Genomic DNA, 57,085 nt, shown 5'->3' with positions numbered 1-57,085 from the left:
GCCTTCACCCAGCGCTCCAGCGCGGCGCGAGCGGATCCCGAGTCGATGGACTCGGCCGCCCGGGTCACGCCCGCCGCGAGCTGCTCCTCCAGGGAGCCCGTCCCCGGGTCGAGCGCGACCAGGGCCGCGGCCGAGTTCAGCAGTACGGCGTCCCGGACGGCCCCGGTCTCGCCCGCCAGCAGCCGGCGGGCGACGTCGGCGTTGTACGACGGGTCGGCGCCCCGCAGCTGCGAGACGTCGACGAGCTCGATGCCGATGTCGCGGGGGTCGAAGGACGACTCGGTCACCGAGCCGTCGCGGACCCACCACACCCGGGAGGTGGCCGTGGTGGTCAGCTCGTCGAAGCCGTCGTCACCGCGGAACACCAGGGCGGAGGAGCCCCGCTCGGCCAGCACCCCGGCCATGATGGGGGCCACCCTGGGATCGGCGACGCCCGTGGCCTGGGCCCGTACCCTGGCCGGGTTGGTCAGGGGACCGAGGAAGTTGAAGGTCGTCCGGATGCCCAGTTCCTTGCGGGCCGGCGCCACGTGGCGCAGCGCGGGGTGGAACTTGACGGCGAAACAGAAGGTGATCCCGGCCTCCTCCGCGACCTCGACCACGCGCGCGGGGGTGAGGTCGAGGTTGACACCGAGCTTCTCCAGCACGTCGGAGGAACCGCTCGCGGAGGACGCCGCCCGGTTCCCGTGCTTGACGACCTTCGCGCCCGTGCCGGCCACGACGATCGCCGACATCGTGGAGATGTTGACGGTCTTGGCGCCGTCGCCGCCGGTGCCCACGATGTCGACGGTCCGGCCCGGGACCTCGATCAGGTTGGCGTGTTCGTACATGGCCCGCACGAGCCCGTTGATCTCCGCGACGGTCTCCCCCTTGGCCCGCAGCGCGACGGCGAAGCCGGCGATCTGGGCGTCGGTGGCCTCCCCGCGCATGATGCGGTCCATCGCCCAGGCGGTGTCGTCCGCACCGAGGTTCCGACCGGTCAGCAGGGCGTCGAGGATGCCCGGCCAGCCACGGGCCGCCACGCTGTCGCCGCCTGCCGGGGTCACAACGTTCATGGTCCGCTCCTGCTGCCTGGTGAGGTTGCCACGTCGAATGGGAAGGGGACCAGCCTATCCAGCCCCGGGGACGGCGAAGAGCCCCGTCCGGACAGTGGACGGGGCTCTCGCCGTGGCGACACCAGGATTGACCGAAATCAATCCCTCAAGCGGTCGTGCGGGGGATCAGTGGTGGCCGTGGCCGCTCTGGATCTCCTTGTACTCCTCCACCGTGGGCTTCGGGATCTGGTTGCCCTCGGCGTAGTAGCCCTTGCTGAGCTTCGCGCGCAGCTTCTCGGTGGCCTTCACCTTGCGCTCGACACCGTTCTCGTCGACCGTCGGGCCGATCTCGACCGGCTCGTACGTGGTGTACGAGGTGAGCGTGTGGAGCTGACCCTGCGGGAGCGGCTCGTGGATCTCGACGAACTCACCGTGCGGCAGGCGCTTGATGATGCCGGTCTCGCGACCGTGCAGCACCTTGTCCCGGTCCCGGCGCTGGAGGCCGAGGCAGATCCGCTTGGTGATGACGAAGGCGATGACCGGGCCGACGAAGAAGCCGATCCGGGCGAACCAGGTGATCGAGTTGATCGAGAGGTGGAAGTACTGCGCGAACATGTCGTTTCCACCGGCGATCAGCAGGATGACGTACCAGGTCAGCCAGGCCACACCGAAGGCGGTACGGGTCGGGACGTTGCGCGGGCGGTCCAGGATGTGGTGCTCGCGCTTGTCGCCGGTGACCCAGGACTCGACGAACGGGTAGACCGCGATCGTCGCCAGCACCAGCGGGAAGATCACCAGCGGGACGAACACGCCCAGGACCAGCGTGTGGCCCCAGAGGTTGATCTCCCAGCCCGGCATCGCACGGATGAGGCCCTCGGAGAAGCCCATGTACCAGTCGGGCTGCGCGCCCGTGGACACGTGGTCCGGGACGTACGGACCGAGCGCCCAGATCGGGTTGATCGAGGCGATGCCCGCGATGGCCGCGATGACGCCGAAGACCAGGAAGAAGAAGCCTCCGGCCTTCGCCATGTAGACCGGCAGCAGCGGCATGCCGACGACGTTGTTGTTCGTCTTGCCGGGGCCCGCGAACTGGGTGTGCTTGTGGTAGAAGACCAGGATCAGGTGGGCGACCAGCAGGCCCATCATGATGCCCGGCAGCAGCAGGATGTGGATCGAGTAGAACCGGGCCACGAAGTCGTGGCCGGGGAACTCCCCGCCGAACAGGAACATCGACAGGTACGTGCCGACGACCGGCACGGACAGGATCGCGCCCTGCATGAAGCGGACACCGGTGCCCGAGAGCAGGTCGTCCGGCAGCGAGTAACCGGTGAAACCGGTGAACATGCCGAGGACCAGCAGCAGGAAGCCGAAGATCCAGTTGATCTCGCGCGGCTTGCGGAACGCGCCGGTGAAGAAGACGCGCATCATGTGCACCATCATCGCCGCGACGAAGATCAGTGCCGCCCAGTGGTGGATCTGCCGGATGAGCAGACCGCCGCGGACGTCGAAGCTGATGTCCAGGGTCGAGGCGAAGGCCTCGGACATCCGGACGCCCTGCATCGGCACGTACGAGCCGTGGTACACGACCTCGTTCATGCTCGGGTGGAAGAACAGCGTCAGGTACACACCCGTGAGGATGATGATGATGAAGCTGTAGAGGCAGATCTCACCCAGCATGAAGGACCAGTGGTCCGGGAAGATCTTGCGCATGTTGGCCTTGGCGAGGCCGTAGATGCCCAGGCGACCGTCCGCCCAGTCGGCCACGCGCTCGCCGGCGGGCGCTTTGCGCCCCGTCTTGTTGTCTGTGGCAGTGCTCATCCGCGCTCCCAGAATGCAGGACCGACGGGCTCTTCGAAGTCGCCGTGCGCTTCGAGGAAGCCCTCGTCATTCACGCCGATCCGCAGCTGCGGAAGCGCGTGACCGGCCGGGCCGAAGATGACACGGGCGCCGTCGGAGAGGTCGAAAGTGGACTGGTGGCACGGGCAGAGCACGTGGTGCGTCTGCTGCTCGTACAGGCTGATCGGGCAGCCGACGTGGGTACAGATCTTGGAGAAGGCCACGATGCCGTCGTGGGACCACTCCAGTTCCTTCTTGTCCTTGATGTCCTCCGGCTGAATGCGGACGATCATCAGGGCGGCCTTGGCGATCTGGGACATGTAGTCGTGCGCGTCCTCCTCCAGGCCCTCGGGCTTGGCGAAGGTCAGCGAGCCGACCAGGATGTCCTCGGGACGCAGCGGCTCCATCGTGTTCTGGTTGATGAGCAGCTTGCCCTTGGCCCAGATGGTCTTGCGGAGCTTGTCCTCGGGCAGCGGGCCCAGGTCGCGCAGCAGCATCACGCCGGAGAGCGGCACCAGGGCCAGCGCGCCGAGCAGGGTGTTGCGGATCAGGGGCCGGCGGCCGATGCCGGACTCGTTCGCGCCGTCGGCGAAGTCCTGCAGGACCTGCGCCTTGACCTCCGGCGGAGCGGCGATCTCGTGGCGCTCGGCGGCGACCTCGACATCGGACATCAGGGTGCGGGCCCAGTGGACCGCGCCCGCGCCGATGCAGAAGAGCGCCGTGCCCAGGGTGACGCCGAGCGCGAAGTTCAGCGCGCTCACCTTCCCGATGGGGAAGATGTAGACGATCTTGTCGACCGGGAAGATCACGTACGAGGCGATGAAGGCGACCGTGGCCAGCATCGACAACGTGAACAGCATCGCGACGGTGCGCTCGGAGCGCTTCGCCGCCCGCTCGTCGATGTCCTGGATACGGGGCTTGTGGACCGGCAGGCCCGGGTCGGCGAACGGGTCGTCCGCGACCGCCACGCCACCGTGGTGGGCGTCGCCCTGCTCGCTCGGCAGGTGCTTCTCTTCGGGAATGTCTTGGCTACTCATGACTTCTTGGCCTTAGCGGTGTGGGCCGCGACCCAGACGGCGACAGCGATCAGCGCACCCAGACCGAAGATCCAGCCGAACAGACCCTCGGAGACGGGGCCGAGGCCACCGAGCTTGAGACCACCGGGGTTGGTCGACTTCTCGCCGTTGACGTTCTGGAGGTACGCGATGATGTCCTTCTTTCCCTGCTCCGGCATCGTGCTGTCCGGGAAGGAGGGCATGTTCTGCGGGCCGGTGAGCATGGCCTCGTAGATGTGCTTCGGCGAGACGTCCTCAAGGTTCGGGGCGTACTTGCCGTTCGTCAGGGCGCCGCCCTCGCCGGTGAAGTTGTGGCACTGCGCGCAGTTGTTGCGGAAGAGCTCACCACCCTTGGCGATGTTCGCCCCGGCCGGGTCGTACTGCTTCTCGGTGGGCGTGATCGGGCCGGCGCCGAGCGAAGCGATGAACGCCGCGAGCTGGTCGATCTGGGCCTGCGAGTAGATGTTCGGCTTCTTCGGCACCTGGGCGCCGGGCTGCTGGGCGGGCATGCGGCCCGTGCTCACCTGGAAGTCGACGGCGGCGGAGCCGACGCCCACCAGGCTCGGGCCGTCAGAGGAACCCTGACCGCCGGTACCGTGGCAGCTTGCGCAGCCCACGGCATAGAGCTTCTTGCCCTCCTCGATGGCGAGGGACTGGGCGGTTTCGTCGGCCTGCGCCTTGCCCGCGGGCGCGAAGGCGGCGTACAGCCCCCCAGTGACCGCCAGCGCGAAGAGTAGAACGACGACCGCCGCCAGCGGATGGCGTCGTCGTGCGGAGAGCTTTTTCACGGATTACCCCGGTGTCAGGATCTTCTGCGTCGGTGTTTCTGGATGGAGTGCCGAGCCGGGCCCGGCGACGTGTTCGCTACTTGATCAGGTAGATCGTCGCGAAGAGGCCGATCCAGACGACATCGACGAAGTGCCAGTAGTAGGACACGACGATGGCCGACGTGGCCTGTTCGTGGGTGAACCTCTTGGCCGCGTACGTCCGGCCGAGGACCAGCAGGAAGGCGATGAGACCGCCCGTCACGTGCAGACCGTGGAAGCCGGTGGTCAGGTAGAAGACCGAGCCGTACGGTCCGGACGAGAGGGACATCCCCTCGTGCTTGACCAGCTCGGTGTACTCGAACACCTGGCCGCCGATGAAGATCGCACCCATGACGAACGTGATGATGAACCACGATCGGAGCTTCTTCACGTCACCGCGCTCGGCGGCGAATACGCCGAGCTGGCAGGTGAGCGAGGAGAGCACCAGGATCGTCGTGTTCGTCGCCGAGAAGGGCAGATTCAAGGCCGAAGCCTGCTCTGTCCAGTACTCGGCACCCGTCACGGATCGCAGGGTGAAGTACATCGCGAAGAGGGCCGCGAAGAACATCAGCTCGGAACTCAACCAGATGATGGTTCCGACGCTGACGAGGTTCGGCCGGTTGACCGTCGGGTGCGCGTGCCCGGTATCTACTGTCGTTGCTGTCGCCACGACCGACATTATGTCGGTCGCTTATCCCGCCCTCACCCCGGGGGGTGCCGTTCGGAGTGTCAGGGGGGTGTGCAAGGCCCGAACGGCCCATCAGATCGTCCTTCCGGCGGCACGGGCGGGGCTGTGCGAACCGATGTTGACAGCGGGTCGGACGGAGTAGCATCCCGCGCATCATCAGCGTGATTCACGGACACGTGGAGGAACGAAATGCGGGCGACTGCGCGGGTTCTGGTCTACAGCGACGACGCGGGCACCCGGGAGCAGGTGCGGCTCGCGGCCGGTCGCAGGCCGGCGGCGGACCTGCCGCCGGTGGAGTTCCTGGAGTGCGCGACGCTTCCGGCGGTCCTGACGGCCCTGGACGAGGGCGGCATCGACGTCTGCGTGTTGGACGGCGAGGCGGTCCCGGCCGGGGGCATGGGCGTGTGTCGGCAGATCAAGGACGAGATCTTCCGGTGCCCCCCGGTGCTGCTGCTGATGGGGCGTCCGCAGGACGCCTGGCTGGCCACGTGGAGCCGCGCCGACGCCGCCGTCACCCTTCCGGTTGATCCGGTGGACTTCCCGGAGGTCCTGGCGGGCCTCCTGCGGCCCCGGCTGTCCCTGGACGCGTAGAACGACCCGGAAGCCCCACGGGCCCCTCAGGGGCGCTCGTGGGGCTTCCGGGTCGCTTCCTAGACGGTCGGGCGCAGGCGGGCCTGGTCGATGGGACTGCGGCCTTCCTGGGTGCCCTTGAGGAGGGCACTGCCCTCCCTCCAGTCCTTCCAGTCCATGTTCCAGTCGCCGAAGCCGTTGCCGAAGATGTCCATGTCGTCGCCGATGCTGTTGATCACCTTGACGATGTCGCCCTCGGTGATGTTCTCGTAGAACCAGGCGGCGTTGCCGGTGCTCATGCCGGTGCAGCCGTGGCTGACGTTGGCGACGCCGTGCGAGGAGATGGACCACGGGGCGGCGTGCACGTATTCACCACTCCAGGTGACACGGGTCGCCCAGTAGACGGGCAGGTTGTAGTACTCGCTGCCGCCGATGCCGACGGTGTCGCCGCGCATCTGGACGTAGTACTGCTTGCCGAGCACCACCTTGATGCCGTTGCGGGTGGAGAAGCCGGGCTTGCCGGTGGTCACCGGAAGGGTGGTGACCAGTTCCCCGTTCCGGCGGAACGACATGTAGTGCGAGGCGGCGTCGGTGGTGACCTCCACCCGGTCGCCGAAGTCGATCTTGAGCGGCTTCGAGGCGGCGCCGTGGAGTTCGTCGGACACCCGGACGCCCTCCAGGTTGCTCCGTACGGTGACGCTGGTGTTGGCCGGCCAGTAGTCCTTGGGCCGGTAGTGGAGGTGCTTGTCGTCGATCCAGTGCCAGGCGCCCTCGACGCCGTCCGCCGCGTCGACGACCAGGGCCCGTTCCACGACGGCTCTGGCCGCCTTGTCCTTGACGGGTTCGTTGAGTTCGGCGGTGATGGGCTGGCCGACGCCGTACTTGCCCTCGTCCGGGCCGAATTCCACCTTGAGGACCCCGTCGGCCGGCGTTGTGTCGAAGGCCAGCGTGCGCTGCCCCGGCTCGCCGCGCTCGTTCTCCGTGGTCACGGTGACCGCGTAGTGCACGCCCGCGGCCATGGAGGCGGTGCTGTGCCAGCGGTCGCCCTTGGCGGAGAGTTCGCCCGCGAGGCGCCGTCCGTGGGTGTCCACGACCGTCACGTCGGTGATCCGGGACTCGTTGCCCTTGAGGGTGACTTCGAGGGGCTTGTCGGGGTCGGCGGGGCGACCGCCCGGGGCCAGGTTGAAGGCGACGTGCTCGCCCGCGTCGTACGGGCGGACTGACAGCGGGTTCTTCTCGCCGGACCCGCATGCGGTGGCTCCGGCCCCGAGGGACGCGACCAGCAGGGAGCAGCTGAGTACCGTCCAAAGACGCGGTGAGTGCTTCATGGAGCCAACGCTATGAAGATATGACAATTACGGCGCGCGGGATGACTGCAAACGAGGGGCCCGGACTCCTCCGAAGAGGTGTCCGGGCCCCAAGTGGTGCGGCTTCGCCGCGGGTACCGCAGGTCCTACTGGTTCTGGTTCTCACCGCGGTAGTACTCGTACACCCAGCCCCACAGGCCGATCAGGATGATCGGGGCCGAGAAGTACATGAGCCACCAGCCGAAGATGACGCCCATGAAGGCGAAGGCGCCACCGATGGCCAGCGAGAGCGGCTGCCAGCTGTGCGGGGCGAAGAACCCCAGCTCGCCCGCCTCGTCGGCGACGTCGGCCTCCAGGTTGTCCTGGGCCATCTCGTCCACGCGCTTGGCCGTGAAGGCCAGGTAGTAGCCGATCATGACGCTCAGGCCGAAGGCCAGGAAGAGCGCGGTGGTGCCGACGGGCTCCTTCGACCACACGCCGTACACGACGGCCATGATCAGGATGAAGAAGGAGAGCCAGAGGAACATCTTGCCCTGGATCTTCACTTGCCGGCCTCCTTGCCACCGGTGACGGCCTTGGTGCCGGCGCCGTGGTCCTCAAGGTGGTCGAGGGCCGCGATCTCCGGGTGGTGCAGGTCGAACGCCGGGGATTCGGAACGGATCCGCGGGAGGGTGAGGAAGTTGTGCCGCGGCGGCGGGCAGGAGGTCGCCCACTCCAGCGAACGGCCGTAGCCCCACGGGTCGTCGACCTCGATCTTCTTCCCGTACTTCGCCGTCTTCCAGACGTTGTACATGAAGGGCAGCATCGACAGGCCGAGCAGGAACGAGCTGATCGTGGAGATCGTGTTCAGCGCGGTGAATCCGTCGGCGTCCAGGTAGTCCGCGTAACGGCGCGCCATGCCCTCGGCGCCCAACCAGTGCTGCACCAGGAAGGTGCCGTGGAAGCCGATGAACAGCGTCCAGAAGGTGATCTTGCCGAGGCGCTCGTCCAGCATCTTGCCCGTGAACTTCGGCCACCAGAAGTGGAATCCGGAGAACATCGCGAAGACCACGGTGCCGAAGATGACGTAGTGGAAGTGCGCGACGACGAAGTACGAGTCGGAGACGTGGAAGTCCATCGGGGGCGAGGCCAGGATGACGCCGGTCAGACCACCGAAGGTGAAGGTGATCAGGAAGCCGACGGCCCAGAGCATCGGCGTCTCGAAGGACAACGAGCCCTTCCACATCGTGCCGATCCAGTTGAAGAACTTCACACCGGTCGGTACCGCGATGAGGAACGTCATGAAGGAGAAGAACGGCAGCAGCACACCGCCGGTGACGTACATGTGGTGCGCCCACACGGTCACCGAAAGGCCGGCGATCGCGATCGTCGCGGCGATCAGACCGATGTAACCGAACATCGGCTTGCGCGAGAAGACCGGAATGACCTCGGAAATGATTCCGAAGAATGGCAGCGCGATGATGTACACCTCTGGGTGTCCGAAGAACCAGAAGAGGTGTTGCCACAGCAATGCGCCGCCATTGGCCGCGTCGAATACGTGTGCACCGAATTTACGGTCGGCCTCCAGCGCGAAGAGCGCGGCGGCCAGCACCGGGAAGGCCAGCAGGACCAGGACACCGGTCAGCAGCACGTTCCAGGTGAAGATCGGCATGCGGAACATCGTCATGCCGGGCGCGCGCATGCAGATGATCGTGGTGATGAAGTTGACCGAACCGAGGATCGTGCCGAAGCCGGAGAAGGCCAGACCCATGATCCACATGTCGGCGCCGATGCCCGGCGAGCGGACCGCGTCCGACAGCGGGGAGTAGGCGAACCAACCGAAGTCGGCGGCACCCGAGGGGGTGACGAAGCCGGCCACCGCGATGGTCGATCCGAAGAGGTACAGCCAGTACGCGAACATGTTCAGCCGCGGGAACGCCACGTCGGGCGCGCCGATCTGCAGCGGCATGATCCAGTTGGCGAAGCCCGCGAAGAGCGGGGTGGCGAACATCAGCAGCATGATCGTGCCATGCATGGTGAACGCCTGGTTGAACTGCTCGTTCGACATGATCTGCGTGCCCGGTCGGGCCAGCTCGGCGCGCATGAAGAGCGCCATGATCCCGCCGATGATGAAGAACACGAACGACGTGACCAGGTACATCGTGCCGATGGTCTTGTGGTCGGTGGTGGTGAGCCACTTCACGACGACATTGCCCGGCTGCTTGCGCCGTACCGGCAGCTCGTTCTCGTACGAGTCGGCTGCGGCGGCACCCTGAGATTCGTTGAGGATGCTCACAGTTTGTTGATCTCCGCATTCCGGGCCGGGTCGGTCTGCTTGATGCCGGCCGGCAGGAAGCCGGTCTGACCCTTCTCGGCAAGCTCCTTCAGGTGCTCCCGGTACTTCTCGGGGGAGACGACCTTGACGTTGAAGAGCATCCGGGAGTGGTCGACACCGCACAGCTCGGCACACTTGCCCATGAAGGTGCCCTCCTGCGACGGAGTCACCTCGAAGACGTTGGTGTGACCGGGGATGACGTCCTGCTTGAACAGGAAGGGCACCACCCAGAACGAGTGGATGACGTCGTTCGACGACAGGATGAAGCGGACCTTCTCGCCCTTGGGCAGGTAGAGGGTCGGCCCCGGGTTACCCGTCTGCGGGTTCCGGTCGCTGGGGACGCCCTTCTGGTAGACGCCTTCGGCGCCCGCCGGGAAGTCCTTGGTGAAACGGTCCGGGATGGAGTCGAGCTCCTTGGGGACCGTGGTCATCCGCGGTGCGGAGTCCTCGGCCTCACCGGACTTCGGCAGCTCCCTCGAACGGGGGGTGGCCGCGTCGCCGTCGACGTTCTCGATGTAGTTGAAGCCCCAGCTCCACTGGAAGCCGACCACGTTGATCGTGTGCGCCGGCTTGGCGGAGAGGGAGAGCAGCTTCGACTCGTCACGCGCGGTGAAGTAGAAGAGCACCGAGACGATGATGAGCGGGACCACGGTGTACAGCGCCTCGATGGGCATGTTGTACCGGGTCTGCGCGGGGACCTCGATCTTCGTCCGGCTACGCCGGTGGAAGATGACGCTCCACATGATCAGGCCCCACACCAGGATGCCCGTGATGAGAGCGGCCGCCCAGGATCCCTGCCACAGGGAGAGGATGCGAGGCGCCTCCTCCGTGACCGGGGTGGGCATTCCGAGGCGGGGGAAGTCTTTCCAGGTGTACGAGCAACCAGTGGCGGTCGCCAGGACCACGCCCGCAGTCAGCGCCTGCAGCAGCTTCCGCCGCATCGGGCGCCGCGGCGAGCGGTCGGAGCCGTAGGGACTCACGTAGCGCCTTCCCGAGAGTCTCGGCCCGCGCGGCCGGCCGCGGCCGTGTTCGGGTCGGTCGCCGGCCCTGACGCAGGCAGGGGTTTGGATGTTTATGCGGACCAAACCCTACTGGACGCTATTTGGGGTCGCGCGGGGAGGGTGCCCAACGCGCCGTTACTGACCCCGAAGGGGTGGATCCGCCGTACGGGGGACGGGCCATCCGGCCCTGAATGGCGCCCTCCGGAAGACATCTGACGGCCCCTGACCCGGGCGGTCGCGCGGTGGGGGTTAGCGTGGCCCGATGCCGTACTTCGACACCGCGTCCGCCGCCCCGTTGCACCCCGTGGCCCGACAGGCCCTGCAGGCCGCCCTGGACGAGGGCTGGGCGGACCCGGCCCGGCTGTACCGGGAGGGTCGCCGCGCGCGGCTGTTGTCGGACGCCGCGCGCGAGGCGGCGGCCGAGGCCGTGGGCTGCCGTCCCGACGAGCTCGTGTTCACTCCTTCGGGAACGCACGCGGTTCACACGGGCATCGCGGGGGCCCTCGCGGGGCGCCGGCGGGTCGGGGGCCATCTGGTCGTCTCGGCGGTCGAACACAGTTCTGTACTGCACGCGGCGGACGCCCACGCGGCGGCCGGGGGCACCGTGACGGAGGTTCCGGTGGACCGGTTCGGCGCGGTGGGGCCCACCGCGTACGCGGCCGCGCTCGCCCCGGACACCGCGCTGGCCTGCCTCCAGTCGGCCAACCACGAGGTCGGCACGGTCCAGCCGGTGGCGGAGACGGCCGAGGCCTGCGCGGCGGCCGGGGTTCCGCTCCTGGTCGACGCGGCGCAGTCGCTGGGCTGGGGCCCGGTCGAGGGGGCGTGGTCCCTCCTCACCGCGAGCGCGCACAAGTGGGGCGGGCCCCCCGGGGTGGGGTTGCTGGCCGTCCGCAAGGGGGTCCGGTTCTCCCCCCAAGGGCCCGCGGACGAAAGGGAGTCGGGCCGCTCCCCCGGCTTCGTCAACCTGCCCGCGGTCGTCGCGGCGGCGGCCTCGCTGCGTGCGGTGCGGGCGGAGGCCGAGGCGGAGGCGGCCCGGCTGCGGATCCTGGTCGACCGGATCCGGCGGCGGGTGGCCCGGTTGGTCCCGGACGTGGAGGTGGTGGGTGATGCCGAGCGTCGGCTCCCGCACCTGGTCACCTTCTCCTGTCTGTACGTCGACGGCGAGACCCTGCTGCACGAGCTGGACCGGGCCGGCTTCTCGGTGTCGTCCGGCTCCTCCTGCACGAGCTCCACGCTGACCCCGAGTCACGTCCTGCGGGCGATGGGGGTGCTGTCGGAGGGGAACGTACGGGTCTCCCTGCCGCCGGGCACCACCGCCGATCAGGTCAACGGCTTCCTGGACGTGCTGCCGGGCACGGTCGCCGGCGTACGGGAGAAGCTCGGTGTGTCGGAGGTGCCGGCGGTGGCGCCCGTCGCGGACTCCCTGGAGCTGGACGCCCTCGGGCTGCGCTGCCCGCAGCCGGTGATCGAGCTGGCCCGGGCCATCGGGACCGTGCCGGTCGGGGGGACGGTCACCGTCCTGTCCGACGACGAGGTCGCGCGCCTGGACATCCCCGCCTGGTGCGTGATGCGGGGCCACGCGTACCTGGGCGAGGCGGACCGGCCGGCCGGCGTGGCGTACACCGTCCGGCGTCTGGTCTGAGCCGAACGGGACGGACCCGACCCGCCGGGGAGGCGGGCCGGGTCCGTCACCGGGTGGCGCGGTGCGTCAGGACGCGAGGTGGGCGCGGACCTCGGAGGCCGCGTCGTCGCCGTACGCCTTGGTGAAGCGCTCCATGAAGTGCGCCCGGGCCAGGGTGTACTCCTGGGTGCCGAGGGTCTCGATGACGAGGGTGGCCAGCATGCAGCCGACCTGCGCGGCCCGCTCCAGGCCGACGCCCCAGCCCAGTCCGGTGAGGAAGCCCGCGCGGAACGCGTCGCCGACGCCGGTCGGGTCGACCTTGGCCGTCTCCTCGGGGCAGCCGACGACGATCGGCTCCTCGCCGACGCGGTCGATGCGCACGCCCTGCGCGCCGAGGGTGGTCACGCGGGTGCCGACCTTGGAGAGGATCTCCTCGTCGGTCCAGCCGGACTTCGACTCGATGAGGCCCTTCTCGTACTCGTTCGAGAAGAGGTACGTCGCGCCCTCCATCAGGGTGCGGATGTTCTCGCCGTCCATGCGGGCGATCTGCTGCGAGAAGTCCGCGGCGAAGGGGATCCCGCGGGTACGGCACTCCTCCGTGTGGCGGAGCATCGCCTCGGGGTCGTCGGCGCCGATGAGGACGAGGTCGAGGCCGCCCACCCGGTCGGCGACGGCCTTCAGCTCGATCTGGCGGGCCTCGCTCATGGCGCCCGTGTAGAAGGAGCCGATCTGGTTGTGGTCGGCGTCCGTGGTGCAGACGAAGCGCGCGGTGTGCAGCACCTCGGAGATGCGCACGGAATCGGTGTCGACGCCGTGCCGCTCCAGCCAGGCGCGGTACTCGTCGAAGTCCGAGCCGGCCGCGCCGACGAGGATCGGGCGGGTGCCGAGCTGACCCATGCCGAAGCAGATGTTCGGGCCGACTCCGCCTCTCCGGACGTCGAGGTTGTCGACGAGGAAGGAGAGGGAGACCGTGTGGAGCTGGTCGGCGACCAGCTGGTCCGCGAAACGGCCCGGGAAGGTCATGAGGTGGTCGGTGGCGATGGAGCCGGTGACTGCGATGCGCACGGCGTGGACGCTCCTGCGGAGGACGGCAAGGGGACAGTCAAAACTACCCGGTCGCGGCCCTCCGGCCGACCGGATGAAACTACCCCGTAGTAGGACTTCCTTCGCTCGTCGTGGCGTGCATAACGTGCCCCCATGACCTACACCGATGGCTTCGGGCACGTCCAGTACGCCGCCGACGCGCGGCCCGGCTTCGCACGGCTGCTGGGCGACTGCGCCCGGATGGCCCCCCATTGGGCGGTCCCGGAGGGGCCCCGGCCGGTCCGGGTGGCGCCCTCCGAGATCCACGGCATCAGCGTTCCGGCGGACTCGGCCCGCCTGATCGCCTCGACGGCGGCCTACGGCGACTGAGTTCCGCCACCGCGAGGATCCCGGGGGAACCGGTTCCGCCGCCGCCACGTCACACCCGCAACACGTACCGCGGGACAGGCGAAGGAGCGAATCGGTGACCAGCGAACGACCCGACACAGCAAGCGCCACACGACGGCGGCCGTCCTGGGCCATCGGCTCGATCGCGGCCGCCGTCCTGCTCGCCGGCGGCGGCACGGCCTACTGGGCCTCGACGGCCCACGGCGGCGGCACGGGTGGCGGCCGTACGGGTGACAGCGCGGCCTCCGCACCCCGCGAGGCGGCGGCGCCCACGGGGCCGGGCATCGCCCCCGGGGAGCCGGACCCCTCCGGAGCCGGTGTGACGTACACGGCCGACGTGCCGCTGCCGGAGGCGCCGGGTTCGGCGCCCTCGTTCGCGGCGTCCGGCGAGGTCACCGCGGAGGAGGTGACCCGGCTCGCGAAGGCCCTCGGGATCGAGGGCGCGCCGCGGCTCGACGGCGAGGTCTGGCACGCGGGCGAGACGGCCGACGGCACGGGCCCCCGGCTGACGGTGACCCGCAAGGCGCCGGGCACCTGGAGCTTCTCCCGCTTCCAGGGCGTACCGGGCAAGGGCGACGGCACCGGCAACGGCGCGGGCGACGACTGCGTGCGCGGCAAGGACACCTGTGGGCCGGCGACCCTGCCGCAGGGCGGCGCGGACTCCCCCGTGGCGCCGGGCGACGTCGCGGGCAAGCCGGTTTCCGAGGAGGCGGCCAAGGGTGCGGCGGCTCCGGTGCTCGCCGCCGTGGGTCAGCCCGACGCCAAGGTGGACGCCCGGCTCGTGCAGGGTTCGGTCCGGGTCGTGAGCGCCGACCCGGTGGTGGGCGGGCTGGCCACCCAGGGCTGGTCCAGCAAGGTGAGCGTGGGGGCGGACTCCCGGGTGGTGGCCGGCAGCGGCGAGCTGAAGGCCCCGGTGCGGTCCGGGGAGCGGCCCGTGGTCGGCGCGGTCGAGGCGCTGGCCCGACTCAACGCCCGCAACACCGGCGACGGCAGCGGCCCGAACCCGAGCGGCTGCGCGACCTCGGTCCCGCTGACCCCGGACACGCCCGCGGGGGCCACGGACACCGTGCCGTGCAACCCGGAGCCGCGTCCGATGAAGCCGCCGCGGACCGAGTCCGTACGGGGCGCCGTGCTCGGTCTGGCACCGGGGACGGTCGACGGCGGCCGGGGCCTGGTGCCGGCCTGGCTGTTCGAGGTGGCGGGCAGGTCGGGCGGGGCGGGCCACACCGTCGTGGAGCCGGCGGCGGCCGAGGACGGCGGGACCCCGGTGCCCCCGCAGGGTCGCACGGTGCCCGGGTTCTCGTACGCCGAGGCGGACCGGAAGCTGACGGTGAACTTCTGGGGCGGGGCGTGCAGCACCTACGCCGTGGAGGCGCGGGAGGAGGGCACTTCGGTGCTGGTGAAGATCACCGACACCCCGAACAAGCCGGGCGGGGCCTGCATCATGATCGCGCAGGAGATGTCCGAGACGGTGACGCTCAAGCAGCCGCTCGGTGACCGCAAGGTGGTCGACGCGACGACGGGCAAGCCCCTCCCCCGCCAGTAGCGGCCCGGAGGCGGGCGACGCACGAGGGCCCGGGCCCCGGTCGGATGCGACCGGGGCCCGGGCCCTCGTCGGTTGCGCCGGCGGACGTGCCGCCTGCGCCGCCGGACTAGCTGAACGAGTCGCCGCAGGCGCAGGAGCCGGTGGCGTTCGGGTTGTCGATGGTGAAGCCCTGCTTCTCGATGGTGTCGACGAAGTCGATCGAGGCGCCGTGCAGGTACGGGGAGCTCATCCGGTCGGTGACGACCTTGACCCCGTCGAAGTCCTTGACGACGTCACCGTCGAGGGAGCGCTCGTCGAAGAAGAGCTGGTAGCGCAGGCCGGAGCAACCGCCGGGCTGGACGGCGACGCGCAGCGCCAGGTCCTCGCGGCCTTCCTGCTCCAGCAGGGTCCTGACCTTTTCGGCGGCGGCGTCGGACAGGAGGATGCCGTCGCTCACAGTGGTCTTGTCGTCCTGTACGGACATCTGCATTCACTCCCGAAGTGGGCGGCTCCCCGCCGGAGGCTGGGGAAACGTCGGACTCTTGCCGTCGGTGGCAACCAGCGGGACCGCGGATTCATTCCGGGTCCTGCTCCTTGTTTCAGACATTCATGCTCGCACACCCTCGCGGGCGGGTGGGCGGACCGGACGAACCGCATCGGTGAGGGGGCCGCCGGCGGGCCGCGAATGCGTCACATCGACACTATCGGCATCGTCAAAGTGACGTGAAGCGGTTATGATAGATAGCGTCAAGTAGACGAGAAGTCGCAAAGTTCCTAGTCGCAGAACAGAAAGGGTGCGTGTCGTGACCACCGCCCAGCCCTTGGACGTCCAGCCGACGCCCCTTGCCCTGCTGCTGCTCGGCCGCGAAGCCGACCCCAAGAGCGAGCGCGGGGTGGAGTGCCCCGGCGACCTGCCCTCCCCGTCGGACCCGAACCTCGTGGCGCGCGCCCGCGCGGCCAAGGAGAAGCTCGGGGACAAGGTTTTCATCCTCGGCCACCACTACCAGCGTGACGAGGTCATCGAGTTCGCCGACGTCACCGGTGACTCCTTCAAGCTGGCCAAGGACGCGGCAGCCAAGCCGGAGGCCGAGTACATCGTCTTCTGCGGCGTCCACTTCATGGCGGAGTCGGCCGACATCCTGACCTCCGACGACCAGAAGGTCGTCCTGCCGGACCTCGCGGCGGGCTGCTCGATGGCCGACATGGCCACCGCCGAACAGGTCGCGGAGTGCTGGGACGTCCTGACGGACGCGGGCATCGCCGATGTCACCGTCCCCGTCTCGTACATGAACTCCTCCGCCGACATCAAGGCGTTCACCGGCAAGCACGGTGGCACGATCTGTACGTCGTCCAACGCGAAGAAGGCCCTGGACTGGGCGTTCGAGCAGGGTGAGAAGATCCTCTTCCTGCCGGACCAGCACCTGGGCCGCAACACCGCCGTCCGCGACATGGGCATGTCCCTGGACGACTGCGTGCTCTACAACCCGCACAAGCCGAACGGCGGCCTGACCGTCGAGCAGCTGCGCGACGCCAAGATGATCCTGTGGCGCGGTCACTGCTCGGTCCACGGCCGGTTCTCGGTGGACTCCGTCAACGACGTGCGCGCCCGCATCCCCGGCGTGAACGTCCTGGTGCACCCCGAGTGCAAGCACGAGGTCGTGGCGGCCGCGGACTTCGTCGGGTCGACCGAGTACATCATCAAGGCGCTGGAGGCGGCCCCGGCCGGTTCCAAGTGGGCCATCGGTACCGAGCTGAACCTGGTCCGGCGTCTGGCGAACCGTTTCGCCGCGGAGGACAAGGAGGTCGTCTTCCTCGACAAGACGGTCTGCTTCTGCTCGACGATGAACCGCATCGACCTCCCCCACCTGGTGTGGACCCTGGAGTCCCTGGCCGAGGGCAACCTCGTCAACCAGATCTCCGTGGACAAGGAGACGGAGAGCTTCGCCAAGCTCGCCCTGGAACGGATGCTGGCCCTGCCGTAACGGCCGGCCCACCGACCCGACGCACGAGAAGGGGCGCCCCCGAGGGGGCGCCCCTTTCGGCGTGGGAGGCGGTCGGGTCAGACCTTGACCGGCTCCTGCGTGTCCGTCCGCGTCGGGACCGACGTACGGCGGGCCTCCTTCTTCGCGCGGCGGCGCTCCTTGCGGAGCTCGACCATCGTGTAGAGGGTCGGCACCAGCAGCAGCGTCAGCAGGGTGGAGCTGACCAGACCGCCGATGACCACCACCGCGAGGGGCTGCGAGATGAAGCCGCCCTCGCCGGTGACGCCGAGCGCCATCGGGAGCAGGGCGAAGATCGTCGCCAGGGCGGTCATCAGGATCGGACGGAGCCGGTGCCGGCCGCCCTCGACGACCGCCTCGACGACGCCGAGGCCCTGGGCGCGGTACTGGTTGACCAGGTCGATCAGGACGATCGCGTTGGTCACCACGATGCCGATGAGCATCAGCATGCCGATCATCGCCGGGACGCCCATCGGGGTACCGGTGACGATCAGCAGGCCGAGCGCGCCGGTGGCCGCGAACGGGATGGAGACCAGCAGGATCAGCGGCTGGACCAGCGAGCGGAAGGTCGCGACCAGCAGCATGAAGACGATCGCGATGGCCGCGAGCATGGCCAGGCCGAGCGAGCCGAAGGCCTCGTCCTGGTCCTCGGAGACGCCACCGATGGAGGCCGAGGCCCCGGCGGGCAGGTCCAGCGCCTTGATCCTCGTCTGGAGGGTGGAGCTGACGGCCCCGGTGTTCTCGCCGACGGGACGGGCGGTGATGGTCGCGGCGCGGGCGCCGTCGATCCGGGTCATCGCGACCGGGCCGGGGACGACCTTGACCTCGGCGATGTCACCGAGCTTGACCGGACCGACCGGCAGCGCCTGGAGCTCGGCCAGGGTGGTGGCCGGGCGGGCGGAACGGATGACGATGTCCCGCTCGGTGTCGTCCAGTACGGCCTTGCCCGCCGGGTTGCCCCGGACGGCCTGCGCGACGACCGCGCCGAGCATCGCCTGGTCCAGGCCCGCGTCGGCCGCCTTGGGCGTGGCGGTGACGGAGATGCGGGGCACCGACTGGGCCAGGTCGCTCTGGACGTCGGCGACGTCCTTGAGGGCCGCGACCTCGGTGCGGACCTGTTCGGCGGCCTTGGCCAGGGTGGCGGCGTCGCCGGCCTTGACGACGACGCTGAGGTTCTGGCTGCCGAAGCCGTCACCCGCGGCGATGCGGGTGCTGCCGATGCCGTCGAGCTTCGCGAGTCCGCTCTCGATGCGCTTCTTGACGGCCTCCGCGTCCCCGGAGTCCTTCAGCATCACCTGGTACGAGGCCTGGTTGGAGCCCGTACCGCCGCCGAAGGCCGCCATGAAGCCGGAGGAACCGACGGTGACCTGGTAGCTCTTGATCCCCTCGACGGAACCGAGCAGCTTCTCCACCTTGCGGCTGGATTCGTCCGCGGCGGACAGGGAGGTACCGGGGGCCAGTTCCTGCTTGACCGTCAGGACGTCCTGCTCGCCCTGGTCGAAGAAGTTGGTCTTCAACAGCGGGGTCATTGCGAACGTGCCGATCAGGACGACCACCGCGAGGGCCACACTGGTCAGGCGGCGACGGGTGGCGAAGCCCAGGACCCGCACGTAGAAGCGCTGGAGGCGGCTGTTCGCCTCCTTCTCCTCGGCTGCGCGGCGGGCCTCGGCGGCGCTCTCCGCGTCTCCGGCGACCACGCCCTTCGGCGCGCTCAGGAACCAGTACGACAGCACCGGTACGACCGTCAGCGACACGAGCAGCGAGGCCAGCAGGGCCGCGGTGACGGTCAGGGAGAACGAACCGAAGAGTTCGCCGATCATGCCGCCGGTCAGCCCGATGGGCAGGAAGACGGCGACGGTGGTGAGCGTGGAGGAGGTGACCGCGCCGGCCACCTCCTTGACCGCGGTGATGATCGCCGCCTCGCGCTCCTCGCCGTAGCCGAGGTGGCGCTTGATGTTCTCCAGGACCACGATCGAGTCGTCGACGACCCGGCCGATGGCGATGGTGAGCGCGCCCAGCGTGAGCATGTTCAGCGACAGGTCGCGGGTCCACAGCACGATCAGCGCGAGGACCACGGACAGCGGGATGGAGACCGCGGTGACCAGGGTGGAGCGCAGCGACGCCAGGAAGACCAGGATCACGATCACCGCGAAGACCAGGCCGAGCAGGCCCTCGGTGGTGAGGCTGGAGATGGACTTGGCGACGGCCGGGCCCTGGTCGCTGACCACGGTCAGGTCGGCGCCGGAGCCGAGGGTGGAGCGCAGCTCGGGCAGCTTGTCCTTGACGGCGTCCGAGATGGCGACGGCGCTGCCGTCCTTGTCCATCGTCATGACGACGGCGAGGCTGGGCTTGCCGTTGGTGCGGGTGATGGAGTCGGCCGCGGCCGGCTCCTGCTTCACGGAGGCGACGTCACCGAGGCGGACGGCCGGCTTGCCGGTGGCCGGGCTCAGCCGCAGGTCCTCGACCTGGGCGAGCGAGGTGTAGCCGGCGCCGACGCGGACGGTGCGGTTCTTGCCCTCCTCGTCGAAGGAGCCGGCGGGGACGGCGGCGCCGCCCGCCTGGAGGCCCTTGGCGAGGGAGGCACCGTCGAGGCCGGCAGCGGCGAGCTTGGCGTTGTCGGGGGTGACGGTGACCTGGAGGTCACGGACGCCGTCGATGCTGACCTGGCCGACGCCGTCGATGTCCTCCAGCGCGGGGAGGACGGAGCGCTCCAGCTGGTCGGCGAGGGCCTGCTGGTCCTTGTCGGAGGTGACGGCGAGGATCACGGTCGGGATGTCGTCCGTGGAACCGGCCACCACCTGCGGGTCCACGTCGGCGGGCAGTCGGACGCGGGCCCGGTTGACGGCCTGCTGGACGTCGGCGACGAGCTGCTTGGTGCCGCTGTCGCCGTAGTCGAAGGTGGCGCGGATGAGGGCGTTGCCCTCGCTCGCGGTGGAGGTGATCCCGGTGATGCCGTCGACGCCCTTGAGGGTGGCTTCGATCGGCTCGACGACCTGCTTCTCGACGACGTCCGGCGAGGCACCCTGGTACGGCGCGAGCACGGAGACCATGGGCAGTTCGATGGAGGGCAGCAGCTGCTGCTTGAGCTGAGGGATGGCTATGGCGCCGAAGAGGAGCGCCACGATCGACACGAGGCCGACCAGCGCTCTCTGGGCAAGGCTGAATCGGGACAGCCAGGACATGGATGGGATCTCTCTGCAGTGACGTATACGAGGGCATGCCGTCGGGCACGCGCGAGGCGACCCCCAGCCTTCCGCACCCCCGGGCCCGTCGGCGTCGCCCCCAGGTGCCGTCCTTATGCGCCGCATACCGCACTTGCAGTAGTCCGTCCTACTGCGCGACCCCGCGGATCAGTCGGAACGCGGCCGAACCAGGCCCGATTCGTAGGCCACGACGACCAGTTGCGCCCGGTCCCGGGCTCCGAGCTTGGCCATGGCCCGGTTGACGTGGGTCTTGACGGTCAGCGGGCTGACCTCCAGGCGGGCCGCGATGCCGTCGTTGGACAGGCCGGCGGCGACGTGGACGAGGACCTCGCGCTCGCGGCCGGTCAGGGTGGCGAGCCGTTCCGCGTGGGCGGAGCCGGCGGTGGGCGCGTCGACCCGGCCGCCCTGGGCGAGGAAGCTCGCGATCAGTCCCTTGGTCGCGGCCGGGGACAGCAGGGCCTCGCCGGCGGCGGCGACGCGGATGGCGTTGAGGAGCTCGTCCGGCTCGGCGCCCTTGCCGAGGAAGCCGGAGGCGCCGGCGCGCAGGGCGGCGGCGACGTACTCGTCGACCTCGAAGGTGGTCAGCATGACGACCCGGACCGCGGCGAGTTCGGGGTCCGCGCTGATCATGCGGGTGGCGGCGAGGCCGTCGGTCCCGGGCATCCGGATGTCCATGAGGACGACGTCGGCCCGCCGCTCGCCGGCGAGGGCGTACGCCTGGGCGCCGTCGGAGGCCTCCCCGACGACGACCATGTCGGGCTCGGAGTCGACCAGCACCTTGAACGCGCTGCGCAGGAGCGCCTGGTCGTCGGCGAGCAGCACCCGGATGGGGCCGCCGTCCTGGGTCTGCTCCACGGTCTCGTCCACGCCCCGAGAGTACGCGGCGCCGCTGCGTGACCGGCGGGACGGGTGCGCCGGGTGCGCCGGCCGGGGTCAGCCGAGGGCCAGGAGGACCAGGGCGGTGGTGACGGCGACCTCGCAGAGGGCTCCGAAGACGTCACCGGTGACGCCGCCGAAGCGGCGGACACAGCGGCGCAGCAGCATCTCGGCGGCGGCCAGGGCCGCCAGGACGGACGCGGCGTACTGGAGGGCCGTGGGCAGGCCGAGCGGGAGGGCGGCCAGCGCGGCGGCGGCCGTGACCAGGCCTGTCACCGCCACGGCGGCGCGGCTCGGGACGACTCCCGCGACGGCCGCGCCGAGGCCCTCGGGCCGGGCGGCGGGCACCCCTTCGCGGGAGGCGAGGGTCATCGCGAGCCGGCCCACGACCGCGGCGGCCGGCGTGGCGAGCGCGCCCCGCACCCAGCTGTCGGCGTACACGTCGGCGAGGGCGGCCGTCTGGACGAGGAGGACGATCAGCAGGGCGATGACCCCGAAGGGGCCGATGTCGGACTGCTTCATGATCCGCAGGGCGGCGTCGGCGGGCTTGGCACTGCCCAGTCCGTCGGCCGTGTCGGCGAGGCCGTCGAGGTGCAGCCCCCGCGTCAGCGCGGCCGGCACGGCGACGGTGACCGCGGCGGCGAGCAGCGGGCCGCCGCCGAGGACCAGCAGGAGGACGCCGGGGACGGCGGCGAGCAGCCCGACGGCGAGGCCGGCGACGGGGGCGCAGGCCATGCCCGTGCGGGCGGCCGGTCGGTCCCAGCGGGTGATGCGCGCGGGCAGCACGGTCAGCGTGCCGAACGCGAAGCGGAGCCCGTCGGGCAGCGAGGCACGCTCGGAGGGCGGCACGGGGGGCGGATCGTCGAACGAATCTTTCATCGGCGGGAACGCTACCCGCTCGGGGCGGGCGGTAAATTGCGTATTACGTGCCAAATCGGGAGCCGCTACACAGAGAGTTGGTGCGATGGGTCACTGGTGGTACCGCAACATCGTCGAGCCGGGGAAGCTCCCGCTGCTGCTCGCCCTGCTGTCCTTCGTGACCTCGTTCCTCATCACCCGGGTGATCACGCGGCTGATCCGCGCGGGCAAGGGCCCCTTCAAGAACATCACCCCGGGCGGCGTCCACGTGCACCACGTGGTCCCGGGCGTGATCCTCGTGATCATCGGCGGCTTCGGGGCGGTCGGCAGCGGCCGGTACGGCCTCGGGGCGGCCCTGTCGGCGGTGATCTTCGGGCTCGGCGCGGGCCTGGTGCTGGACGAGTTCGCGCTGATCCTGCACCTCGACGACGTGTACTGGAGCGAGCAGGGCCGCAAGAGCGTGGAGGTCGTGGTGGTCACGGCGGCGCTGGTGGCCCTGGTGCTGGGCGGCTTCCTGCCGTTCGGGGTCAACGAGCTGACCGCCGACGAGCGGCAGAACCGCGGGCTCGTGGTCATGAACACCGCCACGAACTTCTTCCTCACCCTGATCGCCCTGTGGAAGGGCAAGGCCCGCACCGCGATCTTCGGCCTGGTGGTGCCCTTCGTCGCGCTGATCGGCGCGGTGCGGCTGGCCCGGCCGGGGTCCCCGTACGCCAAGAGGTTCTACGTGAACCGGCCGCGCGCCCGGGCCAGGGCCGGGCTGCGCGCCTTCCACCACGACCGGCGATGGGCGCACCCGCGCCGCCGGTTCGAGAACTTCATCGGCGGAACCCCGGACCCGGACCGGAAGGTCCCGGAGAGAACGGAGCGCCCGGAGTGACCGGGGCGCGCCGGGGGAACGGGCGCGTACGTGAAGGGCCCGCACCCGGGATCCGCCGCACGGGCGGTTTCCAGGGGGCGGGCCCTTCACACGTCGGTGTGCTGCCGCGCGGACGGTCCGAGCGGCCGCGGCGCGCGGTCAGCCCGGGATCAGGCCGTCGTCGCTCAGCATGGCCCTGACCTCGTCGAGCGTGGCGCCCGGTCCGGGCAGGATCAGCTCGGACGGCTCCAGCGCGTCGTCCGGGAGCGGCTCGCCGAGCCGCCGCACGGCTTCCAGCAGGGCGCCCAGCGTGCGCCGGAACCCCTCCTCGTCACCGCGCTCCATCTCGGCGAGCAGTTCGTCGTCCAGCTTGTTGAGCTCGGTGAAGTGGCTGTCGGCCATCTCCACCTGCCCTTCCCCCATGATGCGGACAATCATGACGGGCCCCGTCCTACTGCTTGTCGAACCGGTGCTTGGTCTGCGACGGCCGGCCCTCGCCGGGGGCGCCCCCCTCGATGGCCTGCTGCTGGGCCGACGGGCCGCCCGCCAGCTCGGCCTTCATCCGCTGGAGCTCCAGCTCGACGTCGGTGCCGCCGGAGAGGCGGTCCAGTTCGGCCTGGATGTCGTCCTTGGAGCCGAGGCCGCTCTGATCGTCCAGCGCGCCGGAGGCCAGCAGCTCGTCGATCGCGCCGGCCCGGGCCTGGAGCTGGGCGGTCTTGTCCTCGGCCCGCTGGATCGCCAGGCCGACGTCGCTCATCTCCTCCGAGATGCCGGAGAAGGACTCGGCGATCCGCGTCTGTGCCTGGGCCGCCGTGTAGGTGGCCTTGATGGTCTCCTTCTTGGTGCGGAAGGCGTCCACCTTGGCCTGGAGGCGCTGGGCGGCGAGGGTCAGCTTCTCCTCCTCACCCTGGAGGGTCTGGTGCTGCACCTCCAGGTCGCTGACCTGCTGCTGGAGCGAGGCCCGACGGGACAGGGCCTCGCGGGCCAGGTCCTCGCGGCCGAGGGCGAGCGCCTTGCGGCCCTGGTCCTCCAGCTTGGCGGACTGCCCCTGGAGCTGGTTCAGCTGCAGTTCCAGGCGCTTGCGGGAGGTCGCCACGTCGGCGACGCCGCGGCGTACCTTCTGCAGCAGTTCCAGCTGCTTCTGGTACGAGTAGTCAAGGGTCTCGCGCGGGTCCTCGGCCCGGTCAAGGGCCTTGTTCGCCTTCGCGCGGAAGATCATCCCCATACGCTTCATGACACCGCTCATGGGCTTCGCGCGCCCCCTTCTGACGGACTTCGCTCAAGGTCACCGACAGGACCACACTACGGGCCCTGCTTCCATTACCGCACTGATCGAGTACGGATGCGCTCCTCCTCCAGGACGACTACGCCCGCACCGTGTCAGGCGTAAGGAGTAGGTGATCCCCGAGAACCCCGGATGCTCCGGGGATACCCGGGAGTGCCCACGGGGAACCGCTACTGGGAAGACGCCCGCCGTTGCCGGATCGTTCCCCGCCGGGGTGGGGTGCGTGCCTTCGACCACGTAGGCTTGGGTTTTGTGTTTGGTAGCCGCTCCTCCAAGGAAGAGAAGGCCGCCGCCACCGACAAGGTGAGCGCCGACCTCTCGCAGCCCCGTGACCCGCAGGCCCCGAAGGGCCGCCCGACGCCGAAGCGTGCTGTGGCCCAGTCGCAGCGCAAGGCCGTGGTGGCCTCGACCGGCAATCGCAAGGAGGACGCCAAGCGAGCCCGTGAGCGCCGTCGTGTGGAAATGGCCAAGCAGCGCGAGGCGCTGGCCAGTGGCGACGAGCGCTACCTGCCCGCCCGTGACAAGGGCCCCGTGCGCCGGTTCGTCCGCGACTTCGTGGACTCCCGTTTCTCCGTCGCCGAGATGTTCCTGCCCCTCGCGGTGATCATCCTGGTGCTGAGCATGGTCCGGGTGCCGTCGATCCAGAACATCGCCCTGATGCTGTGGCTCGGTGTGATCGCCCTGATCATCGTCGACTCCGTCGGCCTCGTGTTCCGGCTCCGCAAGGCGCTCAACGAGCGCTTCTCGGACGAGCCGCGCCGCGGCGCGGTGGCGTACGGCCTGATGCGCACCCTCCAGATGCGCCGGCTGCGCCTGCCGAAGCCCCAGGTCAAGCGCGGGGAACGGCCCTGACCGGAGGGACGCCCGGACCGGCCGGGGCGTCGGGGGGCGGCTTCGCCGGCGGCGCCCGGCTCTGGCTGGAGGGCCTCGGCGGACTGCGCAACGCCGTCCGCCAGGAACTCGTCGGCCGACAGGTCGAGGAACAGATCACGCAACGCTTCCCGGTCGGGCAGCGGTTGCGGGTCCTCGACGTCGGCATGGGCCAGGGCACCCAGGCGCTGCGCCTGGCCCGCGCCGGGCACAAGGTCACCGGTCTGGAACAGGACCCGGAGATGTTGCGGGTCGCGCAGGAGGCGCTGGCCGCGGAACCCGCCGGGATCCGCGACCGGGTCCGACTGCTGGAGGGTGACGGCCGGGAGACCGGTGCCCACTTCGGGCCGGGCAGCTTCGACGTGGTGCTCTGCCACGGCGTGCTGATGTACGTGGCCGAGCCCGACGCCATGCTGGCGGGACTGGCCCGCATGCTGGCACCGGGCGGTCTGCTGTCCCTGCTCGTGCGCAACGGCGACGCGCTCGCCATGCGTCCGGGCCAGTCCGGCGACTGGACGGCCGCGCTGGCCGCGTTCGACACCGTCGACTACACCAACCGTCTCGGCCTGGACGTACGGGCCGATCGGCTGGCCGGTCTCACGGCGACCCTTTCCGGGATCGGCGCGCCCCTGCACACCTGGTACGGGGTGCGCGTCTTCACCGACGGCACCGAGGCCGGGAACGAACTGCCGCGCGACGAGGAACTGGAGCGGCTGCTGGCCGCCGAGGAACGCGCCGGGCGGACCGATCCGTACCGCGCGGTGGCCGCGCTGCTCCACCTCTGCGGAGTCCGCGGATAGCCGGACCGGCCCCACGACGCCCGCCGGCGCCCCCGACCCGACCCCGGGCCGGGGGCGCCGGCTTCCGGCCCGGGTCAGGCGTCGAGAGCCGCGCGCAGGCTCATGGTGTACAACTCGGTGCCGGCGTCGTCGGACAGCTTCACCTGTTCGGTACCGCCTTCCAGCAGGTCCTTCCAGTACTCACCGATCCAGGACTCCGCGTCCCCCTGCGTGGTGAACTCCTCCGGTGTCACCGCCGGAGTGCTCTCGGTTCCCTCGGCCGTCTCGAACCGCCACGTCCACGCCATGTCCGCCTCCGTTGGTCGTCCGCTCTTCCACGTTGAGTGTGCCCGCAGAGTAACCGGGCGCGCAGCAGTCCCGGCGACGCGGGAGGATCTCCGTGTGGAACTCACTCTGCTCGGCACCGGTACACCCGAAGGACTGCCCCGCCCCGGCTGTCCCTGCGCCGCCTGCGCGGTCTCCGTGGGCACCCGGTCCCGCGCCGCGACCGCCGTCCTCGTGGACGGGGCGCTGCTGCTCGACCTGACCCCGGGGGCCGTACTCGCCGGGGCCCGCGCGGGCCGTTCGCTGGCCGGCGTACGGCAGGTGCTGCTCACCCATCCGCACGACGGGCCGGCCGTCGAGCTCCCGCCGGGGCTACCGACCGCCGGACGGGTCCCGGACGGGCGGGAGGTCACGGTGATCAGCGGGCATCGGGTGCGGGCGGTCCCGATGGACGCGCCGGGCACCGGCTACGACGTCACCGGCCCGGACGGCAGTCGGCTGTTGTACCTGCCGCCGGGCGGGGCGCCGGCCGGTACCGACGGGACGACGGCCCTGCGCGCGTACGACATGGTGCTGGCCGACGTGTTGGGGCGGCCCGAGGCGCTGGCGCGGCTGCGGGCGAGCGGAGCGGTCGGCCCGGCCACGGACGTGATCGCCGTCCACGTGGACCACGACACCCCGCCGGGGCGGGAGTTGGAACGCCGGTGCGCCGCGGCCGGTGCGCGGGTGGTGCCGGACGGGACCACGGTGGTGGCCGGCGACTACCACGAGGGGCCGGACGTCCCGCGCCGGACCCTGGTGCTGGGCGGGGCCCGCTCGGGCAAGTCCTTCGAGGCGGAACGGCGGCTGGCGGCCTACCCGGAGGTGGTCTACGTGGCCACGGGCGGCGTCCGCGACGGTGACTCGGAGTGGGCCCAGCGGGTCGGTCTGCACCGGGAGCGGCGGCCGGCGAGCTGGCGGACGGCGGAGACCTGCGAGCTCGTGCCCCTGTTGGAGGCGGCCGGGCCGGCCCTGCTGATCGACTGCCTGGCGCTGTGGCTCACCGACGCCATGGACCGGGTCGGGGCCTGGGACGACGCGGTGTGGGCGGCCGACGGGCAGAAGCGGCTGCGCGAGCGGGTCGCCGACCTGGTGGCGGCCGTCCGCGCGACCCGCCGCCCGGTGGTCCTCGTCAGCAACGAGGTGGGTTCGGGGGTGGTGCCGGCGACGGCGTCGGGGCGCCGTTTCCGGGACGAGTTGGGGCGGCTGAACAACGCGGTGGCCGGCGAGTGCGAGCACGTGCTGCTCGTCGTCGCGGGACAGGTGGCGGTGCTCAAGGAGTAGCGCGCGGCTCCCGGGGCCCGACCCGGTCGCGGGGGCCCCGGACGGGCCCGTCGACCCCGCGCGCAGGGGGCTTGGGCAGGGCCTCACCGGCTGTACGCTCTGGCAGATGACCACGCTGAATCTCGACGACTTCTCCGATCTGATCGAGCGCCCCGACGGGGGTGTCCGGCGTGACGCCGAGGATCGCCGTGAGCGACTGGCGGTGCCGCCCGGCGCGCTGGGCCGGCTCGACGACCTCGCCGAGTGGCTGGCCGCGGCGCAGGGCCGGGTCCCGGTCCGGCCGCTGGAACGCCCGCGCGTCGTGCTGTTCGCCGCCGACCACGGGATCGCCGCCGAGGGCGTCTCCGCCCGGGCCGCCGGCACCGCCCACGAACTGGTCCGCTCCGTCCTCGACGGGAACAGCCCGGTGTCGATCCTGGCCGACCGCTTCGGGGCCGGCGTACGGATCGTGGACGCGGGCCTGGACTGCGATCCGGAACTGCTCCCCGAGGACGTGGTGCGCCACCGCGTCCGGCGCGGCAGCGGGCGGATCGACCGGGAGGACGCCCTGACGATCGACGAGGCGCGGGCCGCCCTGGAACTCGGCATCCGCATCGCCGACGAGGAGGCCGACGCCGGTACCGACCTGGTCGTCCTCGGCGACCTGAGCGTCGGCGGCACCACGGTGGCCGCCACCCTCGTCGCCGCGCTCTGCGGTACCGACGCCTCCGTGGTCACCGGCCGCGGCGGGGTCGCGATCGACGACCTGACCTGGATGCGCAAGTGCGCCGCGATCCGTGACGCGCTGCGCCGGGCCCGTCCGGTCCTCGGCGACCAGGTGGCCCTGCTGGCGGCGGTCGGCGGTGCGGACGTCGCCGCGATCACCGGTTTCCTCCTCCAGTGCGCGGTGCGCCGTACGCCGGTCATCCTCGACGGGGTCGTCTCCGCGGCGTGCGGACTGGTGGCCCAGCGGGCCGCGTTCCGCGCTCCGGACTGGTGGCTCGCGGGCCAGGCCGGCGGTGAACCGGGCCAGGCGAAGGCACTCGATCGCATGGCGCTCAACCCTGTCCTCGACCACGGCGTCACAGTGGGAGAAGGAACCGGGGCATTGCTGGCGCTCCCCCTGGTCCAGGCTGCGGCCGCCCTCGCGGCGGACCTCCCGGAGCGGGCCGTGGAAGCGCCGGTGGACTGAGGCGACGGGCACCGCGGACCTGACCGGTCCGCGGCGCCCGCGGCGCCTGTGGACTGCGATGCCCCATATCATCGCTTTTCATGGGAGAGGTCCGCTTGACCAGCGCAGAGACCGACCGGAGCCTCGATCAGGCGGCCGGCAAGGGTGCCGACGGCAGGAAGGATTCCGGCGGCGACCCCGCCGGGAGGCCGGAGACCCGCAGGGGGACGCCCCGTTCGCGGCGCGCCGCGGGCTTCGCGGTCTGGTACCTGCGGGCGGTCACCTTCATCAACTTCCTCAGCGCGGTGTGGCTGTCGCTGGGGCAGGACCTGCGTCGGCACAACACCGCCGACTTCTACACCCCGTACCTGCTCACCGCCGGTTTCGCCTCCGGTCTGTTCTCGCTGCTGCTCGCGGTCACCATGGGCCGCCGCAAGCGGGCCGCCTGGATCCTCAACCTCGTCGTCGGCGGACTGCTGTTGCTGGCCCTCGCGGTCGCCGCCTTCGCCCCCTGCACCGGGGGCGAACTCGACGTCTGCTACCCGGAGTTCCGCGAACACGCGCAGAACTGGGTGTCGCTCGCCCTCACCGCGGCATTCGTCGGCGCCCTGCTGCTGGGCCGCCACGAGTTCTACGCCAAGGGCGACCGCTCCAACCCCAGGTTGGCGACCGCGGTGGGCGCCGTCGGCCTGCTCGTCACCTCGCTGATCGCCGCCCTGCTCGTCGGGGCGACCAACACCGACGCCGACCGGGCCGACGCGACGTTCCTGGCCCGCTGGCGGTACGGCGTGATGCGGCTGATCACGCTGGCGCCCGACGACAAGGCCTACAACGCGATCACCACGCCCGGCTGGGTCGACGTCTTCATCAACGTGATGTCGATGCTGCTGCTCCTCGCCGTGCTGTTCGCCGCCTTCCGCTCCCGCCGGGCCGTCGACCCGCTCACCGCCGAGGACGAGGAGCGGCTGCGGGCACTGCTCGCCAAGCAGGGCGACCGGGACTCCCTCGGCTACTTCGCGCTGCGCCGCGAGAAGTCCGTCATCTGGTCCCCCACCGGGAAGGCCGCGGTCACCTACCGGGTCGTGGGAGGCGTCTCCTTGGCCTCCGGTGACCCCATCGGTGACCCCGAGGCGTGGCCCGGGGCGATCGAGCCGTGGCTGGCGGAGGCCCGCGAGCACGGCTGGGTACCCGCCGTGATGGGCGCGAGCGAGGAGGCCGGCCAGATCTACGCCCGGCACGGCCTGGACGCGCTGGAGCTGGGCGACGAGGCCATCGTCGAGACCGCCGAGTTCACCCTGGAGGGTCGGGCCATGCGCACGGTCCGCCAGGCCTACAACCGGGTCAAGCGGGCCGGGTACACCGTCCGGATCCGTCGGCACGCCGACATTCCGGCCGCCGAGATGGAGGTGCTGCTGGAGCGTGCCGACGACTGGCGGGACGGCGCGACCGAGCGCGGCTTCTCCATGGCACTGGGCCGACTGGGCGACCCGAACGACGGCCAGTGCGTGATGCTGGAGTGCACGGACGGGAACGGCGACCTGCGGGCCGTGCTGTCCTTCGTGCCGTGGGGCCCCAAGGGGCTCTCACTCGACCTGATGCGCCGTGACCGTGATTCCGAGAACGGTCTGATGGAGTTCATGGTGATCGAACTCCTGGAGCGTTCCAAGGAGATCGGGGTCACACAGGTCTCACTGAACTTCGCGATGTTCCGTTCCGTCTTCGAGCGGGGGTCCAGGCTCGGCGCGGGTCCGGTGCTGCGCATGTGGCGCTCGCTGCTGAGCTTCTTCTCCCGCTGGTGGCAGATCGAGTCCCTCTACCGGGCCAACGCCAAATACCGGCCGATCTGGGAACCGCGGTTCATGCTCTTCGAGAAGAGTTCCGACCTGCTGCGGATCGGCATCGCGGCGGGCCGGGCCGAGGGCTTCCTGGAGGCACCCGGCCTGCCGAAGTGGCTGCACCGCAGACATCTGGAGACGATTAGGTGACAGCGCGGACGCCGGGCCCCCTGCGACGCTTCGCCCACCGCGAGTGGGGCCCCCTGTTCGGGACCGTCCGGGACGCGCTCGTACGGGACGGGTGGCGGGCCGTCCCGATGACGATCGGCGCGGTGTGCCTGACGTCCGTCTTCCAGATCGTGCAGAACACCTCCTGGGGCTTCCAACCGGTCCAGGACCTCGGTTCGGTCAAGGCCGCCGATCCCCTGTGGCTGGCGCTCCTGCGCACGCCGCTGTCGCTGTTCGTGCCGGCGCTGGACCTGCCCGTGTGGGGCGCGCTCGCCCAGATCCTGCTGGTCTTCGGGATCTCGGAGATCTGCGTCGGCTGGTGGCGGACCCTGGTGATCGGCTACGTCGCCACGCTCGCCGGGACCACGTACGCCCGGATCGGGCTCTCGCTGGGCGCCGACCACCCCCTCGGCCTGCCGGAGTCCGACCGGATCGTCAACGACACCGGGCCCTCCGCGGCCGTGGTGGGCCTGGCGATCTACGTGTGCTGGCGCTACCGGGCCTACCTCACGGGGGCCCTGGTGGTCGTCGTGATGATCGCCGAGGTGGTCCTCAAGAACAACCTGGCGGGCAAGGAGCACCTGGCGGCCATCGCCGCCGTGATGGCGCTGTGCGCGATCCGCGCGAAGTGGGGACCCGCCCGCTCCCGCGTCCCGCTCGGGCAGCGGCCCCCGCCGCCGCCTCCCCCGCAGACCGTCTGACCGGCGCGGTCGGCGCGGCAGCCCGTACCTTGTCCGGGTGAGCACAGACCCAGGGCAGCCGTTCGCCCGCACCCGGCAGTGGCTGCGGGCCCATCCGCTGGCCACCGACGCCGCTCTCGCGGTGGGGGCGTTCGTGGCGATGGTCCTCGGGTCCTTCGCCGACCCCCACGGACCGCACGGACCCACCTTCGGGACCCGGGCCCCGGCCCCGTTCTCGCTGCTGCTGATGCTGCTCGGCGCGGTGGCCCTGGTGGAGCGGCGCAGGCGGCCGCGCCTCGTGCTCGCCGTCACCTGCGGACTGTCGCTGCTGGAGCTGACCACCGGCGAACCGCGGGCGCCCGTCGTGATGTGCGCGGTGATCGCCCTGTACACGGTGGCGGCGCTCACCGACCGGCCCACGACCTGGCGGGTGGGCCTGCTCACCATGGCCGGGCTGACGGGTCTGGCCATGCTGGCCGGCCCCCTGCCCTGGTACGCGCAGGAGAACCTCGGCATCTTCGCCTGGACCGGGATGGCCGCGGCCGCCGGGGACGCGGTCCGTAGCCGTCGCGCCTTCGTCGACGCGATCCGGGAGCGGGCGGAGCGGGCCGAACGCACCCGGGAGGAGGAGGCCCGGCGGCGGGTCGCGGAGGAACGGCTGCGCATCGCCCGGGACCTCCACGACGTGGTGGCCCACCACATCGCCCTGGTCAACGTGCAGGCGGGCGTCGCGGCGCACGTCATGGACCGGCGTCCCGACCAGGCCAAGGAAGCCCTCGCCCACGTGCGGGAGGCCAGCCGGTCCGCGCTGAACGAGCTGCGGGCCACGGTCGGGCTGCTGCGGCAGTCCGGAGACCCGGAGGCCCCGACGGAGCCGGCGCCCGGACTGGCCGTACTGGACGAACTGTTGGACACCTTCCGCAACGCCGGCCTGCCGGTGGAGGTGTTCGTGGAGCTGGGGCGGGAGCGGACGGCGCTGCCCTCGGCCGTGGACCTGGCGGCGTACCGGGTGATCCAGGAGGCGCTGACCAACGTCCGCAAGCACGCCGGGCCCGGGGCCCGGGCCGAGGTCAGCGTGGTGCGGGTCGGCGCCTCGGTGGAGGTCACCGTGCTGGACGACGGCGGTGACGGGGCGGACCCGTCGCCGGAACCCTCCGATCCGCACGGCGGGCACGGCCTGCTCGGCATGCGCGAACGGGCCGTCGCCCTGGGCGGTTCCTGCTTCGCGGGACCCCGCTTCGGCGGCGGCTACCGCGTCCACGCGATCCTCCCCGCCTGAGCGGGCCCGCGGACGGCCCCCAAGGGCTGTCCCGCAATCCCCGGCGGGCGCACGACGTTACGGGACAGCCCTCAGCAGGCCTTGCGCCAGGCGCCCAGTTCGTACTTCTTCTCCAGGGAGCTGAGCCCCAGCTGCCGCGAGCGCTCGCAGAAGCGGTCCGCGGGGAGTTCGTACTCGACGTGGAACACGGCCTTCCCCGCCTCGATGAAGGGGGTCAGCCGCTCGCACTCCCGGTATTCGGCGCACTGCTCGTTCACCGCGAAGTCGAACTCGCCCACCAGTTGCGGGATCTGGTCGAGGTCGTTCTTCAGACCGACCGCCAGTCCCCGGTCGTGCGCGAGGCGGGCGATCAGCCGGTTGTAGGCCAGCTGGTCATCGGCCGTGAGCGGGAATCCGGAGGCGTTCTTGTAGCCGTCCATGTTGTCGGGCTCCACGGCGTCGAAGCCCTTGTCCCGGCACATGTCGAAGCGGGCGGCCATGAGCGGTTCCAGCGCGTCGAGCCGGCGGATGTCGAGCCAGCGTTCGCCCTGCCAGCCGTTGCCCTTGCCGAGCAGTTCCTTCGGGAAGTCGTCGGCGTCGGGCCGGAAGTCCTCCCAGGCCCCGGTGGAGAGGTAGCAGATGGTGCGGCGGCCGTCCTTCCTGAGCCCGGCGACCTGCGCCTTGCCGGTGGTGAACCCGTCGACGTCGTAGACGGGCACGTCGACGGAGGTGTCGAGCCTGCCGCTGAGCTGCCACTGCCAGTCGGTGCCCGGCACGGGCTTCCAGCGCTCCCCCGGAGCCGGCCGCGGACCCGGCTCCGGGCCCGCGTCGTCGGGGTCGGAGGTGCAGGCCGTGAGCAGGAGCAGCGCCGTGACCAGGAGGGCGGCGAAACGCTTCATCCGGCCGCCTCCAAGGCGTACGGGAGGGTTCCCCACGGGTGCGCGCCCGTGCCGGGGACCGCGCAGTGGACCCCGGCACGGCGCTGCTCGGCGAGTTCGGCGGCGGGCGCGTCCCGGGGAACCGCGTACACGAGGTGGCAGAACCGCTGCGCCGGATGGTCGGCGGTCCAGGGCGGGGCGGTGGCCGCGTCCCGGTAGGCGTCCCAGGGGCCCTCGAAGGTGACGAGCAGGTCGGCGAGCCCGGCGTAACCGGGGTGCGGGTGGACGCCGTGGTTCAGGACGAGCGTGCTGGCGCCGGCCGCCCGGGCGGCGACGGCCAACCGCGTGTAGTGCGGCAGGAGTTCCGGGCCGGCGGCGGCCTGGTCCAGGAAGGCCCCGTCGGTGGCGTACCAGTCGCGGTGTCGCAGCAGGTCCTGGACGACCGCCCCGTGCGGGCGCCGACCGTAGTCGGTGTCGGCGTACCCGAGGACGGCCACGCCCGCGTCGCGCAGGCGTTCGGCGACGGCGGCGAACCGCTCGTCCCGGGCCGTGCCGGGACCGCTGTCGGGGTTGAGCACCACCGAGTGGAGCCGGCCCGCGGAGCGGATGAGCCGCTCCCAGGCCTCGGGGCGGTCGGCGGGGTGCTCGTACAGGGGCACCAGGAGCATGGGGTCCTTCTTCTCGTACGGTCGGCCCTTCTCTTCGAAGGGATCGCGGGAGGCGCTCACCGGTGGGCGGTCGCCCGGCCGAGGAGCAGGCAGACGAGGACGGCCAGGGCCGTGGCGGCGGCCCCGGCGACCAGGACCTGGACCAACCTCGGTTGGCCGGCGCCCGCCAGCAGGGCCAGGCTCTGGGCGACGGCCGCCGAGGCGCAGACCACGGCGGCGGGACGGACCGCCCCGAAGGACTGCAGGAGCAGTCCGGTCCACATCACGGCGCCGAGGAGGAACAGGGTCGCGACGCGGAGCCCGGTGAGGCCGGGGGCGTGGGGCCACAGCAGCGTTCCGGTGACGCCGAGGACGAGGAGCACCGCCAGGTAGGTGGCGAGGCACCGGGCCAGCGTGGTCAGCATCCGGCGCCGGAAGGCGCGGGACGAGCGGGCCGCGCGCAGTCCCGCGAGGCTGCCGCTGCGGAACCGGTGCAGGAGCCATTCGGCGGGGCCCATGCTGAGGGTGAGGGCCACGGCGGAGGGCGCGGCGACCGCCTCGGCGGGGCCGCCGGCGAGGACCTCGCCGAGCGCCGCGTACAGCACGAGCAGGCCGGTGCCCAGGCCGAACACCCCGTACGGGACGGAGTCCCCGATGCGGGGTCCGCGCCGCGTGTACTCCTCCTCGGCCCCGCGCAGCATCTGCCAGCGCACGGGTCCGCGTTCGCCCGGACGGTGTTCGGTCCAGCCCCGGATCCGGCGGCCGGCGGCCCGCAGGCCGTCGACCAGCGGGAGTTCCCGTACGGCGAGGGTGCAGGCGGCCAGCAGGGACACCACCAGCAGGGTGACCCGCACCGGGACGGGCAGGTCGACGACGAGGGCGAGGAGGGCCCCGGCCGCCATCGGGCCGAGCGCGACGAGCAGCACCCGCTCCCGGCCGAGGACCAGCAGGACGGTCGCCGCCCCGACGTAGAGGGCCTGGCCCGCGGCGAAGGCGTACGAGAACGGCGGCCCGCCGGGCACGGCGAACGCGGCGGCGGTGCCGAGCAGGGCCCCGGCGGGCGCTCCGACGAGGAGGGTGCGCCCGGCGGCGGCCCGGTCGCCGAGGCCGAGCCAGGAGTAGGCCCGGTGGGACAGGGTCTGGTCCCAGACCCAGCCGATGAGGGCTCCGGCGAGCAGGGTCAGGGTGCCCGCGGGCAGGCCGAGCCGGTCCTGGGGGCCGTCGAGGAGCGGCGCCCCGAGGAGGTAGGCCAGGCCGGGCAGGGCGAAGATCACCCCGCGCAGCAGGCAGGCGGTGAGGGACACCTTCCAGGGGTCGCTGACGCGGTCGGGCTCCGGGAAGGAGCGCGGCACGCGGGCGTACAGCTCCTCGGCGAGACCGAAGGAGTCGTGCCGGCCGTAGGTGAGCCGGATGTACTCGTCGGTCATGCCGTCGGATTCGAGGATCGCGGCGATCTCGTCGGGGTGGACGGCCGCCGAGATGAACGGATCGAGCCGCTCGGCGAGCTCGTCCATCGGGTCGGCCGCGGGTGCTTCCCGCCGGGGCCGGGGGATGGCCGGCAGACCGCCGTCGGCGGAGCCGGGCGGGCGCCGCGCGGTGCCGCCCGGGGAGCCGCGGCCCACCGGTCCCCGGGCCCCTTCGGGGCCGGGGGGCTTGAGCCAGAGGGATCCGCTCACCACAGGCTCCCGTCGGCCGCGAGTTCCTTGTACCAGGGGTCGGCGAGCCGCTGCGTCCAGGTGTCGCCCTCGTGGACGGGCAGGACGGGCTGGCCGGCGAGTTCCCGGTAGATGTGCCGGAAGCCGTCCACGGACTGGTGCAGGGTGAACTTCTCGACGACCCGCTCCCGGGACAACCGCCCCAGTTCCAGGCGGCGTTCGTCGTCGCGCAGCAGCGCGAGGGTGGCGCGGGCCATGGTCTCCGGCTCCCGGGGCGGGACGACGAGTCCGGTGTCGCCCACGGCCTCGCGCACTCCCCCGACGTCGGTGGAGACGGTGGTGCGACCGCAGGACATGGCCTCGATGATGCTGAAGGGGAAGCCCTCGCTGATGCTGGACAGCATCACGATGCTGCCCGCCGCGTAGGCCTTGGCGACCTGCTCGATGCGCCCCTCGTAGGTGATGCCGTCGCTCACGCCGAGTTCCGCGCCGAGCTTCTCCAGCCGGATCCGGTAGTCCTCGCAGCCGGCCGGGACCGGGCCGAACAGCCGCAACCGCAGGGTGGGCATCTCCTCGCGCATGAACGCGTAGGCGCGGATGAGGGTTTCGAGGTCCTTGATCGGGTCGATGCGCCCGCACCAGCTGAGGGTGGGCACCTCGGGTTCGGGGCCGGCCTCGGGGAAGGCGTGCGGGTCGACCCCGTTGTAAACGGTGCGGATCCGCTCCGAGTCGGCGCCTCCGCGTTCCTCCCAACGGCGGTTGTACTGGTTGCACGGGGTGATCAGGTCGGCCTGCCGGTAGCCCTCGGTGTTCAGCTCGCGGTAGAAGCCGAGCATGAGGGCCTTGACGGGCCACCGCTGCGCCGCCGTGCGGTAGCCGAGGTAGCGCTCGCGCAGGTAGATGCCGTGCTCGGTGAGCAGGAACGGCACCTTGTCGAGGCGTTTCGCGGCGAGCGCGGGGAGGGTCGCGAGGCCGCTGCTGACGGCGTGCGCGACGCTGTCGGGCGGGATCCGCACGGACAGCGGGCGCAGGGCGTGTTCCAGCAGGTCGGTGGCGGTGAGCGCGTCGTGGATGGTGGGCTCGGCGTCGGCGGTGACGAGGCCGGGGCGGGTCCACGCGTGCATCAGCAGGCGCAGGACCGATTCGGAGCGCAGGGCCGGCGCGAGCCGGCCGGCCCGGGCCAGTTCGGCCATCTCGCCCAGGGCCTCGGAGAACCCGCCGTGGGCGGGGTCGATCAGGGAGAGCAGGAAGTTCTCGTAGGTCTCGGTGAAGCGGCGGCGGGACCTGCCGCGCAGGGTGGACCGTCGGGTCCTGGGCGGGGCCGGGCCCCAGAGCGGTACGGCCGTGTGCCGGTAGACGTTGCGCGGCAGTTCCCAGGTGACCGGCTCACGTCCGGAGCCCGTCAGGGCTATGACGTTGAAGTCCACCTCCGGCATGCCGCGGACCAGTTGGTCGCACCAGGTGCTGACGCCCCCGTGAACGTGCGGATAGGTGCCTTCGGTGAGCATGGTGACATGACGCCCATGGCTCATGCGGTGTGTCCCCCCAGGACGGAAAAGGGGCCGGCGCCCCGAGGTTCGCGGTGCGCCGGCGCTGGGTGTTACGAGTGGGCGGTTCGCTCGGGCCGGACGGTCGGCCCGTCGGTCAGAGGAGCTTGAGCGTGACCGCCGACTGGAGCAGCTCGGGAGCCGTCCAGGCCGACCGGGTGCCGGCGTACGCGGTGCCGAAGTCCGCGGTGCCGAGCAGGAGCTGCTTCTTGGTTCCGTTGGGAGCGGTCACGGGGGCGACGACGCCGGAGGGCGCCTTGACGGTGACGTCCTTGCCGATGCGGTACGCGGTGACCTTGTTCTCGGCCAGGGCCTTGTCCCAGGCCGCGCGGCGGGTGAGCTCGACGCCGGTGTCCTTCATGCTCTGGTTCACGATCGGGGCGCTCGGCGCGTACAGCGTCCGGTAGGTGTCCAGGATCCGGTTGACCACCGGGTAGAGGGTCCGGTCCTCGGCCAGGTTGGACTGGTGGACGTAGTGCGGCCGCGGGTCGTTGGCGAGCACGTGCCGCATCGCGATGCGGGCCTCCTGCGGGACGATGTAGTCCAGGTAGCCCGTGTTGACGTCGAGCGGGGCGGGCAGGCAGGTCGAGGTGGCCGGGTTGTCCTCGCAGGCGCCGCTGCCGCCGTCGGCCCGGCTGCTGTAGATCCAGTTGTACTCGTCGGCCATCTCCGCGTTGGTGCCGGTGTTGTAGTACACGTTCATCGGGTGCCGCGGGACGGTCAGGGCGGCGCCGACCGGCCGCTGCGCCGGTTCGCGGGAGTTGTCGCTACCGACCCACTTCACGCCGTTGTCCGCGAGGGCGCCGGCCAGGTTGGGATTGTCCTGGGGCTGCTGGGGGGCGGTCTTGAGGCCGGAGTGCTCGCCGGTGACGAGTTCGGTGCGGTCGGTGGTGATGCCCTTGGAGGCCGCCCAGTTGTTGTTGTCGCGGATCTGCGCGGAGATCTCGGCCCGGCTCATCCAGTTGATGGCGCCCTGGGCGTTCTTGGTGCAGGTCCACGGGACGGTGGTGACGTCCTGCACGCAGCCGAGGAACGGGTGCGTGTAGGTGTGGTTCATCCAGCGGTACTTGGCCCGGTCCGCGACCAGTTGCGCGGTCATCGCGTCCACGCCGCCGTTCTCCGCCTTCCACTCCTCGCCGGCGCCCGCGTTGAAGAGCATGTCCAGCTTGAAGTTCTTGGACGTCTGCCACTGCGCCGCGTACTGCGCGTCGGCGGCGGTCATCCGGATCGTGCTCTCCTGGCCCTCGCCGCCCGCGCAGGCGTAGTCGCCGGGCGTGCAGTTGAGCTCCTTGTTCCAGCGGGCGTCGGGCGCGAACACGTCGTCGACGTGGACGGCGAAGTAGTTGCGGCTCTGTCCGAGGTGGACCCCCTGCGTCAGCCATTCGACGATGCCGCGCGCCAGCAGTCGGTACTGCTGCTGGTGCTGGTTGTAGCCGAAGGTGACGACCAGTTCGCTGCGTCCGTCGTGGGTGTACTCGCCGACGAGCGAGGCCCGGCCGGTGCCACCGGGGACGGGGGCGTCGAGCAGGCTGGTGTAGCCGGCCCGCGGCTTGCCCATGAACCCGTAGCTCTCCAGGATGAGCGACGAGTTGTCCTCGAACTCGACCTGGCCGCCGAGGTAGCCGAAGGGGCCCGCCTTGCCGGCCGCGGTGACCGCGGCCTGCGTGCCGTCGAGCTGGCCGCCGTAGCCGCCGTTGTCGGTGTACTCCAGACCCACGCCCGGGTGGGCCCAGGTGTAGGCGTCGACCTGGCGGATCCCGTACGTCGTCTCGTACGAGGCGAGGGCCGCGGCCTCGGCCGAACCCGTCCCGAACGGGTTCTCGTTCGGGAGCACGACCCCCTGGAACTTGGCCCGCGGCCGGCCGTCCACCGTGTCGCTGAGGAACGCGGCGTTGATGACCGGGCGGCTCGTGCTGCCCAGGTCGACCCGGGTGTAGGGCACTCCGGTGTCCCGGAGTTCCGCGGTGATCGCCTCGACCGAGCTGCCGCCGTCGTCGACGACCAGCACCTTCAGGTCGATGCGCGGTGCCACGGCCGCCTCGGCGGTCGCGGCGGGTACTGCCACGGACATCAGGGCCGCTGCCGCCATCGCTGCGGCGACCCTGTTCATCCGGTTCTTGTTGACCATTTCGGCCTTTCCCCCCGCAGGCGTCCCTCGGCTCGGCCCTGTGGGGTTGGCCGGGCCCGGGAGGCTCTGTGGAAAATCATGCAAAGGAACCCCGCGTCCCCTTGCGAGAGTGGGCCGAGTCTCTCGGACCTCGTCAGGTCTCAAGGGCAAACCTGGAACAGAGGCCACAGATGGGTGAACCTGATGGCGTCCTGATCGAACAACTTGCCAAACCTTCGAGTGACGTACGGACGAGTGGCTACGCGTAGGCTCATTTCCGGCGGCCGTCGGGCCAGGAATACGATCGCTGCGGAGCGGCCGGCGACCCCGACGTGACCGCAGCGCCCACATACATAAAACGGAAGCGAGACTTCACCACCGTGACTGCTCTGACTCTCAGCACTGCCGGCGCGGCGACGCTGCGCGCCGACGCCCTCGTGGTCGGCGTGGCGAAGGGCCCCAAGGGCCCCGTCGTGGCCGCCGGCGCCGAGGCCGTGGACAAGGCGTTCGACGGAAAGCTCGCCGCCGTGCTCGACGCGCTCGGTGCCTCCGGCGCCGAAGGCGAGACCACCAAGCTGCCCGCCCCGGCCGGCCTGAAGGTCCCGGTCGTGCTGGCGGTCGGCCTGGGCCCCGTGCCCGAGCAGGACGAGTCCTTCGACGAGGAGGCCCTGCGCCGCGCCGCCGGCGCCGCCGCCCGCGCGCTGCACGGCACCAAGAAGGCCGCCTTCGCCCTGCCCCTGGACGACGCCTCCGCCGTCACCGCCGTCGCCGAGGGCGCCCTGCTGGGTGCCTACGCGTTCACCGCCTACCAGGGCGGCGACAAGAAGGGCGCCAAGAACGGCGGCCCCAAGCAGCCCCTCGCCGAGGTGACCCTGCTGGGCGCCAAGCCGCGCGACAAGGAGCACAAGGCCGCCGCCGAGCGCGCCTCCGTCGTGGCGACCGAGGTCAACATCGCCCGTGACCTGATCAACACCCCGCCGAACGACCTCACCCCCGAGGCCTTCGCCGCGGTCGCGTCCGCGACCGCGAAGGAGAACGGCATCAAGGTCCAGGTCCTGGACGAGAAGGCCCTCGTCAAGGGCGGCTACGGCGGCATCATGGGCGTCGGCAAGGGCTCCGAGAACCCGCCGCGCCTGGTCAAGCTCACCTACACGCACCCCAAGGCGGAGAAGAGCCTCGCCTACGTCGGCAAGGGCATCACCTACGACTCGGGCGGCATCTCCCTGAAGCCGGCCGGCCACAACGAGACGATGAAGTGCGACATGGCCGGCGCCGCCGCCGTGTTCGCCGCCGTCGTCGCGGCCGCGAAGCTGGGCCTCCAGGTCAACGTGACCGGCTGGCTCGCGCTCGCCGAGAACATGCCGTCCGGCTCCGCCACCAAGCCCGGCGACGTCCTGCGCATGTACAGCGGCAAGACCGTCGAGGTCCTCAACACGGACGCCGAGGGCCGCCTGGTCCTGGGCGACGCGCTGACCAAGGCCTCCGAGGACAACCCGGACGCGATCGTCGACGTCGCGACCCTGACCGGCGCCATGGTGCTGGCCCTGGGCGACCGGACCTTCGGCATCATGGCGAACGACGACGCCTTCCGCACCTCGATCCACGAGATCGCCGAGGAGGTCGGCGAGGCCTCGTGGCCGATGCCGCTCCCCGAGGACCTGCGCAAGACCATGGACTCCCCCACCGCCGACATCGCGAACATGGGTGTCCGGATGGGCGGCGGCCTGGTCGCCGGTCTCTTCCTCCAGGAGTTCGTCGGCGAGGGCATCACCTGGGCCCACCTCGACATCGCGGGTCCCGCCTTCCACGAGGGCGCCCCGTACGGCTACACCCCCAAGGGCGGCACCGGCTCCGCCGTGCGCACCCTGGTGCGGCTGGCCGAGCGCACCGCCACCGGCGACCTGGGCTGACGCCCGCTCCCGGGACGCGTTTCACGAGCGAACGCGCCGCGGACCCCGATCGGGGTCCGCGGCGCGTTCGCTCTGGAAGAAACGTCGAGGATCAGTAGCTTTCTACGCATGGGTAACCGTTACTTCGGGCGGAACGACGGTCCACCCCGGGGGCCCGGCGTCCCGCGTTCCCCCGACAAATGCGAAGATGGGTTCTCGGCAGGACAGGGCCCCCACCACAGGGCCGAAGAAGCAAGCGGCCGATTACCAGCCGCCGCCCGGTCACAGAGGACCGGTGCCCGGCGCACATGCATGGAGGACGTGACGTGGCGAACGACGCCAGCACCGTTTTCGACCTAGTGATCCTCGGCGGTGGCAGTGGCGGTTACGCCGCGGCTCTGCGCGCATCCCAGCTGGGTCTCGACGTTGCGCTGATCGAGAAGAACAAGCTCGGTGGCACCTGCCTGCACAACGGCTGCATCCCCACGAAGGCTCTGCTGCACGCCGGTGAGATCGCGGACCAGGCGCGCGAAGCCGGACAGTTCGGTGTCAAGGCCTCTTTCGAGGGCATCGACATCGCCGGAGTGCACAAGTACAAGGACGATGTCATCTCCGGCCTGTACAAGGGCCTGCAGGGGCTGGTCGCCTCCCGCAAGGTGACCTACATCGAGGGTGAGGGCCGCCTCTCCTCCCCGACTTCCGTCGACGTCAACGGGCAGCGGATCCAGGGTCGCCACGTGCTCCTGGCCACCGGCTCCGTGCCGAAGTCCCTGCCGGGTCTCGACATCGACGGCAACCGCATCATCTCCTCGGACCACGCGCTGGTCCTGGACCGCGTGCCCGAGTCCGCGATCATCCTGGGCGGTGGCGTCATCGGCGTCGAGTTCGCCTCGGCGTGGAAGTCCTTCGGCACCGACGTCACCGTCATCGAGGGCCTCAAGCACCTCGTCCCGGTCGAGGACGAGAACAGCTCGAAGATCCTTGAGCGCGCGTTCCGCAAGCGCGGCATCAAGTTCAACCTCGGCACCTTCTTCGAGAAGGCCGAGTACACGGAGTCGGGCGTGCGCGTCACGCTCGCCGACGGCAAGACCTTCGAGGCCGAGGTGCTGCTGGTCGCCATCGGTCGCGGTCCGGTCTCGCAGGGCCTGGGCTACGAGGAGCAGGGCGTCGCGATGGACCGCGGCTACGTCCTGGTCGACGAGTACATGCAGACCAACGTGCCGACCGTCTCGGCCGTCGGTGACCTCGTCCCGACGCTCCAGCTCGCGCACGTCGGCTTCGCCGAGGGCATCCTCGTCGCGGAGCGCCTGGCCGGCCTGAAGGCCGTCCCGATCGACTACGACGGCGTTCCGCGCGTGACGTACTGCCACCCCGAGGTCGCGTCCGTCGGCATCACCGAGGCCAAGGCCAAGGAGATCTACGGCGCGGACAAGGTCGTGGCCCTGAAGTACAACCTGGCGGGCAACGGCAAGAGCAAGATCCTGAAGACCGCGGGCGAGATCAAGCTCGTCCAGGTCAAGGACGGTGCCGTGGTCGGCGTCCACATGGTCGGTGACCGGATGGGCGAGCAGGTCGGCGAAGCCCAGTTGATCTACAACTGGGAGGCCCTGCCGGCCGAGGTCGCGCAGCTCATCCACGCCCACCCGACCCAGAACGAAGCGCTCGGCGAGGCCCACCTGGCCCTGGCCGGCAAGCCGCTTCACGCACACGACTGATCGTTCGCGGGCGCGACGACCACTTCCGCACTTTCGTTAGGAGCAACTGAAACCATGTCGGTTTCCGTAACCCTTCCGGCGCTCGGTGAGAGCGTCACCGAGGGCACTGTCACCCGCTGGCTGAAGGCCGAGGGCGAGCGCGTCGAGGCCGACGAGCCGTTGCTCGAAGTCTCGACCGACAAGGTCGACACCGAGATCCCGTCGCCCGTCTCCGGCATCCTGGCCTCCATCAAGGTCGCCGAGGACGAGACCGTCGAGGTCGGCGCCGAACTGGCCGTCATCGACGACGGCTCGGGCGACGCGGCCCCGGCCGAGGCTCCGGCCGCCGCCGAGGCTCCGGCCGCTCCGGCCGCCGAGACCCCGGCTCCCGCCGCCGAGGCCCCCGCGGCTCCGGCTGCCCCCGCGGCTCCGGCTGCCGAGGCCCCCGCCGCCGCCGCTCCGGCCGCGTCCGGCACCGATGTCGTGCTGCCCGCGCTGGGCGAGTCCGTCACCGAGGGCACCGTCACCCGGTGGCTGAAGGAGGTCGGCGAGTCCGTCGAGGCCGACGAGCCGCTGCTCGAAGTCTCCACGGACAAGGTCGACACCGAGATCCCCGCCCCCGTCTCCGGCACCCTGCTGGAGATCCTGGTGGCCGAGGACGAGACCGCCGAGGTCGGCGCCCGTCTGGCCGTCATCGGCGTCGCCGGTGCCGCTCCGGCCGCCGCCCCTGCCGCCGCCGCCCCGGCTCCGGCCGCTCCGGCCGCTCCGGCTGCTCCGGCTGCTCCGGCCGCTCCGGCTCCGGTTGCCGCCCCGGCTCCGGCCGCTCCGGCTCCGGTTGCCGCTCCGGCCGCCGCCGCCCCGGTCGCGGCTCCGGCTCCGGCCGCTCCCGCCGCCACGGCCCCGGCCGGCGACGAGGGCGCGTACGTGACCCCGCTGGTGCGCAAGCTCGCCTCGGAGTCCGGCGTCAACCTGTCGACGGTTTCGGGCACCGGTGTCGGTGGCCGCATCCGCAAGCAGGACGTCATCGCCGCCGCCGAGGCCGCGAAGGCCGCTGCCGCCGCGCCGGCGCCGGCCGCCGCTCCCGCCGCCGCGAAGGCTCCGGCCGCCGCGGTCTCGGAGCTGCGCGGTCAGACGGTCAAGATGACCCGCATGCGCAAGGTCATCGGCGACAACATGATGAAGGCCCTGCACTCGCAGGCGCAGCTCAGCTCCGTGGTCGAGGTGGACATCACCAAGATCATGAAGCTGCGCGAGAAGGCCAAGGCCGGCTTCCTCGCCCGCGAGGGCGTCAAGCTGTCCCCGATGCCGTTCTTCGTCAAGGCCGCGGCCCAGGCGCTGAAGGCCCACGCGGTCGTCAACGCCCGGATCAACGAGGACGAGGGCACCATCACCTACTTCGACTCGGAGAACATCGGCATCGCCGTCGACTCCGAGAAGGGCCTGATGACCCCGGTCATCAAGGGTGCCGGTGACCTCAACCTGGCGGGCATCTCCAAGGCGACCGCCGATCTGGCCGGCAAGGTCCGCGGCAACAAGATCACGCCGGACGAGCTGTCGGGCGCGACCTTCACCATCAGCAACACCGGCTCGCGCGGTGCGCTGTTCGACACGGTGATCGTGCCTCCGAACCAGGTCGCCATCCTGGGCATCGGTGCCACGGTCAAGCGCCCGGTGGTCATCGAGACCGCCGAGGGCACCAACATCGGCATCCGCGACATGACGTACCTGACCCTGTCCTACGACCACCGCCTGGTGGACGGCGCGGACGCGGCCCGGTACCTCTCGGCCGTCAAGGCGATCCTTGAGGCCGGCGAGTTCGAGGTCGAGCTCGGCCTGTAAGGTCCCCGGACCGAAACGCCGCATACGGGGCCCCCGCCCGGATTCGTCCGGGCGGGGGCCCCGTCGTTGTAACGAGCCTCACCAAGCGTCACCCGCGAGGAACGCATCGCAGCAGGCCACGACCGCCGTATTGTCTACGGCATCAGGCCCCGCGTGCCCCCACAGGAGATGAAGCGCCGATGATCACCCCACCCGTCGTGCACTCGCTGCGCGAGCAGATCCGCGAGCACATCGTGGAGGGGATCGTCAGCGGCCGCTGGAAGCCCGGTGAGCGGATCGTGGAGCGCCGCATCGCCGTCGAGCTGGAGGTCAGCCAGACGCCCGTGCGCGAGGCCCTGCGGGAGTTGGAGACGCTGCGGCTCATCGAGTCGGCCCCGAACAAGGGCGTGCGCGTCCGGAACCTCTCCGCGGCCGACCTGGAGGAGATCTACCCCGTCCGGGCCGGGCTGGAGCAGATCGCCGCCGAGTTGGCGGCGCCCCGCCTGGCCACCGACTGCACGGCCCTGGAGCCCCACGTGGCGGCCCTGTGGGAGGCCGACCGCACCGAGGACGGCACCGCGCAGGTGCGGCACACCGTGGGCTTCCACCGGGAGATGGTGCGGGCCGCCGGGAACAGCGTGCTCCTCCACACCTGGGAGTCCCTCGGCATCGAGGTGTTCACGGCCCTGTCCATCCGGTGGCTGGGAACGGTCCAGAAGTCCTACGCCGAGGAGCACGAAGCCCTCGTGGCGGCGTTCCGGTCCCAGGATCCGGACATCGGGCTGCTCGTGAAACGGCACGTCCTGGGCTGCGCCCCGCGCGCCTGAGGGCCCTCCGCGGGAGCCGGTCGGGGCGTTCGTACCACGCCCGCCGAAACCCCCCTTGACCTGCGGTTTCGAGCGGATCTCCAGGGGTCCACCGGCGCCTTGTCGTGGACTCGCACCACCGGCACGGCGTGCCTCCGGCCATGGCACCGGGTGCCGACTTTTGCCGGAGTGACATTTATTCGTCACTTTTATTTGATCGATCATCGATCAGCGCTTTACAGTCAACCCGGACCCCACCCGGGTCCATCGACCCTGTCCTGCCCGTCAGGGTTTTCTTCACCACCTCCTCTCCTTTGTCCGGAAGGCGGCGCACACCGATGTCCGACCCCGTAGGAAAGCTTCCGAGCGAGCTCGACCAGCTCCCGGACCGCGACACCGAGGAGACCGCCGAATGGGCGGCCTCACTCGACGCCGTCGCCAAGGCCGCCGGTACGCGCCGCGCCGAATACCTGCTCCGCCGTACGCTCCAGCACGCCGAGGCCGCCGGCCTCGCCCTGCCGAAGCTGCTGGAGACGGATTACGTCAACACCATCCCCACCTCCGCCGAGCCCGAGTTCCCGGGCGACGAGGAGATGGAAGCCAGGATCACCGCCTGGAACCGCTGGAACGCGGCCGCCATGGTGACCCGCGGCTCCAAGTACGGCGTCGGCGGCCACATCGCCACCTTCGCCTCCGCCGCGTGGCTGTACGAGACCGGCTTCCAGCACTTCTTCCGCGGGAAGGAGGCCGACGGATCGGGTGACCAGCTCTACATCCAGGGCCACGCCTCCCCCGGCATCTACGCCCGCGCGTTCCTCGACGGACGCGTGTCCGAGCAGCAGCTCGACAACTTCCGCCAGGAGTCCGGCGGCAACGGCCTGCCGTCCTACCCGCACCCGCGGCGCCTGCCGTGGCTGTGGGAGTTCCCCACGGTCTCCATGGGCCTCGGCCCGCTGTCGGCGATCTACCAGGCGCGCTTCAACCGCTACCTGCAGAACCGCAGCATCAAGGACACCGCCAACTCGCACGTCTGGGCCTTCCTCGGCGACGGCGAGATGGACGAGCCCGAGTCGACCGCCGCCCTGGCCCTGGCCTCCCGCGAGCAGCTCGACAACCTGACCTTCGTCATCAACTGCAACCTGCAGCGCCTCGACGGTCCGGTCCGCGCGAACTTCCGCGTCGTCCAGGAGCTGGAAGCCCAGTTCCGCGGCGCCGGCTGGAACGTCATCAAGTCGCTGTGGGGCTCCGCCTGGGACGAGCTGTTCCAGCTCGACACCACGGGCGCCCTGGTGCGCCGGCTGCGCGAGGTGCCGGACGCGCAGTTCCAGACGTACGCGACCCGCGACGTGGCCTACATCCGCCAGCACTTCTTCGGCGCCAACGCCGAGCTCGTGCAGCTGGCCGGTGTGCTGTCCGACGCGAAGATCGCCGAGTGCTTCCACAGCTCCCGCGGCGGCCACGAGCCCCGCAAGGTCTACGCCGCGTACAAGGCCGCCCTGGAGCACAAGGGCGCGCCGACGGTCATCCTCGCGCAGACCGTCAAGGGCTACACGCTGGGTGCCGGGTTCGAGTCGAAGAACGCGAACCACCAGATGAAGAAGCTGACGATCGACGAGTTCAAGGACATGCGTGACCTCCTTGGCCTCCCGATCCCGGACAGCGCCTTCGCCGACGGCGTCGTCCCCTACGGCCACCCGGGCGCGGACAGCCCCGAGGTCCGGTACCTGAACGAGCGCCGCGCGGCGCTCGGCGGTCCCGCCCCGGCCCGCAACGTCAAGCACGTCGCCCTGCCGGCGCCGGCCGACCGTTCCTTCGCCCCGCTGCTCAAGGGTTCCGGCAAGCAGGAGATGGCCACCACCATGGCCTTCGTCCGTCTCGTCAAGGACCTGATGCGGGACAAGGAGACCGGCAAGCGCTGGGTGCCGATCGTTCCCGACGAGGCCCGTACCTTCGGTATGGAGTCCCTCTTCCCGTCGGCCGGCATCTACTCGCCGCTGGGCCAGACGTACGAGCCGGTCGACCGCGACCAGCTCATGTACTACAAGGAAGCCAAGGACGGCCAGATCCTCAACGAGGGGATCACCGAGGCCGGCGCCATGGCCGACTTCATCGCCGCCTGCACGTCGTACGCGACGCACGGCGAGCCGATGATCCCGTTCTACATCTTCTACTCGATGTTCGGCTGGCAGCGCACCGCCGACCAGATGTGGCAGCTCGCCGACCAGCTCGGCAAGGGCTTCATCGTCGGCGCCACCGCCGGTCGCACCACGCTGACCGGTGAGGGCCTCCAGCACGCGGACGGCCACTCGCACCTGATCGCGTCCACGAACCCGGCGTCGCTGAACTACGACCCGGCCTTCGCGTACGAGATCGCGGTGATCGTCAAGGACGGTCTGCGCCGGATGTACGGCGAGAAGCCGGAAGACGTCTTCTACTACCTGACGGTCTACAACGAGCCGAAGGTGCAGCCCGCGATGCCCGAGGGCGTCGAGGAAGGCATCCTCAAGGGCCTGTACCGCTTCAACACCGCGGCCGACCTGGCGGAGGCGGCCCCGGCCGCCGACGCCCCGAAGGTCCAGCTGATGGCCTCCGGTACGGCCATCCACTGGGTGCTGGAGGCGCAGAAGCTCCTCGCCGCCGAGTGGAACGTGGCCGCCGACGTCTGGTCCGCCACCTCCTGGGGCGAGCTGCGCCGCGAGGCACTGGAGTGCGACGAGGCGCTGCTGCGCGGCGAGGTGCGCACCCCGTACGTGACCCGCGCGCTGGAAGGCGTCACGAGCCCGGTGCTCGCCGTCTCCGACTGGATGCGTCAGGTCCCGGACCAGATCAGCCAGTGGGTGGAGCAGGACTGGACCTCGCTGGGCACGGACGGCTTCGGTCTGTCCGACACCCGTGAGGGTGCCCGTCGCCACTTCGGTGTCGACGCGCAGTCGATCGTGGTGGCGGCGCTGGCCCAGCTCGCCCGCCGCGGTGAGGTACCGGCGTCCTCCGTCAAGGAGGCCCGGGAGCGCTACGGCCTGTAGGCCGCGACGCACCCTTTGATCCGCCCGAGAGGCGGCCCGCCCAGGAGGGGACGGGCCGCCTCTCGGTGTTTTCCGCCCGTGTCGAGCGGCGGCTCCGCCCGCCGACCGGCCCTCCCGGTCCGCGGCGCGGGGGCCGGGTGGGTGTCGGACACCGGCCTTTGGCCGTATGAGCGGTGGCGGCGCGGGGGTTGACCCGTGATGCTGGAGCGGTGATGGACGAGACGGAGTTCTGGGAGATCGTCGACCGTACCCGCGAGGCCGCCGAGGGCGACCCCGAGGAGCACGCCGAGCTGCTGGTCGATCGGCTGACACAGCTCGATCCGGATTCCGTCCTGGACTTCGCGCGGCACTTCGAGTCGCGCTACAACCGGGCGTACACGTGGGACCTGTGGGGCGCCGCGTGGGTGCTGCTGGACGGCGCGAGCGACGACGCCTTCGACTACTTCCGGTGCTGGCTGATCGGTCAGGGCCGGGAGGTCTTCGAGGGCGGGGTGCACGACCCGGACCACCTGGCGGAACTGCTGGGCGAGTTCGACGAGGAGATCGACGGGGACGGCGAGGAGCTCGGGTACGCGGCCGACGAGGCGTACGAGCAGCTGACCGGTGCGGTCGCCCCGGACCTCGGCGTCCCGCTCCAGCCGGCCGAGCCGGAGGGCACCGCGCTGGACTTCGAGGACGAGTCCGTGCTCGCGCAGCGCTTCCCCCGGCTCTGGGACCGGTTCAGGGACTGATCCCCCGGCTCGGCGGGCCGTCGGCGGCGCAGGTGGCGAAACCAGCCGCTCCAGTAGTGCGTGCCGCCGTCTCTAGTAGTGCGTGCCGCCGTCGATGCGGATCTCGGTGCCGGTGATGAACGCGCCGTCCTCGGAGCCGAGCATGGCGACGACGCCGGCGACGGTCTGGGGGCCTGCGAAGCCCTGGCCGAGGGCCGGGGCGAGCTTGGTGAACAGGCTCCAGTCGGTGTCCTCGGGCAGGCCGGGGCCGTTGCCGGTGGTCATGCCCGACTCGATGGAGCCGGGGGCGACGGCGACGAAGCGCAGGCCCTGCTTGCTGTACTCGGCGGCCAAGGCGTGGGTCATGGACTGGATGCCGCCCTTGCTGGCCGCATAGGCGGACATGTAGGGGTGGGCGAAGGTCGCCGAGGTGGAGCTGAAGTTCACGACGACCGGCTGTTCGCCCGCGAGAAGGGCGGGGAGGGACTCGCGGATCATCAGGAAGGTGCCGGTCAGGTTGACCGAGATGACCTTGTTCCAGAAGTCGAGGGTGGTTTGGTGGGTGTGCGCGGAGCGCAGGATGCCCGCCGCGTTGACGAGGACGTCGAGCCCCGTGAGGGCGTCGACGGCGTCGGCGACGCCGGCCTTCACGGCGGCCTCGTCGGATATGTCCAGGACTGCGGTGCTGAGCCGGTCGGCGTGCCCGTCGGCGGCGGCCCGGTCGGCCGTGGCCCGGAGGCCGGCTTCGTCGACGTCCACGGTGTGAACGCGGCCGCCTTCGGCGAGGATGCGGTGGACGGTGGCCCGGCCGATGCCGGATCCGCCGCCGGTGATGAGGACGCGACGTCCTTCGTAACGGTTCATGGGCGCAGCGTACCGAGTTAATGGCACGTTTTGCCAGACTGTCATTGTGTGCAATCGCCCGCATGTCGGACGGTACGCTTCACCTGTGAGATCTCCTCGTCCGTACTCCCCCCAGAGCGGCCCCGGGACCCAGTCGCTGACCGAGCGCCGCAAAGCCGCCACCCAGCTCGACATCGCCCGCGCGGCCTGCGAACTGTTCGCCGAACACGGTCCCGACGGGACCACGGCCGAAGACATCGCCCAGCGCGCGGGCGTCGCGCTGCGCACGTTCTACCGGTACTTCCGCAACAAGCAGGAGGCCGTGGCCCCGCTGTTGGCGGGCGGGGGCGACGCCTGGCGGGCCCTGCTCTCCGAGGAGGATCCGGGCACCCCGCTGGGCGAGGCGCTGGCGCGGGCGATAACGCGGTCGCTGAGCGACTCCCAGGCGGTCGAGGAGGGGCTGGGGGTGACCCGCGGACTGCTGCGCGCCGCCACGGACGACGAGGCCCTGCGGGCGGTCTGGTATCGGGTGAACCAGGAGTCCGAGGAGCGGCTGGTCCCGGTGATCGCCCGGCTCGCCGGGCCGGGGGCCGAGCCGCTGGCCGTACGACTGCTGGCCGCCGCCGCCACCGACGCGATCCGGGTCTCGCTGGAGCTGTGGTCGCAGACCGACGCCCCCGTGGCGGGGCCCGGCTCCCCCGCCGAGATGGCGGTGCGCTGCCTGCACGACCTCACCGGCGCGATGCCGTTGCTGCGCGGCCCGGCGGTCTAGGGCCTGTCGTCAAAGTCCCGTCGTCGCCCGGAGGGTCGGCGGGTCCGGCGGCGCCCCCCTTCCGACGGAGCCGCCGGGAACGCGGGAGGCCCCCGGAGGCCTGACGGCCATGCACGGGGGCCCGCCGCACGTCGGCGCTAGTCGTTGTAGCGGTATCCGCCGCCCCAGCCGTCGTTCCAGCCGCCGCCGTGGTGGTCGCCGTCGTAGTAGTAGTAACCGCGATCGCCGTCCCCGCCGTAGTAGTGGGGGTCCCAGTTGCCGCGCCAGTTGGCGTCGTAGTAGTTCGAGTTGTAGTAGCGGTCGTTGTCGCGCCAGTCCGGCTCGTACCAGCCGCCCACGCCCTGCCCGCAGTACCGGCTGTCCCAGTTGCGGTCGCAGCAGTCGTCGTAGCGCGAGTTGCACCAGCCGCCCCCGCCCCCTCCTCCGCCCCCGGTGACCGCTGCCGAGGCGCTGCCGACCGGCAGGAGGCCCAGGGAGATCCCCGCGGTTCCGGCGACGACTGTGGCGATGATCCTGCGGCGCATCTTCATGCACCTCCGAACGTGTCTCGCTCATCCGGGTTCTAGGTCATTTCAACCCTCACCCGACCCGGGCCGCCTGTCAAAGCGGAAAGGCCTCCCGCCGCACTCCGTGGAGTGCGGCGGGAGGCCTCTCATCAGGCATGACCCGGTGTTTCGAGGGCTACGACCTAGAGGTCGAAGTACAGCTCGAACTCGTGCGGGTGCGGACGCTGCGCGATGGGGGCGATCTCGTGCGTGCGCTTGTAGTCGATCCAGGTCTCGATCAGGTCGGGGGTGAACACACCGCCGGCCAGGAGGTACTCGTGGTCGTCCTCCAGGGCCTTGAGGACGTCCTCAAGGCTGGTCGGGACCTGCGGGACGCTCGCGTGCTCGTCGGGCGAGAGCTCGTAGAGGTCCTTGTCGATCGGCTCCATCGGCTCGATCTTGTTCTTGACACCGTCGAGGCCCGCGAGCAGCAGCGCCGCGAAGGCGAGGTACGGGTTGGACGACGGGTCCGGGGCGCGGAACTCGACGCGCTTGGCCTTCGGGTTGGAGCCCGTGATCGGGATGCGCATCGCGGCGGAGCGGTTGCGCTGCGAGTACACCATGTTGACCGGCGCCTCGAAGCCCGGAACCAGGCGGTGGTAGGAGTTCACCGTCGGGTTCGTGAAGGCCAGCAGCGACGGGGCGTGCTTGAGGATGCCGCCGATGTAGTAGCGGGCGGTGTCCGACAGGCCCGCGTAGCCGGCCTCGTCGTAGAACAGCGGGTCGCCGTTCGCCCACAGCGACTGGTGCACGTGCATGCCCGAGCCGTTGTCACCGAAGATCGGCTTCGGCATGAAGGTCGCGGTCTTGCCGTTGCGCCAGGCGACGTTCTTCACGATGTACTTGAAGAGCATCAGGTCGTCGGCCGCGGCGAGCAGCGTGTTGAACTTGTAGTTGATCTCGGCCTGACCACCGGTGCCGACCTCGTGGTGCTGGCGCTCGACCTGGAGGCCCTGGGCGTCCAGTTCGAGGGAGATCTCGGCGCGCAGGTCGGCGAAGTGGTCGACCGGGGCTACGGGGAAGTAACCACCCTTGTAGCGGACCTTGTAACCACGGTTGTTCTCCTCGGAACCGGTGTTCCAGGCGCCGGCCTCGGAGTCGATGTGGTAGAAGCTCTCGTTCGCGGTGGTCGCGAAGCGCACGCTGTCGAACACGTAGAACTCGGCCTCGGGGCCGAAGTACGCGGTGTCGGCGATGCCGGTGGAGGCGAGGTACGCCTCGGCCTTCTTCGCGATGTTGCGCGGGTCGCGGCTGTAGGCCTCGCCCGTGATCGGGTCGTGGATGAAGAAGTTGATGTTGAGCGTCTTGTCCTTGCGGAACGGGTCCAGACGCGCGGTGCTGATGTCGGCACGCAGCGCCATGTCGGACTCGTGGATCGCCTGGAAACCGCGGATCGAGGAGCCGTCGAAGGCCAGCTCCTCGTTCGGGTCGAACGCCCGCCCCGGGATGGTGAAGTGCTGCATCACACCAGGCAGGTCGCAGAAGCGGACGTCAACGAACTTGACGTCGTTCTCCTCGATGTACTGCTTCACTTCGTCGGCGTTCTGGAACATCCAACTCCTCCTACTCCCGGCCCCGGGGCAGGGGCGGGTTTTATAGCTCGTGGTGCGTCAGTGCGGTGCCGCACGCTGACCCGACCATAAGCAGACGGGATTTCCCAAGCATGACCCATTTGTTTCGCACAAGTTAACCAGGGTCCCGTCGGAGCCCGATGGAGCACCACCGGTACCGTGGTCGAGTGGACAACAGGCAAGCAATCGGATCCTGGCTTTCCGGCCCCCGTGCGGCCGCCGAGGACATGGGCGTCGACTTCGGCTATCCGGGCCAGCAGCTCGGCCTGCCCCGGTCGGGGCCCGGCTCCGTGGCCCGCTTCGGCCGCCGGATCGGCGCGGTCGTCATCGACTGGGTCGGCTGCCAGCTCATCGCATACGGACTGATCACGGGGGGCCGGCTGGGCGCCACGGGCAACTGGACGCTGGGGCTCTTCGTGATCCTGACGATCCTCACCGTGGGGACCGTGGGCTTCACCCCCGGCAAGCGGATTCTTGGACTCCGGGTCATTGGGCAGGACGGCAACCGCCTCGGCATCGTCCGCGTGGTGATCCGTACCGTGCTGCTGGCCCTGGTCATCCCGGCCCTGGTCTGGGACCGGGACGGACGCGGGCTGCACGACCGGCTGGCCGGCGCGGTCCAGGTCCGCATCTAGGACTCCGCGCCCACCTTGCGGCACCCGCACGCCGGCGGCGGCGGGCGCCGCGAGGTGGGTACGACGCAGAGGTGGGTACGACGCAGGGGCGCCCCCGGGCCGGATGGCTTCGGGGGCGCCCCTGCGTCGTGCGTGCGTGCGATGCGTCGCGCGTGTGCTGCGTCGGGCCTCCGCCGCCGCGTCGTATACGGAAGGCGGAACGGCCCGCTAGGCCACTAGCGTCCGCGGGGCGGGCGGGCGGAGCCGCCGCGTCCGGGCATCGGGCCCTTCGGCACCGGCATGTTGCTCATGAGGTCGCCCATGGCCCGGAGCTTGTCGTTGACCTGGGTGATCTGCGGGCCGGACAGGACGCGCGGCAGCTTCAGCAGCGTCGTACGGACCTTCTTGAGCGGCACCTCGCCCTCACCGGTACCGACGATGAAGTCGTGCACCGGAACGTCGGGCATGATCCGGGCCAGCTTCTTCTTCTCGGCCGCGAGCAGGGTCTTCACCCGGTTCGGGTTGCCCTCGGCGATCAGGACCACGCCCGCCTTGCCGACGGCCCGGTGGACGATGTCCTGGTTCCGGTTCATCGCGACGGCCGGGGTGGTCGTCCAACCCCGTCCCACGTTGTCCAGTACGGCCGCGGCCGCACCCGGCTGCCCTTCCATCTGCCCGAAGGCAGCGCGCTCGGCCCGTCGCCCGAAGATGATCGCCATCCCCAGGAACGCCACCAGGAAGCCCAGGATGCCCAGGTAGACCGGGTGGCCGATCAGGAAGCCGATCGCAAGAAAGACACCGAAGGTGACGATTCCCACGCCCGCGACGATCAGACCGACCTTCGGGTCGGCCTTGCGCGTCATCTTGTACGTCAGGGCGATCTGCTTCAGTCGCCCGGGGTTCGCAGCAGTCTCTGCGTTTGACTTCCTCGCCATGAGGCGAAGTTTACGTGGCCCGCGGGGTCCGGGTGGCCGCGGCCTCGACCACGTGCTCGGTTTCGACCCGGTCCTTGGCCCTGCGGCGGTCCTCCAGGACGGCCGTCCAGGCGTTGCGGCGGGCACCGCTCATGAGCAGCGACTCGATGCCGCGGAAGGCCTCGGCGACGGACGGGATGGCGATGGCGCGTACGGGCGCGGCCTGCATGATGTCGGTCCCTCTCTCGGAGCTCGCATCGAAGGGCGTGTGCGGTGCGTGGACCCAGCGTCACTGACTGGTGTTACCAGGGCATGACCGGTCGGTCAAACGTGATGAAACATTGACGCGACCCCCAGGCTCTCCCGATAAGAGCCTAGGGGCCGCGACGACACGGTGTTACCGCTTGGTAGGTGTGTGTGAACGAGTTCACACCCCCCGATCAGACCGTGGCGCGCTTCTCCATCGCCTGCGTGTAGAGGCGTCCCGCACGGTACGAGGAACGGACCAGGGGGCCCGACATCACGCCGGAGAAGCCGATCTCCTCGGCCTCCTTCGCCAGCTCGACGAACTCCGCCGGCTTCACCCAGCGCTCGACGGGGTGGTGCCGCGGCGAGGGCCGCAGGTACTGGGTGATGGTGATGAGCTCGCAGCCGGCCGCGTGCAGGTCGCGCAGCGCCTCGCTGACCTCCTCGCGCTCCTCGCCCATGCCGAGGATCAGGTTCGACTTGGTGATCAGGCCGTACTCGCGGGCCTTGGTGATCACGTCGAGCGAGCGCTCGTAGCGGAAGCCGGGGCGGATCCGCTTGAAGATGCGGGGCACGGTCTCGACGTTGTGCGCGAAGACCTCGGGGCGGGAGGCGAAGACCTCCTCCAGCAGCTCCGGCACCGCGTTGAAGTCCGGCGCGAGCAGCTCGACCTTTGTGTGACCGCTCTCGCGGTGCGCCGTCTGCTGGTGGATCTGGCGCACCGTCTCCGCGTACAGCCACGCGCCGCCGTCGGGCAGGTCGTCACGGGCGACGCCGGTGATGGTGGCGTAGTTCAGGTCCATCGTGACCACGGACTCACCGACGCGACGCGGCTCGTCCCGGTCCAGGGCCTCGGGCTTGCCCGTGTCGATCTGGCAGAAGTCGCAGCGCCGGGTGCACTGGTCGCCACCGATGAGGAAGGTGGCCTCACGGTCCTCCCAGCATTCGTAGATGTTCGGACAGCCGGCTTCCTGGCACACCGTGTGCAGTCCTTCGCCCTTCACCAGGGCCTGCATCTTGGTGTACTCGGGGCCCATCTTCGCCCGGGTCTTGATCCACTCGGGCTTGCGCTCGATGGGGGTCTGGGCGTTGCGGACTTCGAGGCGCAGCATCTTGCGTCCGTCGGGTGCGACTGCGGACACGACCGGCTCCCTGTGACTTCGATTCTTCGGCGCCCACCAGGGTACGCCCGTAATTTCGTACGCTCTTACGTCCGCCAACCCGAGGGCCTCCGGACGCATTCCCGGAGGCGTCAGCCCACGGCCGGCTCGATCTCGCGGGGTCGCAGCTCGGCCTGCTCCAGGACCTCCCTCAGGTGCCGTTCCGCGACGGGCAGCACCTCGGCGATGGTGACCTCGCGGCCCAGCTCGTACGAGAGCGAGGTCACACCGGCGTCCCGGATGCCGCAGGGGATGATCCGGTCGAACCACGTGCTGTCCGGGTTCACGTTGAGGGAGAAGCCGTGCATGGTGACGCCCTTGGCGACGCGGATGCCGATCGCCGCGAGCTTGCGGTCCTCGCGGCGCTGGCCCGCGTTGGAGGGGGCGTACTCGGGACCGTTCAGGCGGGCGTCGAACTCCTCGTCGTGCAGACGGGGGTCGAACTCCAGGGAGAGGCCGCCGATCCTCGGGCGCTCCTCGACGGGGTCGCCGAGCACCCAAACCCCGGAGCGGCCCTCGACCCGGGTGGTCTCCAGGCCGAACTCGGCCGCCGTGCGGATCAGGGCGTCCTCCAGGCGGCGGACGTGCGCCACGACGTCCACCGGGCGGGGCAGCTTCATGATCGGATAGCCGACCAACTGGCCCGGTCCGTGCCAGGTGATCTTGCCGCCGCGGTCCACGTCGATGACGGGCGTCCCGTCGAGGGGCCGCTCGCTCGGATCGGTGCGCCGACCGGCGGTGTACACCGGCAGGTGCTCCACCATCAGGCAGGTGTCGTCGATCTCGTCCGCGAAGCGGGCGGCGTGGACGCGCCGCTGCTCGTCCCAGGCCTCGGTGTACTCGACCGCTTCCGGCCCGAAGCCCAGATGGACAAACCGAAGCTCAGTCACCGCAGCGCCTCCTCGTTGAACCTGCTGTGTGCACGTACCGCACCCGGCCAAGGGTACGGCCGCTCCCGCGGGCTCCTTCAAGCCCCGGTCGACCGACCCCCATCGAATGCGAGACCGTCATGACCACACCGGACCTCCAAGC

At 70.7% G+C, this 57,085-nt stretch carries 50 protein-coding genes (1 of these 50 running past the window's edge); 21 read left to right on the top strand and 29 right to left on the bottom strand.

Annotation, left to right across the window (positions count from 1 at the left end; all coding sequences use genetic code 11):
* From trpD to ctaE, 5 genes are all read right to left on the bottom strand, one after another.
* A protein-coding gene (gene trpD, locus ACZ58N_RS11030) for an anthranilate phosphoribosyltransferase (RefSeq protein WP_471157790.1) crosses the window boundary here: on the bottom strand, positions 1-1,052 show its 5' portion. The gene continues 13 nt to the left of window position 1, outside the view; the window shows 1,052 of its 1,065 coding nt (coding positions 1-1,052); the start codon lies at positions 1,050-1,052; its stop codon lies beyond the left edge, outside the window.
* A 165-nt stretch (positions 1,053-1,217) separates the two neighbouring features.
* Positions 1,218-2,849 (bottom strand): cytochrome bc1 complex cytochrome b subunit, encoded by a 1,632-nt coding sequence (gene qcrB / locus ACZ58N_RS11025; RefSeq protein WP_471157788.1) that lies wholly within the window; start codon positions 2,847-2,849, stop codon positions 1,218-1,220.
* The gene (gene qcrA, locus ACZ58N_RS11020; RefSeq protein WP_389711371.1) at positions 2,846-3,904 is read right to left on the bottom strand and encodes a cytochrome bc1 complex Rieske iron-sulfur subunit; all 1,059 of its coding nucleotides are present in this window, start codon (positions 3,902-3,904) and stop codon (positions 2,846-2,848) included. The genes qcrB and qcrA overlap by 4 nt, the downstream gene beginning before the upstream one ends.
* Positions 3,901-4,710 carry a cytochrome bc1 complex diheme cytochrome c subunit gene (gene qcrC / locus ACZ58N_RS11015; protein WP_389711370.1) on the bottom strand — a complete coding sequence of 270 codons (810 nt, stop codon included), beginning with the start codon at positions 4,708-4,710 and terminating at the stop codon, positions 3,901-3,903. The genes qcrA and qcrC overlap by 4 nt, the downstream gene beginning before the upstream one ends.
* Before the next feature lie 76 nt (positions 4,711-4,786).
* The gene (ctaE, locus tag ACZ58N_RS11010) at positions 4,787-5,407 is read right to left on the bottom strand and encodes an aa3-type cytochrome oxidase subunit III (RefSeq protein ID WP_281204606.1); all 621 of its coding nucleotides are present in this window, start codon (positions 5,405-5,407) and stop codon (positions 4,787-4,789) included.
* A 198-nt stretch (positions 5,408-5,605) separates the two neighbouring features.
* On the opposite strand from ctaE, the gene ACZ58N_RS11005 reads away from it, so the two are divergent.
* Positions 5,606-6,007 (top strand): DNA-binding transcriptional response regulator, encoded by a 402-nt coding sequence (locus tag ACZ58N_RS11005; protein ID WP_281204605.1) that lies wholly within the window; start codon positions 5,606-5,608, stop codon positions 6,005-6,007.
* A gap of 59 nt (positions 6,008-6,066) precedes the next feature.
* Here ACZ58N_RS11005 and ACZ58N_RS11000 read toward each other — a convergent pair whose 3' ends face one another.
* The 4 genes from ACZ58N_RS11000 to ctaC all read right to left on the bottom strand — a co-directional run bounded on the left by ACZ58N_RS11000 (position 6,067) and on the right by ctaC (position 10,587).
* A complete protein-coding gene (locus ACZ58N_RS11000; protein WP_471157785.1) occupies positions 6,067-7,314 on the bottom strand; it encodes a L,D-transpeptidase in 1,248 nt (415 codons plus the stop codon).
* Between the two features lie 125 nt (positions 7,315-7,439).
* Positions 7,440-7,838, bottom strand: coding sequence for a cytochrome c oxidase subunit 4 (locus tag ACZ58N_RS10995; RefSeq protein ID WP_215140600.1), 399 nt, complete (start codon positions 7,836-7,838; stop codon positions 7,440-7,442).
* Positions 7,835-9,568, bottom strand: coding sequence for an aa3-type cytochrome oxidase subunit I (ctaD, locus tag ACZ58N_RS10990; RefSeq protein WP_281204603.1), 1,734 nt, complete (start codon positions 9,566-9,568; stop codon positions 7,835-7,837). The genes ACZ58N_RS10995 and ctaD overlap by 4 nt, the downstream gene beginning before the upstream one ends.
* Positions 9,565-10,587, bottom strand: a complete 1,023-nt coding sequence (gene ctaC, locus ACZ58N_RS10985; protein WP_471157784.1) for an aa3-type cytochrome oxidase subunit II — start codon at positions 10,585-10,587, stop codon at positions 9,565-9,567. Before ctaC ends, ctaD begins: the two co-directional genes overlap by 4 nt.
* A 283-nt stretch (positions 10,588-10,870) precedes the next feature.
* Here ctaC and ACZ58N_RS10980 point away from each other — a divergent pair, with 283 nt between their 5' ends.
* The gene (locus ACZ58N_RS10980) at positions 10,871-12,250 is read left to right on the top strand and encodes an aminotransferase class V-fold PLP-dependent enzyme (RefSeq protein ID WP_471157782.1); all 1,380 of its coding nucleotides are present in this window, start codon (positions 10,871-10,873) and stop codon (positions 12,248-12,250) included.
* Positions 12,251-12,316: 66 nt separating this feature from the next.
* On the opposite strand, the gene ACZ58N_RS10975 is transcribed toward ACZ58N_RS10980, so the two are convergent.
* Positions 12,317-13,294 carry a carbohydrate kinase family protein gene (locus ACZ58N_RS10975; RefSeq protein ID WP_471157780.1) on the bottom strand — a complete coding sequence of 326 codons (978 nt, stop codon included), beginning with the start codon at positions 13,292-13,294 and terminating at the stop codon, positions 12,317-12,319.
* Positions 13,295-13,426: 132 nt separating this feature from the next.
* Between ACZ58N_RS10975 and ACZ58N_RS10970 the strand changes: the two genes are divergently transcribed.
* Positions 13,427-13,642 carry a hypothetical protein gene (locus tag ACZ58N_RS10970; RefSeq protein ID WP_471157779.1) on the top strand — a complete coding sequence of 72 codons (216 nt, stop codon included), beginning with the start codon at positions 13,427-13,429 and terminating at the stop codon, positions 13,640-13,642.
* 94 nt (positions 13,643-13,736) lie between these two features.
* Positions 13,737-15,206, top strand: coding sequence for a hypothetical protein (locus ACZ58N_RS10965; protein WP_471157777.1), 1,470 nt, complete (start codon positions 13,737-13,739; stop codon positions 15,204-15,206).
* Positions 15,207-15,312: 106 nt separating this feature from the next.
* On the opposite strand, the gene erpA is transcribed toward ACZ58N_RS10965, so the two are convergent.
* Positions 15,313-15,669, bottom strand: coding sequence for an iron-sulfur cluster insertion protein ErpA (erpA, locus tag ACZ58N_RS10960; RefSeq protein ID WP_008738845.1), 357 nt, complete (start codon positions 15,667-15,669; stop codon positions 15,313-15,315).
* Between the two features lie 310 nt (positions 15,670-15,979).
* Between erpA and nadA the strand changes: the two genes are divergently transcribed.
* Entirely contained in the window at positions 15,980-17,167 is a 1,188-nt protein-coding gene (gene nadA, locus ACZ58N_RS10955) for a quinolinate synthase NadA (protein WP_471157775.1), read from the top strand.
* 77 nt (positions 17,168-17,244) lie between these two features.
* Here the strand turns inward: nadA and ACZ58N_RS10950 are convergent, their stop codons facing one another.
* From ACZ58N_RS10950 to ACZ58N_RS10940, 3 genes are all read right to left on the bottom strand, one after another.
* Positions 17,245-20,367 (bottom strand): efflux RND transporter permease subunit, encoded by a 3,123-nt coding sequence (locus ACZ58N_RS10950; RefSeq protein ID WP_471157773.1) that lies wholly within the window; start codon positions 20,365-20,367, stop codon positions 17,245-17,247.
* 168 nt (positions 20,368-20,535) lie between these two features.
* On the bottom strand, positions 20,536-21,255 hold the full coding sequence (locus ACZ58N_RS10945) for a response regulator (protein ID WP_471157771.1): 720 nt from the start codon (positions 21,253-21,255) through the stop codon (positions 20,536-20,538).
* 66 nt (positions 21,256-21,321) lie between these two features.
* Positions 21,322-22,143, bottom strand: a complete 822-nt coding sequence (locus ACZ58N_RS10940) for an adenosylcobinamide-GDP ribazoletransferase (protein ID WP_471157770.1) — start codon at positions 22,141-22,143, stop codon at positions 21,322-21,324.
* Between the two features lie 85 nt (positions 22,144-22,228).
* Here ACZ58N_RS10940 and ACZ58N_RS10935 point away from each other — a divergent pair, with 85 nt between their 5' ends.
* Positions 22,229-23,002 carry a hypothetical protein gene (locus ACZ58N_RS10935; protein WP_471157768.1) on the top strand — a complete coding sequence of 258 codons (774 nt, stop codon included), beginning with the start codon at positions 22,229-22,231 and terminating at the stop codon, positions 23,000-23,002.
* A gap of 138 nt (positions 23,003-23,140) precedes the next feature.
* Here the strand turns inward: ACZ58N_RS10935 and pspAA are convergent, their stop codons facing one another.
* Together pspAA and ACZ58N_RS10925 are read right to left on the bottom strand one after the other, a co-directional pair.
* Positions 23,141-23,419, bottom strand: a complete 279-nt coding sequence (gene pspAA, locus ACZ58N_RS10930; RefSeq protein ID WP_471157766.1) for a PspA-associated protein PspAA — start codon at positions 23,417-23,419, stop codon at positions 23,141-23,143.
* Between the two features lie 13 nt (positions 23,420-23,432).
* Positions 23,433-24,227, bottom strand: coding sequence for a PspA/IM30 family protein (locus ACZ58N_RS10925; RefSeq protein ID WP_471157764.1), 795 nt, complete (start codon positions 24,225-24,227; stop codon positions 23,433-23,435).
* A 282-nt stretch (positions 24,228-24,509) separates the two neighbouring features.
* On the opposite strand from ACZ58N_RS10925, the gene ACZ58N_RS10920 reads away from it, so the two are divergent.
* Positions 24,510-25,118, top strand: coding sequence for a DUF3043 domain-containing protein (locus ACZ58N_RS10920; protein WP_471157762.1), 609 nt, complete (start codon positions 24,510-24,512; stop codon positions 25,116-25,118).
* Positions 25,119-25,183: 65 nt separating this feature from the next.
* The gene (locus tag ACZ58N_RS10915) at positions 25,184-25,936 is read left to right on the top strand and encodes a methyltransferase domain-containing protein (protein ID WP_471158290.1); all 753 of its coding nucleotides are present in this window, start codon (positions 25,184-25,186) and stop codon (positions 25,934-25,936) included.
* A gap of 74 nt (positions 25,937-26,010) precedes the next feature.
* On the opposite strand, the gene ACZ58N_RS10910 is transcribed toward ACZ58N_RS10915, so the two are convergent.
* A complete protein-coding gene (locus ACZ58N_RS10910) occupies positions 26,011-26,223 on the bottom strand; it encodes a hypothetical protein (protein WP_471157761.1) in 213 nt (70 codons plus the stop codon).
* 94 nt (positions 26,224-26,317) lie between these two features.
* Here ACZ58N_RS10910 and ACZ58N_RS10905 point away from each other — a divergent pair, with 94 nt between their 5' ends.
* The 5 genes from ACZ58N_RS10905 to ACZ58N_RS10885 all read left to right on the top strand — a co-directional run bounded on the left by ACZ58N_RS10905 (position 26,318) and on the right by ACZ58N_RS10885 (position 32,635).
* Positions 26,318-27,523: a bifunctional adenosylcobinamide kinase/adenosylcobinamide-phosphate guanylyltransferase gene (locus ACZ58N_RS10905; protein WP_471157760.1), complete on the top strand. Its 1,206-nt coding sequence runs from the start codon at positions 26,318-26,320 to the stop codon at positions 27,521-27,523.
* Between the two features lie 106 nt (positions 27,524-27,629).
* Positions 27,630-28,694 (top strand): nicotinate-nucleotide--dimethylbenzimidazole phosphoribosyltransferase, encoded by a 1,065-nt coding sequence (gene cobT / locus ACZ58N_RS10900; RefSeq protein WP_471157758.1) that lies wholly within the window; start codon positions 27,630-27,632, stop codon positions 28,692-28,694.
* Between the two features lie 80 nt (positions 28,695-28,774).
* Positions 28,775-30,658 (top strand): phosphatidylglycerol lysyltransferase domain-containing protein, encoded by a 1,884-nt coding sequence (locus tag ACZ58N_RS10895; protein WP_471157757.1) that lies wholly within the window; start codon positions 28,775-28,777, stop codon positions 30,656-30,658.
* On the top strand, positions 30,655-31,377 hold the full coding sequence (locus ACZ58N_RS10890; RefSeq protein ID WP_471157756.1) for a hypothetical protein: 723 nt from the start codon (positions 30,655-30,657) through the stop codon (positions 31,375-31,377). The genes ACZ58N_RS10895 and ACZ58N_RS10890 overlap by 4 nt, the downstream gene beginning before the upstream one ends.
* Positions 31,378-31,414: 37 nt before the next feature.
* Positions 31,415-32,635, top strand: coding sequence for a sensor histidine kinase (locus tag ACZ58N_RS10885; RefSeq protein ID WP_471157754.1), 1,221 nt, complete (start codon positions 31,415-31,417; stop codon positions 32,633-32,635).
* Positions 32,636-32,706: 71 nt separating this feature from the next.
* On the opposite strand, the gene ACZ58N_RS10880 is transcribed toward ACZ58N_RS10885, so the two are convergent.
* The 5 genes from ACZ58N_RS10880 to ACZ58N_RS10860 all read right to left on the bottom strand — a co-directional run bounded on the left by ACZ58N_RS10880 (position 32,707) and on the right by ACZ58N_RS10860 (position 39,469).
* Positions 32,707-33,513 carry an endo alpha-1,4 polygalactosaminidase gene (locus ACZ58N_RS10880; protein ID WP_471157752.1) on the bottom strand — a complete coding sequence of 269 codons (807 nt, stop codon included), beginning with the start codon at positions 33,511-33,513 and terminating at the stop codon, positions 32,707-32,709.
* Positions 33,510-34,160: a spherulation-specific family 4 protein gene (locus tag ACZ58N_RS10875; protein WP_471158288.1), complete on the bottom strand. Its 651-nt coding sequence runs from the start codon at positions 34,158-34,160 to the stop codon at positions 33,510-33,512. The genes ACZ58N_RS10880 and ACZ58N_RS10875 overlap by 4 nt, the downstream gene beginning before the upstream one ends.
* A 56-nt stretch (positions 34,161-34,216) precedes the next feature.
* The gene (locus tag ACZ58N_RS10870) at positions 34,217-35,815 is read right to left on the bottom strand and encodes a hypothetical protein (protein ID WP_471157750.1); all 1,599 of its coding nucleotides are present in this window, start codon (positions 35,813-35,815) and stop codon (positions 34,217-34,219) included.
* Complete coding sequence (gene pelF, locus ACZ58N_RS10865; protein WP_471157749.1) at positions 35,812-37,326, bottom strand: GT4 family glycosyltransferase PelF; 1,515 nt, start codon at positions 37,324-37,326, stop codon at positions 35,812-35,814. Before pelF ends, ACZ58N_RS10870 begins: the two co-directional genes overlap by 4 nt.
* Positions 37,327-37,438: 112 nt before the next feature.
* Positions 37,439-39,469, bottom strand: a complete 2,031-nt coding sequence (locus tag ACZ58N_RS10860) for a hypothetical protein (protein ID WP_471157748.1) — start codon at positions 39,467-39,469, stop codon at positions 37,439-37,441.
* A 359-nt stretch (positions 39,470-39,828) separates the two neighbouring features.
* On the opposite strand from ACZ58N_RS10860, the gene ACZ58N_RS10855 reads away from it, so the two are divergent.
* From ACZ58N_RS10855 to ACZ58N_RS10830, 6 genes are all read left to right on the top strand, one after another.
* Positions 39,829-41,358, top strand: a complete 1,530-nt coding sequence (locus ACZ58N_RS10855) for a leucyl aminopeptidase (RefSeq protein ID WP_471157746.1) — start codon at positions 39,829-39,831, stop codon at positions 41,356-41,358.
* Positions 41,359-41,663: 305 nt separating this feature from the next.
* The gene (lpdA, locus tag ACZ58N_RS10850; RefSeq protein ID WP_471157745.1) at positions 41,664-43,052 is read left to right on the top strand and encodes a dihydrolipoyl dehydrogenase; all 1,389 of its coding nucleotides are present in this window, start codon (positions 41,664-41,666) and stop codon (positions 43,050-43,052) included.
* A 54-nt stretch (positions 43,053-43,106) separates the two neighbouring features.
* Positions 43,107-44,870 (top strand): 2-oxoglutarate dehydrogenase, E2 component, dihydrolipoamide succinyltransferase, encoded by a 1,764-nt coding sequence (sucB, locus tag ACZ58N_RS10845; RefSeq protein WP_471157744.1) that lies wholly within the window; start codon positions 43,107-43,109, stop codon positions 44,868-44,870.
* A gap of 182 nt (positions 44,871-45,052) precedes the next feature.
* Positions 45,053-45,676, top strand: coding sequence for a GntR family transcriptional regulator (locus ACZ58N_RS10840; protein ID WP_281210856.1), 624 nt, complete (start codon positions 45,053-45,055; stop codon positions 45,674-45,676).
* Positions 45,677-45,993: 317 nt separating this feature from the next.
* Complete coding sequence (gene aceE / locus ACZ58N_RS10835; RefSeq protein WP_471157742.1) at positions 45,994-48,678, top strand: pyruvate dehydrogenase (acetyl-transferring), homodimeric type; 2,685 nt, start codon at positions 45,994-45,996, stop codon at positions 48,676-48,678.
* Positions 48,679-48,890: 212 nt separating this feature from the next.
* Positions 48,891-49,409, top strand: coding sequence for a DUF4240 domain-containing protein (locus tag ACZ58N_RS10830; protein ID WP_471157741.1), 519 nt, complete (start codon positions 48,891-48,893; stop codon positions 49,407-49,409).
* 72 nt (positions 49,410-49,481) lie between these two features.
* Here ACZ58N_RS10830 and ACZ58N_RS10825 read toward each other — a convergent pair whose 3' ends face one another.
* On the bottom strand, positions 49,482-50,252 hold the full coding sequence (locus ACZ58N_RS10825; protein WP_471157740.1) for an SDR family NAD(P)-dependent oxidoreductase: 771 nt from the start codon (positions 50,250-50,252) through the stop codon (positions 49,482-49,484).
* Positions 50,253-50,337: 85 nt separating this feature from the next.
* Between ACZ58N_RS10825 and ACZ58N_RS10820 the strand changes: the two genes are divergently transcribed.
* Positions 50,338-51,003 carry a TetR/AcrR family transcriptional regulator gene (locus tag ACZ58N_RS10820; RefSeq protein ID WP_471157739.1) on the top strand — a complete coding sequence of 222 codons (666 nt, stop codon included), beginning with the start codon at positions 50,338-50,340 and terminating at the stop codon, positions 51,001-51,003.
* 137 nt (positions 51,004-51,140) lie between these two features.
* On the opposite strand, the gene ACZ58N_RS10815 is transcribed toward ACZ58N_RS10820, so the two are convergent.
* A complete protein-coding gene (locus tag ACZ58N_RS10815) occupies positions 51,141-51,527 on the bottom strand; it encodes a hypothetical protein (RefSeq protein ID WP_471157737.1) in 387 nt (128 codons plus the stop codon).
* Between the two features lie 164 nt (positions 51,528-51,691).
* Positions 51,692-53,101 (bottom strand): type I glutamate--ammonia ligase, encoded by a 1,410-nt coding sequence (gene glnA, locus ACZ58N_RS10810; protein ID WP_471157735.1) that lies wholly within the window; start codon positions 53,099-53,101, stop codon positions 51,692-51,694.
* A 185-nt stretch (positions 53,102-53,286) separates the two neighbouring features.
* Between glnA and ACZ58N_RS10805 the strand changes: the two genes are divergently transcribed.
* Entirely contained in the window at positions 53,287-53,754 is a 468-nt protein-coding gene (locus ACZ58N_RS10805; protein ID WP_389711677.1) for an RDD family protein, read from the top strand.
* Positions 53,755-53,969: 215 nt separating this feature from the next.
* On the opposite strand, the gene ACZ58N_RS10800 is transcribed toward ACZ58N_RS10805, so the two are convergent.
* From ACZ58N_RS10800 to lipB, 4 genes are all read right to left on the bottom strand, one after another.
* A complete protein-coding gene (locus tag ACZ58N_RS10800; RefSeq protein WP_362877238.1) occupies positions 53,970-54,668 on the bottom strand; it encodes a DUF4191 domain-containing protein in 699 nt (232 codons plus the stop codon).
* A gap of 10 nt (positions 54,669-54,678) precedes the next feature.
* Positions 54,679-54,876, bottom strand: coding sequence for an SCO2195 family GlnR-regulated protein (locus ACZ58N_RS10795; protein WP_389711676.1), 198 nt, complete (start codon positions 54,874-54,876; stop codon positions 54,679-54,681).
* A 211-nt stretch (positions 54,877-55,087) separates the two neighbouring features.
* Positions 55,088-56,035, bottom strand: coding sequence for a lipoyl synthase (gene lipA, locus ACZ58N_RS10790; protein ID WP_471157732.1), 948 nt, complete (start codon positions 56,033-56,035; stop codon positions 55,088-55,090).
* Between the two features lie 110 nt (positions 56,036-56,145).
* Positions 56,146-56,943: a lipoyl(octanoyl) transferase LipB gene (gene lipB, locus ACZ58N_RS10785; RefSeq protein WP_471157730.1), complete on the bottom strand. Its 798-nt coding sequence runs from the start codon at positions 56,941-56,943 to the stop codon at positions 56,146-56,148.
* Positions 56,944-57,085: the final 142 nt, after the last annotated feature.

It is taken from the genome of Streptomyces sp. NPDC040432 (assembly GCF_055595445.1).
Note: the sequence above shows the minus strand (reverse complement) of the source record. Positions and strands in the feature narration are given on the sequence as shown.

Coding starts and splice junctions, on each gene's coding strand:
- pspAA (WP_471157766.1), bottom strand. CDS start 23,419: ATGATTGTCCGCATCATGGGGGAAGGGCAGGTGGAGATGGCCGACAGC.
- sucB (WP_471157744.1), top strand. CDS start 43,107: ATGTCGGTTTCCGTAACCCTTCCGGCGCTCGGTGAGAGCGTCACCGAG.
- ACZ58N_RS10795 (WP_389711676.1), bottom strand. CDS start 54,876: ATGCAGGCCGCGCCCGTACGCGCCATCGCCATCCCGTCCGTCGCCGAG.
- ACZ58N_RS10935 (WP_471157768.1), top strand. CDS start 22,229: ATGGGTCACTGGTGGTACCGCAACATCGTCGAGCCGGGGAAGCTCCCG.
- qcrB (WP_471157788.1), bottom strand. CDS start 2,849: ATGAGCACTGCCACAGACAACAAGACGGGGCGCAAAGCGCCCGCCGGC.
- ACZ58N_RS11005 (WP_281204605.1), top strand. CDS start 5,606: ATGCGGGCGACTGCGCGGGTTCTGGTCTACAGCGACGACGCGGGCACC.
- ACZ58N_RS10940 (WP_471157770.1), bottom strand. CDS start 22,143: ATGAAAGATTCGTTCGACGATCCGCCCCCCGTGCCGCCCTCCGAGCGT.
- pelF (WP_471157749.1), bottom strand. CDS start 37,326: ATGAGCCATGGGCGTCATGTCACCATGCTCACCGAAGGCACCTATCCG.
- ACZ58N_RS10825 (WP_471157740.1), bottom strand. CDS start 50,252: ATGAACCGTTACGAAGGACGTCGCGTCCTCATCACCGGCGGCGGATCC.
- ACZ58N_RS10875 (WP_471158288.1), bottom strand. CDS start 34,160: ATGCTCCTGGTGCCCCTGTACGAGCACCCCGCCGACCGCCCCGAGGCC.
- ACZ58N_RS11000 (WP_471157785.1), bottom strand. CDS start 7,314: ATGAAGCACTCACCGCGTCTTTGGACGGTACTCAGCTGCTCCCTGCTG.
- ACZ58N_RS10910 (WP_471157761.1), bottom strand. CDS start 26,223: ATGGCGTGGACGTGGCGGTTCGAGACGGCCGAGGGAACCGAGAGCACT.
- ACZ58N_RS10815 (WP_471157737.1), bottom strand. CDS start 51,527: ATGCGCCGCAGGATCATCGCCACAGTCGTCGCCGGAACCGCGGGGATC.
- ACZ58N_RS10980 (WP_471157782.1), top strand. CDS start 10,871: ATGCCGTACTTCGACACCGCGTCCGCCGCCCCGTTGCACCCCGTGGCC.
- ACZ58N_RS10880 (WP_471157752.1), bottom strand. CDS start 33,513: ATGAAGCGTTTCGCCGCCCTCCTGGTCACGGCGCTGCTCCTGCTCACG.
- ACZ58N_RS10970 (WP_471157779.1), top strand. CDS start 13,427: ATGACCTACACCGATGGCTTCGGGCACGTCCAGTACGCCGCCGACGCG.
- ACZ58N_RS10925 (WP_471157764.1), bottom strand. CDS start 24,227: ATGAGCGGTGTCATGAAGCGTATGGGGATGATCTTCCGCGCGAAGGCG.
- ACZ58N_RS10830 (WP_471157741.1), top strand. CDS start 48,891: ATGGACGAGACGGAGTTCTGGGAGATCGTCGACCGTACCCGCGAGGCC.
- aceE (WP_471157742.1), top strand. CDS start 45,994: ATGTCCGACCCCGTAGGAAAGCTTCCGAGCGAGCTCGACCAGCTCCCG.
- ACZ58N_RS10800 (WP_362877238.1), bottom strand. CDS start 54,668: ATGGCGAGGAAGTCAAACGCAGAGACTGCTGCGAACCCCGGGCGACTG.
- ACZ58N_RS10860 (WP_471157748.1), bottom strand. CDS start 39,469: ATGGTCAACAAGAACCGGATGAACAGGGTCGCCGCAGCGATGGCGGCA.
- ACZ58N_RS10895 (WP_471157757.1), top strand. CDS start 28,775: ATGGGAGAGGTCCGCTTGACCAGCGCAGAGACCGACCGGAGCCTCGAT.
- qcrA (WP_389711371.1), bottom strand. CDS start 3,904: ATGAGTAGCCAAGACATTCCCGAAGAGAAGCACCTGCCGAGCGAGCAG.
- glnA (WP_471157735.1), bottom strand. CDS start 53,101: ATGTTCCAGAACGCCGACGAAGTGAAGCAGTACATCGAGGAGAACGAC.
- ACZ58N_RS10950 (WP_471157773.1), bottom strand. CDS start 20,367: ATGTCCTGGCTGTCCCGATTCAGCCTTGCCCAGAGAGCGCTGGTCGGC.
- ctaE (WP_281204606.1), bottom strand. CDS start 5,407: ATGTCGGTCGTGGCGACAGCAACGACAGTAGATACCGGGCACGCGCAC.
- cobT (WP_471157758.1), top strand. CDS start 27,630: ATGACCACGCTGAATCTCGACGACTTCTCCGATCTGATCGAGCGCCCC.
- erpA (WP_008738845.1), bottom strand. CDS start 15,669: ATGTCCGTACAGGACGACAAGACCACTGTGAGCGACGGCATCCTCCTG.